This window comes from Pedobacter petrophilus (assembly GCF_009674725.1).
Classification (GTDB): Bacteria; Bacteroidota; Bacteroidia; order Sphingobacteriales; family Sphingobacteriaceae; genus Pedobacter; species Pedobacter petrophilus.
Genome location: NZ_WKKH01000028.1, coordinates 1 through 57,671, shown reverse-complemented (window position 1 = coordinate 57,671; position 57,671 = coordinate 1). Strand labels below are relative to the sequence as shown.

54 protein-coding genes and 1 other RNA gene are annotated in these 57,671 nt (G+C 38.0%); 22 read left to right on the top strand and 33 right to left on the bottom strand.

All coding sequences use genetic code 11. The annotated features are described in order from the left end of the window. Window positions 1–115: 115 nt before the first annotated feature. The 8 genes from GJU39_RS16335 to GJU39_RS16305 all read right to left on the bottom strand — a co-directional run bounded on the left by GJU39_RS16335 (window position 116) and on the right by GJU39_RS16305 (window position 7,153). Complete coding sequence (locus GJU39_RS16335) at window positions 116–1,525, bottom strand: sigma-54-dependent transcriptional regulator (RefSeq protein WP_154282055.1); 1,410 nt, start codon at window positions 1,523–1,525, stop codon at window positions 116–118. Window positions 1,526–1,783: 258 nt separating this feature from the next. After that, window positions 1,784–2,164: RNase P RNA component class A (gene rnpB / locus GJU39_RS16330), an RNA gene on the bottom strand. A gap of 48 nt (window positions 2,165–2,212) precedes the next feature. Then, window positions 2,213–2,635, bottom strand: coding sequence for a c-type cytochrome (locus tag GJU39_RS16325; RefSeq protein ID WP_154282054.1), 423 nt, complete (start codon window positions 2,633–2,635; stop codon window positions 2,213–2,215). Between the two features lie 111 nt (window positions 2,636–2,746). Further along, on the bottom strand, window positions 2,747–3,397 hold the full coding sequence (locus GJU39_RS16320; RefSeq protein ID WP_154282053.1) for an SCO family protein: 651 nt from the start codon (window positions 3,395–3,397) through the stop codon (window positions 2,747–2,749). A 173-nt stretch (window positions 3,398–3,570) separates the two neighbouring features. Then, a complete protein-coding gene (locus tag GJU39_RS16315) occupies window positions 3,571–4,026 on the bottom strand; it encodes a hypothetical protein (protein ID WP_154282052.1) in 456 nt (151 codons plus the stop codon). Window positions 4,027–4,103: 77 nt separating this feature from the next. Beyond that, on the bottom strand, window positions 4,104–4,244 hold the full coding sequence (locus tag GJU39_RS23610; protein ID WP_209437661.1) for a hypothetical protein: 141 nt from the start codon (window positions 4,242–4,244) through the stop codon (window positions 4,104–4,106). A 293-nt stretch (window positions 4,245–4,537) separates the two neighbouring features. Then, complete coding sequence (locus tag GJU39_RS16310; RefSeq protein WP_154282051.1) at window positions 4,538–4,852, bottom strand: hypothetical protein; 315 nt, start codon at window positions 4,850–4,852, stop codon at window positions 4,538–4,540. A 564-nt stretch (window positions 4,853–5,416) separates the two neighbouring features. After that, entirely contained in the window at window positions 5,417–7,153 is a 1,737-nt protein-coding gene (locus tag GJU39_RS16305; protein WP_154282050.1) for a phospho-sugar mutase, read from the bottom strand. A gap of 262 nt (window positions 7,154–7,415) precedes the next feature. On the opposite strand from GJU39_RS16305, the gene GJU39_RS16300 reads away from it, so the two are divergent. Continuing rightward, window positions 7,416–8,729 (top strand): aspartate kinase, encoded by a 1,314-nt coding sequence (locus GJU39_RS16300; protein ID WP_154282049.1) that lies wholly within the window; start codon window positions 7,416–7,418, stop codon window positions 8,727–8,729. 318 nt (window positions 8,730–9,047) lie between these two features. Further along, window positions 9,048–10,220, top strand: coding sequence for a diaminopimelate decarboxylase (lysA, locus tag GJU39_RS16295; RefSeq protein WP_154282048.1), 1,173 nt, complete (start codon window positions 9,048–9,050; stop codon window positions 10,218–10,220). Window positions 10,221–10,296: 76 nt separating this feature from the next. Here lysA and GJU39_RS16290 read toward each other — a convergent pair whose 3' ends face one another. Genes GJU39_RS16290 through GJU39_RS16280 form a run of 3 tightly spaced genes read right to left on the bottom strand, consistent with a single transcriptional unit; the run spans window position 10,297 to window position 15,437 of the window. Continuing rightward, the gene (locus GJU39_RS16290) at window positions 10,297–12,546 is read right to left on the bottom strand and encodes a TonB-dependent siderophore receptor (RefSeq protein ID WP_154282047.1); all 2,250 of its coding nucleotides are present in this window, start codon (window positions 12,544–12,546) and stop codon (window positions 10,297–10,299) included. A gap of 34 nt (window positions 12,547–12,580) precedes the next feature. Further along, window positions 12,581–14,005, bottom strand: coding sequence for a DUF3526 domain-containing protein (locus GJU39_RS16285; RefSeq protein ID WP_154282046.1), 1,425 nt, complete (start codon window positions 14,003–14,005; stop codon window positions 12,581–12,583). Continuing rightward, on the bottom strand, window positions 13,992–15,437 hold the full coding sequence (locus GJU39_RS16280) for an ABC transporter permease subunit (protein WP_154282045.1): 1,446 nt from the start codon (window positions 15,435–15,437) through the stop codon (window positions 13,992–13,994). The genes GJU39_RS16285 and GJU39_RS16280 overlap by 14 nt, the downstream gene beginning before the upstream one ends. Window positions 15,438–15,525: 88 nt before the next feature. On the opposite strand from GJU39_RS16280, the gene GJU39_RS16275 reads away from it, so the two are divergent. From GJU39_RS16275 to GJU39_RS16260, 4 genes are read left to right on the top strand one after another with little or no spacing between them, the layout of a single operon-like run. After that, a complete protein-coding gene (locus GJU39_RS16275) occupies window positions 15,526–17,727 on the top strand; it encodes a peptidase domain-containing ABC transporter (RefSeq protein WP_167515707.1) in 2,202 nt (733 codons plus the stop codon). Window positions 17,728–17,753: 26 nt separating this feature from the next. Further along, a complete protein-coding gene (locus tag GJU39_RS16270; RefSeq protein ID WP_154282043.1) occupies window positions 17,754–20,426 on the top strand; it encodes a lantibiotic dehydratase in 2,673 nt (890 codons plus the stop codon). Beyond that, window positions 20,419–21,300 carry a thiopeptide-type bacteriocin biosynthesis protein gene (locus GJU39_RS16265; protein WP_154282042.1) on the top strand — a complete coding sequence of 294 codons (882 nt, stop codon included), beginning with the start codon at window positions 20,419–20,421 and terminating at the stop codon, window positions 21,298–21,300. Before GJU39_RS16270 ends, GJU39_RS16265 begins: the two co-directional genes overlap by 8 nt. Before the next feature lie 3 nt (window positions 21,301–21,303). After that, on the top strand, window positions 21,304–23,199 hold the full coding sequence (locus GJU39_RS16260; RefSeq protein WP_154282041.1) for a lanthionine synthetase LanC family protein: 1,896 nt from the start codon (window positions 21,304–21,306) through the stop codon (window positions 23,197–23,199). 38 nt (window positions 23,200–23,237) lie between these two features. Here GJU39_RS16260 and GJU39_RS16255 read toward each other — a convergent pair whose 3' ends face one another. From GJU39_RS16255 to GJU39_RS16240, 4 genes are all read right to left on the bottom strand, one after another. Further along, on the bottom strand, window positions 23,238–23,429 hold the full coding sequence (locus GJU39_RS16255; RefSeq protein ID WP_154282040.1) for a pinensin family lanthipeptide: 192 nt from the start codon (window positions 23,427–23,429) through the stop codon (window positions 23,238–23,240). A 225-nt stretch (window positions 23,430–23,654) separates the two neighbouring features. Next, entirely contained in the window at window positions 23,655–23,870 is a 216-nt protein-coding gene (locus tag GJU39_RS16250; RefSeq protein ID WP_154282039.1) for a hypothetical protein, read from the bottom strand. Window positions 23,871–23,919: 49 nt separating this feature from the next. Beyond that, window positions 23,920–24,297, bottom strand: a complete 378-nt coding sequence (locus GJU39_RS16245) for an SRPBCC domain-containing protein (RefSeq protein WP_154282038.1) — start codon at window positions 24,295–24,297, stop codon at window positions 23,920–23,922. Window positions 24,298–24,461: 164 nt separating this feature from the next. Next, a complete protein-coding gene (locus GJU39_RS16240) occupies window positions 24,462–25,652 on the bottom strand; it encodes an acyl-CoA dehydrogenase family protein (protein ID WP_154282037.1) in 1,191 nt (396 codons plus the stop codon). A 112-nt stretch (window positions 25,653–25,764) separates the two neighbouring features. Here GJU39_RS16240 and GJU39_RS16235 point away from each other — a divergent pair, with 112 nt between their 5' ends. Further along, window positions 25,765–26,139 (top strand): dihydroneopterin aldolase, encoded by a 375-nt coding sequence (locus GJU39_RS16235; protein ID WP_154282036.1) that lies wholly within the window; start codon window positions 25,765–25,767, stop codon window positions 26,137–26,139. 1 nt (window position 26,140) lies between these two features. Then, window positions 26,141–27,556 (top strand): FAD-binding oxidoreductase, encoded by a 1,416-nt coding sequence (locus GJU39_RS16230; RefSeq protein WP_154282035.1) that lies wholly within the window; start codon window positions 26,141–26,143, stop codon window positions 27,554–27,556. A 155-nt stretch (window positions 27,557–27,711) separates the two neighbouring features. Here the strand turns inward: GJU39_RS16230 and GJU39_RS16225 are convergent, their stop codons facing one another. Then, window positions 27,712–28,200 (bottom strand): acyl-CoA thioesterase, encoded by a 489-nt coding sequence (locus GJU39_RS16225; RefSeq protein WP_154282034.1) that lies wholly within the window; start codon window positions 28,198–28,200, stop codon window positions 27,712–27,714. Between the two features lie 67 nt (window positions 28,201–28,267). On the opposite strand from GJU39_RS16225, the gene GJU39_RS16220 reads away from it, so the two are divergent. Beyond that, entirely contained in the window at window positions 28,268–28,702 is a 435-nt protein-coding gene (locus GJU39_RS16220; protein WP_154282033.1) for an Hsp20/alpha crystallin family protein, read from the top strand. A 176-nt stretch (window positions 28,703–28,878) separates the two neighbouring features. Continuing rightward, entirely contained in the window at window positions 28,879–30,195 is a 1,317-nt protein-coding gene (locus GJU39_RS16215) for a nicotinamide mononucleotide adenylyltransferase (RefSeq protein ID WP_154282032.1), read from the top strand. Between the two features lie 51 nt (window positions 30,196–30,246). Here GJU39_RS16215 and GJU39_RS16210 read toward each other — a convergent pair whose 3' ends face one another. The 3 genes from GJU39_RS16210 to GJU39_RS16200 all read right to left on the bottom strand — a co-directional run bounded on the left by GJU39_RS16210 (window position 30,247) and on the right by GJU39_RS16200 (window position 32,541). After that, window positions 30,247–30,759 carry a TPM domain-containing protein gene (locus GJU39_RS16210; protein ID WP_154282031.1) on the bottom strand — a complete coding sequence of 171 codons (513 nt, stop codon included), beginning with the start codon at window positions 30,757–30,759 and terminating at the stop codon, window positions 30,247–30,249. Between the two features lie 94 nt (window positions 30,760–30,853). Next, window positions 30,854–31,876, bottom strand: coding sequence for a S66 peptidase family protein (locus GJU39_RS16205; protein WP_154282030.1), 1,023 nt, complete (start codon window positions 31,874–31,876; stop codon window positions 30,854–30,856). 503 nt (window positions 31,877–32,379) lie between these two features. Further along, window positions 32,380–32,541 (bottom strand): hypothetical protein, encoded by a 162-nt coding sequence (locus GJU39_RS16200; RefSeq protein WP_154282029.1) that lies wholly within the window; start codon window positions 32,539–32,541, stop codon window positions 32,380–32,382. Between the two features lie 347 nt (window positions 32,542–32,888). On the opposite strand from GJU39_RS16200, the gene GJU39_RS16195 reads away from it, so the two are divergent. Next, window positions 32,889–34,187, top strand: a complete 1,299-nt coding sequence (locus GJU39_RS16195) for a DEAD/DEAH box helicase (protein WP_342448218.1) — start codon at window positions 32,889–32,891, stop codon at window positions 34,185–34,187. A 421-nt stretch (window positions 34,188–34,608) separates the two neighbouring features. Here GJU39_RS16195 and GJU39_RS16190 read toward each other — a convergent pair whose 3' ends face one another. From GJU39_RS16190 to GJU39_RS16175, 4 genes are all read right to left on the bottom strand, one after another. Further along, window positions 34,609–35,889 carry an OmpA family protein gene (locus GJU39_RS16190; RefSeq protein WP_154282028.1) on the bottom strand — a complete coding sequence of 427 codons (1,281 nt, stop codon included), beginning with the start codon at window positions 35,887–35,889 and terminating at the stop codon, window positions 34,609–34,611. 219 nt (window positions 35,890–36,108) lie between these two features. Beyond that, window positions 36,109–36,774: a YdeI/OmpD-associated family protein gene (locus GJU39_RS16185; RefSeq protein WP_154282027.1), complete on the bottom strand. Its 666-nt coding sequence runs from the start codon at window positions 36,772–36,774 to the stop codon at window positions 36,109–36,111. Between the two features lie 10 nt (window positions 36,775–36,784). Beyond that, complete coding sequence (locus GJU39_RS16180) at window positions 36,785–37,315, bottom strand: RNA methyltransferase (protein WP_154282026.1); 531 nt, start codon at window positions 37,313–37,315, stop codon at window positions 36,785–36,787. Between the two features lie 60 nt (window positions 37,316–37,375). Then, window positions 37,376–38,527 carry a galactokinase gene (locus tag GJU39_RS16175; RefSeq protein ID WP_154282025.1) on the bottom strand — a complete coding sequence of 384 codons (1,152 nt, stop codon included), beginning with the start codon at window positions 38,525–38,527 and terminating at the stop codon, window positions 37,376–37,378. A 75-nt stretch (window positions 38,528–38,602) separates the two neighbouring features. Between GJU39_RS16175 and GJU39_RS16170 the strand changes: the two genes are divergently transcribed. Both GJU39_RS16170 and GJU39_RS16165 read left to right on the top strand, forming a co-directional pair. Then, a complete protein-coding gene (locus tag GJU39_RS16170; protein WP_154282024.1) occupies window positions 38,603–39,649 on the top strand; it encodes an aldose epimerase family protein in 1,047 nt (348 codons plus the stop codon). Window positions 39,650–39,651: 2 nt separating this feature from the next. Beyond that, a complete protein-coding gene (locus GJU39_RS16165; RefSeq protein WP_154282023.1) occupies window positions 39,652–40,047 on the top strand; it encodes a DUF1398 domain-containing protein in 396 nt (131 codons plus the stop codon). A 68-nt stretch (window positions 40,048–40,115) separates the two neighbouring features. Here GJU39_RS16165 and GJU39_RS16160 read toward each other — a convergent pair whose 3' ends face one another. The 4 genes from GJU39_RS16160 to ribD are packed head-to-tail and all read right to left on the bottom strand — an operon-like array spanning window position 40,116 to window position 43,520. Beyond that, window positions 40,116–40,976 (bottom strand): nucleoside phosphorylase, encoded by an 861-nt coding sequence (locus GJU39_RS16160; RefSeq protein WP_154282022.1) that lies wholly within the window; start codon window positions 40,974–40,976, stop codon window positions 40,116–40,118. 24 nt (window positions 40,977–41,000) lie between these two features. Continuing rightward, window positions 41,001–41,615 carry an IMPACT family protein gene (locus GJU39_RS16155; protein ID WP_154282021.1) on the bottom strand — a complete coding sequence of 205 codons (615 nt, stop codon included), beginning with the start codon at window positions 41,613–41,615 and terminating at the stop codon, window positions 41,001–41,003. Then, window positions 41,602–42,468, bottom strand: a complete 867-nt coding sequence (locus GJU39_RS16150; protein WP_154282020.1) for a DMT family transporter — start codon at window positions 42,466–42,468, stop codon at window positions 41,602–41,604. Before GJU39_RS16150 ends, GJU39_RS16155 begins: the two co-directional genes overlap by 14 nt. After that, window positions 42,465–43,520: a bifunctional diaminohydroxyphosphoribosylaminopyrimidine deaminase/5-amino-6-(5-phosphoribosylamino)uracil reductase RibD gene (ribD, locus tag GJU39_RS16145; protein ID WP_154282019.1), complete on the bottom strand. Its 1,056-nt coding sequence runs from the start codon at window positions 43,518–43,520 to the stop codon at window positions 42,465–42,467. The genes GJU39_RS16150 and ribD overlap by 4 nt, the downstream gene beginning before the upstream one ends. 80 nt (window positions 43,521–43,600) lie before the next feature. Here ribD and prmC point away from each other — a divergent pair, with 80 nt between their 5' ends. Then, window positions 43,601–44,464, top strand: a complete 864-nt coding sequence (gene prmC, locus GJU39_RS16140) for a peptide chain release factor N(5)-glutamine methyltransferase (RefSeq protein WP_154282018.1) — start codon at window positions 43,601–43,603, stop codon at window positions 44,462–44,464. On the opposite strand, the gene xerD is transcribed toward prmC, so the two are convergent. Beyond that, the gene (gene xerD / locus GJU39_RS16135) at window positions 44,439–45,335 is read right to left on the bottom strand and encodes a site-specific tyrosine recombinase XerD (RefSeq protein ID WP_342448217.1); all 897 of its coding nucleotides are present in this window, start codon (window positions 45,333–45,335) and stop codon (window positions 44,439–44,441) included. The two genes, prmC and xerD, sit on opposite strands and share 26 nt — an antisense overlap. A gap of 186 nt (window positions 45,336–45,521) precedes the next feature. Here xerD and aroQ point away from each other — a divergent pair, with 186 nt between their 5' ends. Continuing rightward, a complete protein-coding gene (gene aroQ / locus GJU39_RS16130) occupies window positions 45,522–45,944 on the top strand; it encodes a type II 3-dehydroquinate dehydratase (protein ID WP_154282017.1) in 423 nt (140 codons plus the stop codon). An 85-nt stretch (window positions 45,945–46,029) separates the two neighbouring features. Further along, window positions 46,030–46,671: a TlpA family protein disulfide reductase gene (locus GJU39_RS16125; RefSeq protein WP_167515706.1), complete on the top strand. Its 642-nt coding sequence runs from the start codon at window positions 46,030–46,032 to the stop codon at window positions 46,669–46,671. On the opposite strand, the gene GJU39_RS16120 is transcribed toward GJU39_RS16125, so the two are convergent. Next, on the bottom strand, window positions 46,657–47,676 hold the full coding sequence (locus tag GJU39_RS16120) for a glycosyltransferase family 2 protein (RefSeq protein ID WP_154282015.1): 1,020 nt from the start codon (window positions 47,674–47,676) through the stop codon (window positions 46,657–46,659). The genes GJU39_RS16125 and GJU39_RS16120 overlap by 15 nt on opposite strands. A gap of 5 nt (window positions 47,677–47,681) precedes the next feature. Continuing rightward, window positions 47,682–48,554: a lysophospholipid acyltransferase family protein gene (locus GJU39_RS16115; protein WP_154282014.1), complete on the bottom strand. Its 873-nt coding sequence runs from the start codon at window positions 48,552–48,554 to the stop codon at window positions 47,682–47,684. 39 nt (window positions 48,555–48,593) lie between these two features. Here GJU39_RS16115 and GJU39_RS16110 point away from each other — a divergent pair, with 39 nt between their 5' ends. Genes GJU39_RS16110 through mgtE form a run of 5 tightly spaced genes read left to right on the top strand, consistent with a single transcriptional unit; the run spans window position 48,594 to window position 52,318 of the window. Further along, window positions 48,594–49,205, top strand: coding sequence for a WbqC family protein (locus GJU39_RS16110; RefSeq protein WP_154282013.1), 612 nt, complete (start codon window positions 48,594–48,596; stop codon window positions 49,203–49,205). Next, window positions 49,205–50,326 (top strand): magnesium/cobalt transporter CorA, encoded by a 1,122-nt coding sequence (corA, locus tag GJU39_RS16105; RefSeq protein ID WP_154282012.1) that lies wholly within the window; start codon window positions 49,205–49,207, stop codon window positions 50,324–50,326. Before GJU39_RS16110 ends, corA begins: the two co-directional genes overlap by 1 nt. Before the next feature lie 58 nt (window positions 50,327–50,384). Next, window positions 50,385–50,630: a type II toxin-antitoxin system ParD family antitoxin gene (locus GJU39_RS16100; RefSeq protein WP_154282011.1), complete on the top strand. Its 246-nt coding sequence runs from the start codon at window positions 50,385–50,387 to the stop codon at window positions 50,628–50,630. Further along, window positions 50,627–50,920 (top strand): type II toxin-antitoxin system RelE/ParE family toxin, encoded by a 294-nt coding sequence (locus GJU39_RS16095; protein WP_209437660.1) that lies wholly within the window; start codon window positions 50,627–50,629, stop codon window positions 50,918–50,920. The genes GJU39_RS16100 and GJU39_RS16095 overlap by 4 nt, the downstream gene beginning before the upstream one ends. 48 nt (window positions 50,921–50,968) lie before the next feature. Continuing rightward, window positions 50,969–52,318 carry a magnesium transporter gene (gene mgtE / locus GJU39_RS16090; protein ID WP_154282010.1) on the top strand — a complete coding sequence of 450 codons (1,350 nt, stop codon included), beginning with the start codon at window positions 50,969–50,971 and terminating at the stop codon, window positions 52,316–52,318. Window positions 52,319–52,475: 157 nt separating this feature from the next. Here mgtE and GJU39_RS16085 read toward each other — a convergent pair whose 3' ends face one another. The 3 genes from GJU39_RS16085 to GJU39_RS16075 form a co-directional block, all read right to left on the bottom strand. After that, a complete protein-coding gene (locus GJU39_RS16085; RefSeq protein WP_342448216.1) occupies window positions 52,476–53,012 on the bottom strand; it encodes an organic hydroperoxide resistance protein in 537 nt (178 codons plus the stop codon). Between the two features lie 29 nt (window positions 53,013–53,041). Further along, window positions 53,042–55,201: an FUSC family protein gene (locus GJU39_RS16080; protein WP_154282009.1), complete on the bottom strand. Its 2,160-nt coding sequence runs from the start codon at window positions 55,199–55,201 to the stop codon at window positions 53,042–53,044. A 275-nt stretch (window positions 55,202–55,476) separates the two neighbouring features. Continuing rightward, a complete protein-coding gene (locus tag GJU39_RS16075; protein WP_154282008.1) occupies window positions 55,477–55,830 on the bottom strand; it encodes a response regulator transcription factor in 354 nt (117 codons plus the stop codon). A 213-nt stretch (window positions 55,831–56,043) separates the two neighbouring features. Here GJU39_RS16075 and GJU39_RS16070 point away from each other — a divergent pair, with 213 nt between their 5' ends. Next, entirely contained in the window at window positions 56,044–56,952 is a 909-nt protein-coding gene (locus GJU39_RS16070; protein ID WP_209437659.1) for an alpha/beta hydrolase family protein, read from the top strand. The last annotated feature ends 719 nt before the right edge of the window (window positions 56,953–57,671 follow it).

Here is a 57,671-nt window from a genome sequence, read left to right as displayed (position 1 = left end):
TAATATTATCACCAGAAAAGCAGGATTATTTCCTGCTTTTCTGGTGATAGATTAATCCATCGAAATATTTCATGCACTAACAAATTACATTGCCTGAGATTGATTCTCTTGGCAGCTAGGCGGTATCTCTTTTTAACCCGAACTTCTCAATCTTGCTGTATAAGTGACTTCTTTGAATATTAATTTCGTCAGCAGTTTTGGATACGTTCCAGTTGTTTTTCTCAAGCTTAAATTTGATAAATTCTTTCTCAGCATGGTCTTTATAATCCTGGAAATTATTAAAGCTATCAAAAGAAGATGACATGCCAGAACCACCACTGGCACCTGCAATTTGAGTGCTGGTTGCCGCGCCGATGTTTGTACCGCCACCTGGATTAGCAAAGGCACGAACGTCATTTTCAGTAATTACTTTATCGCTTAAAATAATTAAACGCTCGATCATATTATGTAACTCCCGTACATTACCCGTCCATGGTAAAGCCTGCAATGCGGCCATTCCGCTGTCGTTAATTTTTTTAACAGGCATTCCGTAATCGCTGCAAATACTTTCTAAAAAGTTTTGGGCAATCACCGGGATATCATCTGTACGTTCTGTTAAATGCGGAAGATGGATATTAATTACGTTTAAACGGTGGTACAAATCCATCCGGAAATTACCGTCTTCAATTTCTTTAAGCAAATCTTTATTGGTTGCCGCCAGTACGCGAACGTTAACTTCAATTTCTTTTTCACCGCCTACGCGGGAGATTTTATGTTCCTGCAAGGCACGCAGCACTTTTGCCTGCGCCGAGAGACTCATATCGCCAATCTCATCCAAAAATAATGTTCCGCCGTTGGCCAGTTCAAATTTACCAATCCGCTGTTTTACTGCAGAGGTAAAGGAACCTTTTTCATGACCAAATAGCTCACTTTCAATTAATTCTGAAGGGATAGCGGCACAATTTACTTCGATTAACGGATTATCAGCACGATTAGATTTTTCATGTAACCACCTCGCCACTAATTCTTTACCACTACCATTTGCACCAGTAATTAAAACACGGGCTTCAGTAGGTGCAACACGTTCTATGGTTTCTTTAATTTTGGAGATACTTTCTGACTTACCCAAAATCTCTCTGGTTTTGCTGGCCTTACGCTTTAAAACCTTTGTTTCGGTAACTAAATTTCCACGGTCTAAACCATTACGAACAGTGATTAGTAAACGATTTAAATCTGGTGGTTTGGAGATAAAATCAAAAGCACCTTTTTTACTGGCTTCAATGGCGGTTTCAATCGTTCCGTGACCAGAAATCATGATGAAAGGTAGATCGGGTTTCAGTAATTGCGCCTGTTCAAGCACTTCCATACCATCCATCTTATTCATTTTGATATCGCAGAGTACCAGGTCGAAATTTGTCCTTTTGATCATTTCAAGGCCGTCGATACCGTTATCGATATCTTCAACGTCATAATTTTCGTACTCCAAAATTTCGCGTAAGGTACTTCTTATTGCTCGCTCATCATCAATAATTAATAGTTTGGCCATTTAGTGTTTATTCTAGTTGAATGCGAAGATATTATTTTTAAATTAATGTATACTTTTTCCTACAATAATTATGGCTATAAACGGTAAATCAATAAAAATGTTTCAATCTATTTATAATCGCCAATTGTCTTTTTAATAGATTTAAGAACCGTTCTGTAAAGTCACTGATGGTCAGGTAAAAAAACGTATGACCTGTATTCATCTACTGCTTTAGAGTATAGATTCGAATCAAATATATCAATTGATGTTAGGAAAGTAAAAAAATGCAGGTCTATAAGCCGGGTTCTGTTTTCTGATTGCTCAGAACTTCTATCATTAATCCAGTATAAATGTTGCCATTTATCTCTAACGACCTACCCACTAACATCGGACGGGCAGCCCTACATGCGTTAGCCTATTTGGTCTTTCAACTCCCGGGGTTTACAAACCACTACAGTCGCCTGCAATGCTCGTGCGCTCTTACCGCACGTTTTCACCCTTATCCTAACTTTACATTAAGACGGTATATTTTCTGTTGCACTAATCCGTGATTCAGGTTTTCATTCCTCAATCCCTTTCCGTTAGAAAGCGGGATGCCCTGCGTTGCCCGGACTTTCCTCTCTTCCGATAAATCGAAACAGCGATAGAACAACCTGCATTTTGCGCAAATATGCTTGTTTTTAATTAAAAAGACAGCAAGAATTTTGATTATTTACAATTCTGTAATTGAATAGAAACCTTGCTATAAGGAACAAAGCCCTGATTGTTTCCAAATGAGTTGGTAATGTAAACCATTACCTGGGCTACATCTATATCAGCTAATTCCGGAAAAGCCGGCATTTTTTCCTTGTACGTTTTTCCATTAATAACAATAGATTCTTCAATTCCATTCCGGATTATACAGGCCAATCGCGTTTTATTGGTTTTTAAAAATAAAGTGTCTGTAAGGGGCGGAGCAAGCTGACCTAAACCTTCACCATTTTCCCCATGGCAATTCTGGCATTTGGTTCTATAAAGTTCCTTTCCGTTAGACATATAGTTTTGTAAATCGATGGTTTCCTGGTTTTGGCAGGATATGATTACAAAGATAACTGAAAATAGAAAGGCAATGGTGATGATGTATTTGCGCATAGATGGGTTGTTAAAATTAAATAACCGTCATTTCTGGCGTTAGCCGATAAATTTTGCAATTGGTTAGAAAGATTTCTCCGCTTCGGTCGAAATGACGATTATGGTTCAGGTTTACTTTTTATACTCTGTCAATAGAACCGGAATATCTTTTTTCAATTGTTCTACCTGGTCTTCTTTCGTACCATCATAAGCGCCCCGGATGCGTCTGTCTTTATCAATTAACACTAAATATCCCTGATGAATATAGCCGTCTTTTGCCGTGCTATCCTCGCCAACCGCCACCAGGTAATTCTTTTCGGCCAAGGTATAAACACTGTCCTTGCTTCCATAAAGAAATTGCCATTTGTCTCCATCCACACCGAGTTTTTGTGCATATTTTTTTAATACTGATGGTTTATCGTACTTAAAATCTATGGTATGCGATACAAACATTACATCTGGATTTGTTTTAAAATCATTATAAACCGTCATTAAGTTTCGGTGCATTGTCGGACAAATGGTGCTGCAAGATGTAAAAAAGAAATCTGCCACATAGACTTTTCCATCTGTGGCTTTGTTTGTGGTTACTATACTATCCTGGTTTAAAAACGACCAATTGGGAATGGTTTGATAAACTGTATCTATTTTCTCTACACCTGCTGCATCTCTAACCGTTTCTGCATGGCGCTCGCCGTAGAACGGAAGCTTTTTATCTTGTTTGCAAGATGAAAGTAGGGCAATGGATAGCATGCAAATTGCTATCGAAGAAATTATTTTATTCATGATTTTTTATTAATATGTAAATATACGACCTCTGTTTTGCAGAAGATAATTAAATGTAGTTTTGTTGCTTCATTCTATAATTGTGCTTATTTAAAAGGTCTCTGCAAAAGGGCGTTATTCCTTCTGCGGAGATGCTTTTAATTATTTAAAAGAACGATTTTTCAGGCAAAGCGCTAATGCTTATGGTGTTCCATATTCATTTTTGCTGCTGGTGCAATATTATACTTTTTCAAAACCGAGTCTGATGCTTTGGTTACTTTAATATAATCGTCTTCAACTTTTCTAATCTTCACCATTTCGGATTTATAATAGTCCAGATCTTCCTGTTCGTTTTTACCTTTGAACTCATCATTGAAGAGATGCATCCAATCCATCATCCGCTCATCAGCTTTATTTAAGCTCATGATCAGATCAGCCACTTTTGCTGAATCCTGCGGAGATTTTATCTTGTCAGATTTTAATACCGAATCTAACTTCATTTTGTTGGACATTACTTTTCCCCCATCGATCATCAGTTTATCGTGAATATTAAGAACTTCTTTTTTTACTGCTTTCGAATCTGGTGCTGTTTTGCAGGCGCTGAAAAGAAAAATGATCAGGCAAAATCCCAGTGTTATTGTGTTTTTCATATTAATTGTATTTAAAAATTATAAGTAATTTTGAGATAAACCTTACCTGCCCTCATAGGGTGATTGGTTTCAGCTTCTCAGGTGTTTTGTTGTATTCCAGCGCTTAGTGCCATATTTTTGTAGAAAGTATTTGCTCCAATCAGCCTTGCTAATTTAATACTGCTTACATCATATTTGAAGATGTTTATTTTAAAATCTTCTCCCTTTTGCATTTTCATAAGTAGGGGTATTTAAATTTAACACTGCTCCATTTAGCTGATGTTCGAACTCCGGTATACAGCTCAATTTGATATCTGAGGTAACTTCATCTGCATTTTTTTGCATGATAGGAGTATAACAGGGTATAACAATGCCAATAAGTATTGTGATAATTTCATTCTAATGAAAATTGGATAAGTGAAAAAATTTAGAGGATTTTTAATACGGTCGTCATGCTGAATTTAATTCGGCATCTGAATAGCAATAAAGACCCTGGAATGAATTCAGGGTGACGGCCAATAAATAAAATTACTTAAGCCATTTTCGGCGGATGAAAAATAGAAATGGAAAGGTCTTTGATTGTCTTTTCCAGATAAAGGCTTTCAGATTTGATTAGGAAATAGGGCAGGTGATGGTTGATTGCTAAAACCCGGAACTCAGGATCAGCTTCTACAATTCTCTTTAGCGTTTCCTGCGTTTGTTTATTCTTCCCATCTAAATCTTTCAATTTTTTAGCTAAGAAACATTGTCCATCGCAATGCAGTTCAGGATGTGCTTTATTGATACAAAATACCGAAGTAATATAATCCTTATTCATCTGATAAGCTGAATACACTATCAATTGCATATAGCAATTTGATATGGTACAGATCACCAGAAAAAATATAAGGGCTTTTTTAAACATTGTATTTAGGTTGCAAATGTACAAACGAAATTGGGAGTGGCAAAGAAAAAATAATCGGTTTAGTAAAGCCAATTATAAAAAAAAATTAGCCATTGACTTCAGTCAATGGCAATGTGTGTAATTGCGTAGGCTTTTGTGAGGGGAATTCAGAAAATTAGATTTAGGAAGTTATGATTTATCGATGCTGTTTTGAGGTCTAATTCATCGCTGTCAGTTTCAACTGACGCGGTAAAATTTCCAACAAGAATAAAAATTAGTTTTTGCAAAAGCTAGTTGAATCTTTAGCCATTGACTTCAGTCAATGGTAATGTGTGTAATTGCGTAGGCTTTTGTGAGGGAAATTCAGAAAATTAGATTTAGGAAGTTATGATTTATCGATGCTGTTTCGCGGTTTAATTCATCGCCGTCAGTTTCAACTGACGGGGTAAAAAAAACCACAGATGAAACATCATCTGTGGTCATAATTTATCTTTCGAAGAGATCCAACAAGATCTATAAATCTTCTTCCTAAGCTTGTAAATCTGCCATTACCGCTTTAATCTTATCACCTAATTCAGTATTCACCTTTTCAAAATCCTTACGATCTGCCAAAGGTGCATTTACGCTGCAATAGAATTTAATTTTTGGCTCAGTACCACTCGGACGTGCAGAAACGATGCTTCCATCTTCTGTAATGAATTGTAAAACATCTGAAGTTGGGTAATCCAGTTTTGTTACTTTTCCAGTTGCCAAATCAGTTTCCTGGCTTAATTCGTAATCTTTCAATACCGACACTTTAGAACCACCTAATGTAGCAGGGGGATTTTCCCTGAATTTCACCATCATGGCTTTAATTTCTTCCGCACCGGTTTTACCTTTTTTGGTAAGCGACACTAAATCTTCTTTGTATAAACCGTATTCTACATACATATCCAGCAAAGCATTATATAAGCTGGCACCTTTATCTTTGTAGTAGGCAGTCATTTCAGAAATAAATGCGGCAGAAACCACGGCATCTTTATCGCGAACTAAATCGCCGATCAGGTAACCATAGCTTTCTTCGCCACCGCCAATGAAATATTTCTTTCCTTCAAGCTCAGTCATCACCTGACCGATATATTTAAATCCTGTTAACGTGTTGTAATAAGTAACATCTTTTTTCTTAGCAATCTCTTCGATCAGGTTGGAAGTCACAATCGTTTTAACAATAAATTGATTGCCATCTAATTTACCTGCCTCCTGCCATGCTGTTAACAGGTAATTGATCAATAAACTTCCGGTTTGGTTCCCGTTTAATAATACCCATTCGCCTTCATTATCTTTCACTGCGATCCCCACACGGTCAGCATCCGGATCGGTGGCTAAAACTAAATCTGCATCAATCTCTTTAGCTTTATTCATCGCTAAGGTTAAGGCATCTTTTTCTTCAGGATTTGGATAAACAACGGTTGGGAAGTTACCATCTGGCTTGCTTTGCTCTTCTACAACCGTTACGTTGGTAAAACCAAACTGTGCCAAAGCTTTAGGCACTAAGGTAATTCCGGTTCCGTGGATAGGGGAGTAAACAATTTTTAAATCATGTTGTCTTTTAATCGACTCAGGAGAAATTGATAGCGCTGTAATACCATCAAGATACAATTTATCTACTGCTTCGCCGATCAACTCTATATTAGCTTCTACGCGATCAAACTTAACTTCATCTATACTCGTGATTTTGTTTACCTCATCGATTACCAATTTATCATCAGGAGAAGTAAACTGGCCACCATCTGCACCGTAAGCCTTATAGCCGTTATATTCTTTAGGATTGTGAGATGCCGTTAACATTACACCGCTTTTGCAACCGAAATGGCGCACGGCAAAAGAAAGCTCCGGCGTTGGTCTTAATTCTTCAAAAAAGTAAACATAAATACCATTTGCAGAAAAAACATCAGCAGTGATTTTAGCGAAATAATCAGAGTTATTGCGGCTATCGTGTGCAATAGCTACGCTGATTTTTTCGCCTGGATATTTATTATTTAAGTAGTTTGCCAACCCCTGAGTGGCCGTTCCAATGGTGTATTTATTGATCCGGTTTGAACCGGCACCCATGATGCCCCGTAAGCCACCAGTTCCGAATTCCAAACTTTTATAAAATGAATCGATGAGGTCTGTTGTTGCATTCTGATCAACTAAGGCTTGTATTTCTGCCTTTGTTTTCTCGTCGTAATTACCGCCTAACCATTGGTTAATGGTGGCTTGTGTAGATTGGTCAATTGCTTGCATTGAGCTTTTTTTTAATTAAATATCTCGTGTTGAACAAAATTTCGTAGATGAAGTTTGGCCGAAATACATTTATTTCGATTTATCCAAATTTTATTTTGTTGGGGATGTTGCTTTTAAGCTTGTTTTGCTTATTTTCACGCCCCGATACAATAATAAAGAAATTCCGGTATTAAAATAAAACCATCTTAACTTTTTCACATTCTAAAAGGAATTATGTAAAGTTTTGATAGTTTTTATCACAGGTAAAATAATAATTAAGTAGATGAAAATATTAAAATTTGGGGGTACGTCAGTTGGTAGTCCCGAGCGCATGACGAAGTTATTGGATATCATTAATCCAAATGAAGAACAGATTGTAGTGTTATCAGCCGTTTCTGGAACTACAAATAGTTTAGTGGAAATTTCTAATTATTTTTTATCCGGAGATAAGAAGAACGGAAGTACTGCCGTAGAAAATTTATATCAGAAATATAAGGATTTTGTAATTGAACTCTTGCCTGCTGCTGATTTTCAGGAGATGGGGAATGAAGTGATTGATTACCATTTCAGCTTTTTAGCGGTTTTAACCAATGATATTTTCACCCCGGTTGAAGAAAAAGTAGTATTGGCGCAAGGCGAATTATTATCTACCACTTTATATCATATTTATTTAAAGTCGATTGGAATTGAATCGGTGTTATTGCCGGCTTTGGATTTCATGAAAACAGATGAAGATAATGAGCCTGATATTCCATTTACCACTAAACATTTAACGCCACTTTTAGAACAGCATAAAGGGAATAAATTATTTATTACACAAGGATTTATTTGCCGAAATAGCTTTGGTGAGGTGGATAATTTGCGCCGCGGCGGAAGTGATTATACGGCCTCTTTACTAGGTGCTGCGATTTTAGCGGAAGAAGTTCAAATCTGGACAGACATCGACGGAATGCACAACAACGATCCAAGGGTGGTAAAAGGCACTAAACCAATTGCACAATTATCTTTTGATGAGGCGGCGGAGTTAGCATATTTTGGTGCAAAGATTTTGCATCCACAATCTGTTTTTCCTGCGCAGAAATATAAAATTCCGGTTCGTTTATTAAATACAATGGAACCATCGGCTGCCGGAACATTAATTACACACAATAGCGAAAAAGGAAAAATTAAATCCATCGCTGCAAAAGATGGCATCACAGCGATTCGTATTCAGTCTAGCCGGATGCTTTTGGCTTATGGTTTCTTACGTCGTGTTTTTGAGGTATTTGAGCGCTATAAAACGCCAATTGATATGATTACGACCTCTGAGGTTGCCGTTTCCTTAACCATTGATGAAACCGGAAATCTTCCGAAAATTATAGAAGAACTGGAAAGTTTTGGAACAGTTGAGGTAGATACCAATCACAGTATTGTGTGCGTAGTAGGTGATTTTGGTTCAGAAAAACATGGTTTTGCCAGCAGGGTTTTGGAAGGCTTAAAGCATATCCCGATCAGGATGATTTCTTATGGCGGAAGCAATTACAATGTTTCTCTATTGATTTTGAGCGAGTATAAAACGGAGGCTTTAAGAAGTCTGCACAATAGATTATTCGAATAACAGGTAAAAAGCACCGATTATGACCAGTAATCCGATAAGGAAATGAAAAGCCAGAAACCGAGATGGTAATAATTCACTTTTGTATTTCCTGTAAGAATTAAATAATCCTAAAGAAATAATGAGTACAATAAATATAGCTGCTACGATCTTCATTTTCTGATAAATAAGAGGAACAATACAATCAGGAGCAAAACGATAGAGAACCGGATTTTTCCATTGTATTGTTTTTGGGTAATTCTTCCATTCTTTAAATCGAGGTAATTACCGAAGTATACCAGCCCAAAAAATAAAATTAAAATTATAATAAGGAATTTGAACATGTTCGCCGATAAAGATATATCAAAGTTTAACAATATAGAAACCCCTTTTTACTATTATGATACTGATTTACTGCAAAAAACGCTTCGCACCTGTGCCGAGGCAGCAGCACCTTATCAGTTTCATATCCATTATGCTTTGAAAGCCAACTTCAATGCTGTTTTGCTCGAAGCGATTAAAGGCATTGGTTTTGGTGCAGATTGCGTGAGTGCCGGAGAAGTGAGAAGAGCAGTAGAGGTAGGTTTCGATCATCAGAAAATCGTTTTTGCAGGAGTAGGCAAATCTGATAAAGAGATTAACGAAGCCCTGGATCTGGATATTTTCTGCTTCAATGTAGAATCTATTCAAGAGTTAGAGGTGCTAAACGAACTCGCCGCTGCAAAAGGCAAAGTAGCACAGGTAGCTATTCGAATTAACCCTAATGTTGATGCCCATACCCATCACAACATCACCACTGGCTTAGATGAAAATAAGTTTGGAATCAATTCATGGGATTTACCTGAATGTGCTGAAACGTTAAAAGCATCTGCAAACCTGAAATTTATCGGGATCCACTTCCATATTGGTTCTCAAATTACCAACCTGGATGTTTATAAAAGCCTGTGCGTCAGGGTAAATGAGTTTGCAGCGTGGTTTGAAGATAAAGGCTTTACACTAAAAGTTTTAAATGTTGGTGGAGGTTTAGGTATCGACTATTACAACCCTGATTATCAGATTCCTGACTTTGAATCTTATTTCAAGATCTTTGATGAATTTCTGGATGTTAAAGCCAGCCAGGAAGTGCACTTCGAATTGGGAAGAGCGTTAGTCGGGCAATCGGCATCACTGATTACGAAAGCCTTATACATTAAAAACGGTAAAAAGAAAAACTTTGTCGTTTTAGATGCCGGCATGACAGAATTGATGCGCCCGGCTTTGTACCAGGCCTATCATAAAATAGAAAACCTTAGCCGGAAGTTGGAAGTCGGAAGTCCTGAGTCTGACCTTATTAAATATGATATTGTAGGGCCAATTTGCGAAAGCACAGATTGTTTTGGTAAAGAAGTGGAGCAACCACAATCTTTTAGAGGTGATATTTTCGCCATCCGCAGTGCGGGTGCCTACGGAGAAGTTATGGCTTCTAATTATAATTTAAGAGATGCAGTAAGATCTGTTTACAGTAACGAGATCTAAGATTAATCGCGAATGTTGATTGCAAATCATATGATCTGCAACCAAAATTCGCGATTTCTAATTTGTTTTTATTGAATTAAAACCGGAGACCAACAGAAAACCTGATGTTAAAGGGTTCTCCTTCAACGAAGAAATAGTTATTTCCTGCATAAGGGAAATCAGTGGTAATATCCCCGGAAGAAATATAACGCTTGTTCGCCAGGTTATCTGCGATTACCCTAATCCAATATTTTGGATTTGTAAAACTCACGCCCGCATCAAATTTTGTATAGTTCGGCAAGAAAACATCCCGCTGGCTGATTGCCGAAAGTTTTGAAATACTGGTCTGTCCGGCACTTAGTGAAATTTTATTATAGCCCTTTAACGGAATAGTGTATTGAATCCAGGTATTAAATATTTGTTGAGGTACATCAGGCATTTTCTGGCCTATGATAGATGGATTGTCTGGTGTCGGGTCAAGATTATTGTCTTTAGTGATTTTCGCATCCACATAAGTGTAGTTTGCCACTAGCGAAAGGCGGTCGGTGATATTCCCAATCACATCAACTTCAATTCCGTTGCTCACCACTTCACCCAACTGCAGGTAATAAGCCGTAGCACCAGCCGCAGCGGTGTAACTTCTAAAATCTCTTGCAGATACATTTTGCTTGGCCGAGTGGAAACCGTTTATGGTAGTCAAAAACTTTCCGTTGAACCAATTCTTTTTGAAACCAAGATCGAAACTATTTCCAAGTTGAGGGTCAATAGGTTTTGTTCCGGTAACTGAGCGCTGTCCTGCTGTTGTGCCATCGGACGTTGCAGTGACAACCTGACCAGTTTGTGGAACGAAAGATTGATCATATAAAAAGTAGATGGAAGAGGTAGAATCCGGAGTAAAGGTTAATGCCAAACGGGGTGAAAAGGCGTGTTGCTTATAATAATCCGGCGCCCGCGGCCCTCTCGTTGTGGTTAAGATATTTTGATTTCGGTACTCCGTATATCGGGCTCCGACAGTTAACAGGAATTTATTAAAGGCGATGTTGTCATAAATGTATGCCGCGGTATAATGAATCTTATTTTCCTGCCTGATGGATCTTTTGGTTACCGCAACAGCATCCGGATCGACATCATAACTTGGGTTATTGCGGTCGAACGCGATTGAATTACTTCCGTAATAGGTTGAAAGAGAATCTTTTCCTGCAGTATAATCACCACCAACTAAGAGCGTGTGTTTAAACTCCCCGGTGTTGAATTTACCGTTCAGAAACAAATTGGTGTTATAGGTTTCACCTAGTATGTTTGAGTTGCTGGATATTCGCCTGGTTTTACCCGCATCAAAACTGATTGAGGTTCTGTTATTTGATGAGACCATATACCATTGTGTAGATGGGGCCTTAACGTAATTAGATTGAGAGGTTAGCTGCCAGTTCGAATTAAATTTGTGAACAGCTACGAATCTACCTGTATGCGTTTGTACAACACTCAGCGGAAGCCCGACACCTGCACTGTAATTCACACCTATAGGATCTTGCAACACATCATTATCCTGGCGAAGTTTATTGATTGATGAACCGTTTTTCACCTCGCCGCGAATGTAATTATATTCGGCAATGAGGTAAGTCTGCGGACTAAAATTATATTGAAGTACCGGAGCAATAACGTATTTCTCCGTTTTCATGTAATTAAGATAAGAGTTCTGACGCTGATAGGCAGCATTGAAGCGGTAAGAAAATCCTTTATCCAGCGCCTTACTGCCAACATCTACCGTAGACCTGAAAAGATTGTAGTTGCCTCCCGTAAGCTGTACGTTAAGTAGTTTTTCTTTTGGCGCTTTAGTGGAAATATTTAGTGTTCCACCAGGTTCGCCAACAGCACTGATAAATCCCGCCGGCCCTTTTATAAATTCCAGATTTTCAATTAAAGCTTCATCATCAAGCGTTGCACCAAGAACCAGTCGGCCCGGCATCCCGTTAATCGTAGTAGATGCATTAAATCCCCTGATTTTAATGGAAGCAGAATTGTCAAAAGGTGAACTATTGTATCCAAAATAGATTCCACTGGCATTCCGGGCCATATCTTTTAATTGAAAACTTCCCTGCTGCTGTATCAGTGCGGCAGAAATACTGATGATGTTTTGTGGCATCTGAAGCAGGGGAATCTGCATTCTTAAAGCAGCGGATAAAGTGTCCTTTCTTAATTTAGCAGCTTTCTTTACAGCAATGCTGATTTCTCTCAACTGCTGCGTTTTGTTAGAATCAAGGGTTGATTTTGTTTTGTTCTGCTGTTGTGCAAATAGTTGAGGAATGTAAATAAGGATAATAAAAGAGAGGTAAAGTTTTTTCTTCATTTTTGTGATTTTGTTAAATTGATGGTGATTGAATTTATAGTTCTGATTTAATTCTTATACTTAGTAACAGGCAGAAGGCAGATATAATCAGCAAGCCAAGGATGCCGATTATGATGCTTTTGTTCTTTCCTGCGGCCAGCAGCATTTCAAATTTGGGAAGATGATGCCAGTCTGTCAGGGTTAAATTTCTGTTATGAATAATATATGCTGTCATAAAATCAACCCAGGTTTTTTGAAATCGATTCACCTGGTTTTGATAGGACAGATAGTCTGTCAACCCAGTTTCTGCTATCGAATTGAGTAAATATTGAGTTTTCGTGGCAGGATTAATCCAACTTAAATTGTCGGAAATTTCATTTTGTTTTTGCTGATGCTGGTTATAATTTGCTATCGCTGTGGTCATTTTCTTTCCTAAAAGATCGTAATAGGCAACGAAGCGAACGGTGCTGTTTTCGCTGGTATCCGCCACACTTTTTAGCGTGTTATATTTAGGATGGTCAAGGTAAAACGTATCAATAAGCGCTTGTTTAGGCATTGACCAAATGGCTTCGCTATTTTCTCTCAAAGCAACGGCTTCATCAGTTTTCAATGGAATGGGGTAAGACAGGCGAACAAAAGCGTTGGTGATGGCTGGCAATACCAATAGGAAGAAGCACCAGGCTGACAATAAATAAAGTGCGTTCGATGCAGAATTCTGGCCAAGTCTGATTAATAGCAAACAGACTGAAAACCAAAATGCCAGATATGCAGTGATGGTAAAGAACCACAGCAATGAGGCTGTTAAATCAAAGGAATTAAGAAGTGCATCACTGGCAATTCCAATGGTACTCAGCAACCAGGCCAATAAAGCAACCACTGTAAAACGAAAGCCGAGTTTATAAATAATGATGCGTTTAAAATGCTGACCCTGAACAGCCAATAGCCGGTCGGTTTGTTGTTCTTTCTCTTTTGACCAGGTATTATAAGACAGTGCTATGGCCAGTAAAGGAAGTAAATAAACGATAACATAAGCCAGATCGAAATTTCCCGAAGCAAGCATTTCCGGATTGGCAATTTCAGCATTGGATGCCTGAACGGCATTCCGTCGCCTGTTGATCACCTCATAATAAGGTAACAGATCCCGCTGACCCACAGAAAGCGACATTAATTTCGCCGGTCTATGTATTGCATTTAACGGATTTTGGTATTCAATTACAGATGGGATGCCTGCTTGCAAATAACGGAGTTTTCCTTCAGCGGTAGTCGTATCTGCTTTGAAATTTGTAGCAAGTTCATTAAATTTCTTGTGATAGGTTCGTTCCAGACTATCAATAGCCGTAAGTTGCTTTTGAGTGAAACGGTAACCATCATAGATGCTGTACAAACCTGTTAGAAAGAAAAAAGCAATTAGCAGCAAGAGTAATCGTTGTCTGCGGAGCATCCGCAATTCGAAAATAAATATGGTGTTAAGCAGGTTCATAATGTCGGGCTAGAGAACGTGAAGCAATAAAGTGTAATAATGTGGCGAGAAGAAGAATCCATCCGGCTATAGCGTATAAGGCAATCTTATTTAGTTGAATAACTTTAATAATAGGGGGGAGCCGATTATCGAAATTTTTTATTTGTGCAAAATATTGAGGGCCAACTGTGTATTCGCCTTCTACAGATTTGCTATGCCAGGCCAATTGCATATTTAGCTTTCTGATTAAGTGATTGCGGTAAGTTTGTGCTTGTTTGAAAAAATACTGCTGATGGTAATAGTCAGTGCCGGATAGCGCCATCGAAAACCGCTTTATAGATAGAAAAGGATTAAATATTCCGGCTATTGTGAGGAAATTCTGCTGTTTATCAAACTGTCGTTCTACTTGTGCCAAATAATGATTAAATACCAGGCTACGGTAATGTTCGTGATATTGCAGCGTTAAGCCTTCAATATTAAAAGGCAACTCACTAATGGAGTCTGCATGGAAATTTTTAAGAATATTTCTGACAAACCGATCGCCACGTTCTGCATAAGGATCATGTCCGTTTAGCCCCTTTCTATAGCCTTGTTCAACAAGATCAGTAAAAGCAGCACGAGACATGGATGAATAACTGCGATCGGCAATTCCGGTGAGTAATTTTGGCGAAATAATACTCATTAAAATCCAGCAGCTTAGTGCGGTTAAAAGGGCTTTTCCAGAATTACTACTCCATGCAGAAATTAGCGTACCCAACAAGGCAACGAACAAAAAATACAATAGAAAAGCTAATATTATCCACAGTAATCGGGAAAGAAGGATGGTAAAATCAGGCGAGATGAATAGCATAGAAAACATCAAAAGGAAGATTGGCAGAACCACTGCTACTATAAATAGGTAACTGGAAATTGCCTTTGCCCATATTAACCTGGAGGTGCTTAATCCTTGAGCCAGCAGCATTTTTAACGTTCCATTTTCTTTTTCTGAGGTGATGCTGGTTGAGGTGATGAACAAAATGAGTAGTGGGATGAGTAATTGCATAATTAAGGCTAGCGTAAGCCGGCCGAAACGCATGGAGCCATCATTTCCTATCGCATTCGCAGCAGCAGGTTCGTGTTGCACATGGGCTTCAATGCGATAGGTATTACCTGCATAATCGTCCAAGCCTGTATCAAAAACGTTTAGCAGATTAATTGTTTTGAAAAGATAAGTCCCGAAATGAGCGGCATCATGAGGGTTACGTTGCTGATGCTCCCATTGTTGCCTGAAAAGCATGTTCGCTTCTGTTCTTTGTTTATGCGCAGATTGATAATCTAAGAATGTACAAATTGTAGCGGCAATAAAAAGCGTCCAGATCATCACCGTAGAGATGAGCATCGTTTTGTTCCGGTAAACCACCAGCAATTCTTTTTTAATTAGCATTTGCCAGGTTGCAAATTCATTCTTTTTCATCTAAAAGATTAATTTAATAATGCATCAAAGTTGCATTATATTTTACATATTTGCAACTAAATTGCATTTGCTAATATTTAAATTCAGCATGGTTAAAGATTTTATCCGCAGGAGAAAGTATCCCTTTTATAAGCAGCCAGATGCCATGGATTGTGGTCCTGTTTGCCTTAAAATGGTTGCCGGCTATCACGGTAAAAGCGTTTCCATGCAACATTTGAGGAAGTTGTGCAAAATTGGAAAGCAGGGTACTACTATGCTCGATTTAATCGATGCTGCAGAAACAATTGGTTTTAAAGCCCTGGCTGTAGAATTGAAATATAATATGCTTCACAGGCTGCCAATGCCTTGTATAGTTCACTGGCAAAAAGAACATTACGTTGTGGTTTATGAAGTAAGTGATAAGTCGGTATACGTTGCCGATCCGGCGCTGAACAGTAAAATAATGTTAAACACCACAGAATTTTTATCAGGGTGGAATATTAACGATGGCGAACAGGTTGGCCGGGTATTGTTACTCGAAAAGACCAGTGCATTTGAAGAAATGGAAAGCAAACCAGATCATAAAACGTCCTTGTGGAATCTGCTTCCTTACCTGAAGTTACACCGCAAAGGTTGGTTTCCAATAGCGGTAAGTCTGGCACTGGCAAGCGGTTTCTCTTTAGTTATTCCACTCCTCACCCAAATGATCGTAGACAAAGGGATTCAAGGAAAAAACACCAACCTGTTACTGCTTATTTGCCTGGGGCAACTTATGCTTTTTACGGGTAGGATGCTGATGGATTTTGTCCGGGGGAGGCTTCTTTTTAGAATTGGTGCCAGAACAAGCATCACGATGCTAAAAGACTTTCTGGCAAAACTGATGAAATTACCTTTCTCATTTTTCGATAACCGGCAGGCTGGAGACAATATGCAGCGTGTAAATGATAATCAAAGGATAGAAGAATTCCTGACCAATTCACTGATCAATTTTATCTTATCAGCCATTACCCTGTTAGTATTAGGTGGCGTTTTGCTTCACTACAACTGGCAGATTTTTCTATTATTTATTGCAGGTGCCGGCATCAGCATAATCTGGTCTAACTCTTTCCAACAGAAGAGAAAAATTATCGATCAGAAAAAATTCAAGGTACTCTCTGCAAATCAGCAATTGCTTCTGGAGATTTTCTATGCCATGCAGGAAATCAAATTAACAGGCAGCGAAGAAGAAAAAAAACAGCTTTGGGAAGGATTACAGGATCAATCTTTCGACCTCAAACTGGAAGCTTTGCAACTCGATCAGCAGATGCAGGGCGTTGGCGCTTTTATTAACGAAGTGAAGAACGTCCTCATTACCTATGCGGCAGCTATGTTGGTGATTCATGATCAGGTAACATTAGGCGGAATGCTCGCCATCACTTATATCTGCGGGCAGTTGAATGCTCCAGTAAATCAGCTGGTAGAATTCTCAAGGGTTTCGCAAAATGCAAAATTCAGTTTATTGCGTATAGACGAGGTACAACAAGAGGCCGAAGAAGATTTCGGCGTAGAGGAGGGGTTAGCAGGAAATGGTCCGGTAGATATTTCATTAAATCAAATATCTTTCCAATACGGAGGCAAGCATAGCGCGCTGGTTTTGAAAAATGTTAGTCTGAAAATCCCGGCTGGAAAAGTAACGGCTATTGTGGGGACGAGTGGCAGTGGAAAAACCACTCTGATTAAGCTCTTGCTCAAATTTTATGCTTGTACTTCTGGTACTATTCACATTGGCCACCAAACCATCGAAACCATGAATGCCAGATCATGGCGAAAACATTGTGGCGTTGTAATGCAAGATGGATATGTTTTTATGGATACCATCGCCAACAATATTTTCGCAGGTGCTGAATTCAAAGATTTTAACCGTCTTCACGAAGCTGCTAAAATGGCGAATATGCATGCTTTTTTTATAAAAATGCCATTTGGATACGAAACTGTAGTTGGAAGAGATGGCTATGGTTTAAGTGAAGGCCAGAAACAGCGTTTATTGATCGCCAGAATGATTTACCGGAATCCAGATTATGTTTTTCTTGATGAGGCCACCAATTCTCTTGATGCACAGAATGAACTTTCTATTGTAAATAATTTAAATACTTTTTTCCATGGGAAAACGGTACTAATTGTGGCCCATAGACTTAGTACAGTAAAAAATGCTGACCAAATTGTAGTGCTTCAGCAAGGCGAAATTAAAGAAGTAGGCACGCATCAGCAGCTGTTGCAAATTAAGGGACATTACTATCACCTGATCAAAAATCAACTTGAACTTGGCCAATGATTTTCCATTAACCTATAAACTATTTTATGTCAATCAAAATATTCCCTTATTCATTAGTTCGATACGCAAATCTTAATCATGAGGTCTTCGGTCAACTTACATTCCTACAAGGTGGAAAATTGATAGAAGCGCATCATCATCATTTAAGAAGGCGAGAAGAACTAAAAAATATTTTATGCGATGCCTTGTTTCCAATCATAAGCGAACAAACTAACGATCAAATCAGGCAACAACTAATTAATATCAAACGGAAAATATTTAACAACAAAAGAATAGCTGCAGAGCAGTTGACGCTTCTCCAAACATTAAATTCCATCGCACTGTCTGAGTCTTTTGAAGCTTACTTTTTAAACGAAGCTTTGCTTGAAAATTTCTTTGAGGTTAATGAACCGCTATTTAACCGCGAAGCAGCGTTACACAGAAAAATTGTTCAGCAGATGGCATTAAAACCCGAACTGCAAAATGGATTAATGCTGTCTAGCCCGGTGCTCTACACACAATTGGCAGACTTTATAAGCAAAGACGCCGAAGGTTTTAAACAAAAAGAATTGCGAATGGAATTTAGTCTGTTGCGCTACCTCAGCCGAATGGCTTTTAAGACTTCGCCGTTTAGCAGTTTTACTTATACTGGCGTAATGACTACAGTCGCCAATCCCGGAGATTACTTCCGTAAAATCCATACTGTTCAGAGCCGTTTAAAATTGAATAATATTCTTTTTGAATACTTGCGTTCTGTACTCAGGCAACATCCCATATTGAACGAATACCTGTTGCTAAAAATTAATATCACCGCTGAAATCAAAGATGATAAAATTCAATTCCTGACCAATTTCAATAACATCGAATCCTTTCAGCAGTTAACAGCCAGGGGGCTGCAGTTATTGGTCCTCAATTACCTTCAAAATATCAATCAATCAGTCACTTTGGAGGCATTGATAATCTATCTATCTGCGCATGTGGAAAATGCCAGCCGCGAAACACTTAAGGCTTATCTAATGAAATTGATAAACACAGGCTTGTTTGAGTTAGGATTCGGCTTTTCCGGAATGGATGAAAATTGGGATGCGAAGTTATTGCAATTTATTAGATTGATACCAGATCAAAATCAGTCACTTAGTTCTTTAACCGATCTTTTTGAAACCCTGCAGATCCATCTTCAAAGCTATTCAACGGCTGAACCTATACAACGTTATCAAATTTTACAACGGGCAGAAACGGAGGTTAATAGCACTTTTCTTCAGTTGCAAAAAGAGGCAAACTTACCTTATTACACCAGTGCTGATGAGAAAAAAAACATTGTGCAGGAAGTAGACCAGAGTCAACATGTTTTTCAAACCAATAACTTTGTTCCATACTATTTCCCGGCCCGTAATATTTTGTTCGAAGACTGCTTCACAAGCCAAACGGAAGTATTGCCAGAGAAAGGAATAGCTGACTTTGTATCTAAAACAAATCAGCTTGCTAAATATTTGCTGCCACTGGATGTAATGAGAAAGGAGCGTATTAAAATGCGTGATTTTTATATCAAACATTATCCGGAACAGCAGAAAATAAAGGTAACGGAGTTTTATAAAGATTACTATTTTTATGTCAAAAAGCCCGAAAAAGAGCAATTGAAAGAAAATGCTCAAACATTAACTGATATCGCACTTTGGAAAACGGCTATTCTGGGAAAATTAAAACAGAATGATGTTTTAAATGGAACACGTAACCTGACTGCTGCTTTCTTTGCAGATTTGCCTGTTCAATCGAATCTTGGAATAATTTCAGCGGCAGGCGCGTTTGTTCAATTTTATCAGCGTGATAAACAAGATCAGGTTTATGGGGTAATCAATTCACTATTACCTGGCATGGGTAAGGTGAGCGGGCGGTTTTTGGCACTGTTCGATTCAAAAATACAGGAAGCACTGATTACTCAAAACGAGGCTACAAATCCGGAAGCAATTAAAGCCGAACTAAACGATGCATCAACTTTTAATGCCAATATTCATCCACCTTTATTAAAACATGAGCTTGCTCTTCCTTCGGGCAATAATATATATCCTGCAGATCAACAGATCAAAGCTGGTGATTTAATGGTTCGCCTCGATTCAGATACCAATGGCCTTATACTGTTGCTGAACGACCAGGAAGTTTACAGTTATGATCTTAGTTTGGAGTCCTTTTATAATCGCTCAAATTTATACCAGTTACTGGCTCACTTTAATCCTGAGGCCCGTATTTCACTTCAGCCATTTATCCAGTTAATAGATCAGTATGATCAGGGTAAATTTGGAGATCAGGAACCCGATGTTTATCAACTTCCCAGAATCGTTTATGAAGAGACTATAATTATCAGAAGAAAAACCTGGAGGATAAAAACTAGTGTAATTCCTGTTCAGCAGCCGGTGGAGACTGATTTTAACTATTTCATCCGTTTAAATAGCTGGTTTAACTTGCAGGAAATACCAACGGAAGCCTTTTTATTTTTGAGAAAACGTGCCTATCAAAACAAAGTTGCTGATGATGAAATTGCTAAAAAAGAAGGTTTGCATGATGATTATAAACCTCAGTATCTAGCTTTCGATAAACCGTTGTTTGTTAGCATGTTCAAACGGCTTTTAGCAAGGGCTGGAAATTACATCACACTGGAAGAAGTGCTCCCTGTACCAGGTTGGGATGGAGTTAAAGAATACCTAATTCAATGGTATAATGGATGATAAAACCGAACAATCTAATTACACTTGGCTCGGTCTTCACATTTATTATAGTGGAGATGCTGATGAGCTTTTGAAACGCGCTATCGCACCTTTCATAAATCAATGGAAAAATTATTTTTCTCCTGATTCACCATGGTTTTTTATCCGTTATTGGGAAGGTGGAAGCCACATTCGGGTTAGGTTTCATGCCAGTCCTGCTTACCATGAGCAGATTAAAGATTCTTTAAATACTGACTTTTTTCGATTTCAGCATGCTTCATTTAAAGTAGAAAAGGTTTTAACTGTTAAATATGATCCTGAGATTGATCGTTATGGAAATGAGACAAGTATGGCATGGGCAGAACAGCATTTTGCTGCGTCGTCAAGCTATATCTTAAACTGGCTTTTGATTAGGAATACCACCAGCCAAATTACTTTACAAGCCATACAACTTCATTTAATTCTATTGTTTTCAACCAAATTGAAGTCCGGGAATATCATTGATATATGCGATTTTTTTATAAACGGATGGTTGTCCAGACTTTACCGTCCTGAATTTTCCATAGAGAAAGAAAAGGAACATTGGCTCAATCAGTTTCAGGAAGCATTTTCATCCAGGAAAGAAATGATTTGTCTGGCTGCCAAATCTTTTTGGAACGAGTTGACTGAAAACGTTCTGAATGACGATTTAGTGAAATATAGCATGAGCAATCAGGAAGTTATGAATCAGTATCGAAACGCAGCATTCGGTGAGTCTAAATTCCAAGAAATCATTTCAAGCCTGATGCACATGACCAACAATCGCCTTGGTATTGCAAACCAGGAAGAGGCTTACCTTATGTACGTGGTAAAAACTTGTATAAAGTCTATTTATCGTGAGAATTATTCCAATTAATCTATGTTTACAATTGCTCAGATTGAAGTTTTTACGAATCATCTTAATGAAATAAAAGATGATCTGCTGCTAAATAAAAAGGAAACAACAGATGAAGTCTGGTGGCCAACGCCGTACTATGTCAATCCTGAGGAGTATGCCTTTCAAGAAAGCTATGACATTTTTAATGGCAATTGTGGCATTGCACTCTTCTTTCTTGAACTTTATCGTTTTGATCAAAATGAAACACATCTTGATTTAATCAGTAAGATGATGTGCAGAATAATGAAATCTGAAGCTGTTCTAAAGCCAAAATATTTTGCTTTGTATACCGGCATTGGTGGAGTAATTTACACTAACTTAAAGATTTTTGAAGTAACCGGATTGCAAAAATACCTTGATAACGCCTTGCGTTTGGCCTTATCCAATCAAAATCAACTTGGCAACGAACTCTTAAAAACAGATTTATTGAGCGGTTATGCAGGCAATTTACTTGTTTTTACGTTGCTTTATCACCATACCCAAAACGATGAGGTGTTAAAATCAATACACGTGCTTTTAAACCGGCTGGTTAAAGAAGCGCGTGTATCAAAGATTGGGTTAAAATGGGATTACAATCAGTCTAAAAAAGCGTATGATAGCATGGCTGGGTTTTCCCACGGTGCATCTGGTATCGCCTATTGTTTAATGCAATTGGGCATTTATTTTAATGCATCAGGCTTGTTGTATCTCGCGGAAGAAGCACTGGCATATGAAATGCAGTATTTCCATGCTCCAAATAAAAACTGGCTTGATCTGCGTATCGGGAACTATAACCTGTCGAAACCAGGTGCACACCTTTGGCAACTCGAAACCTTTGTTTCAGACATGAAGGGCGTAAACGCATGGGCACATGGAGCTGCAGGGGTAGGTTTATCAAGGAGTCTTGCTTATCAAATATTCCAAAAGAACATTTACAATAAACAGTATAATGACGCACTGGAAAAGTGTTTTTCAGATCTCGAAAATTTAACACGACCGGATTTCACATTGGTAAGCGGCTACACCGGAATGATTCCTTTTTTGATGGTTCATAGAAACAGGAGCGGAGTAACTGAAAAAATTAGTAAGTTAATTAATGGAGCCATCAGGCAATATCAAAAAACGAATAGCTACAGCGAATACCTTTCCTGTGGAGCGCATGATTACGGACTTTTTTCTGGGAAGACTGGTGTAGGGTACATGCTTATACAGGTGTTGCTAAATGATCAATCTGATTCGGTTGCAAAACCCACTTTGCCTAAACCTCGAAAAATAGTCAACCTGGAGGAACGATTTTCAGAAGTTAAAATCAAAAGACAAATTTTTTCATCTTATTATAAAGGAACAATTGAAAAGCTCCGTAAGGCAAAAATAAGTATTAACGCCCTTTACGAAGTAGAGAATATTGATAAATTTAATCATTCATTATCAACTTTAATAGGTCAACTGGAAGGGAATAAAGACGGAATTTTGCGATCATTCGATTTGGAATCAGAAATACTAAAGCTGTGGAAACTTCATAAAGGTTATTTCAGTTACCAGCAACAAAACCTTTACCGCAATAAAAAGGCGGACGAAGCCAATTTAAAACCTGATTCAGATTTAATGGAGCTGACATTAAAGCTAAATGATCATGTGAAATACTATAACGGTCATGAAAATCCTAACGGGTTACTTTTGTTTTGTAATGAGAATGGGGTTGAAGAAATAAAAATCGGAGTCTTTCCTTCCAGCATCCTTAAATTGTTGGTCGATAGCGAAATGAAAATATCCAAATTGATTGAAAAAATTGTCTATGAATATTTTAAGCAGAATGCTGAAAAAGCAAAAATAAGTCAAAAGGTTATTTTACAAATTCGGCTCCTGCTTAAAGCCGGCTTCGTGAGCTGTGTGGAATAAACAAGGCGCCGAATGGCGCCTTGAATTGAACTAATTAACTAGCAGATTACCGTGGTACATCTTACCGGTGGGGTATGATGGTCGTCTGTTTGTTCGGTATGCGTAGGTTCGGATACATTACCTAAACCACCTGATAAACGCATCGCAACTTCACTGTCGATACTGGTCACAAAACTTTCTAATTGAAGGTCTTCTAAATTCAATGTGATTTTTTCTGGTTGATTTTTCATAAAATAAGTGATTAAATATGATGCCTACTGGTGGTTACGAGGTTTCGGCTTATCCCCGGTTGCAACAGTGCTAAGATATGTAATTGCAACAATGTTGCAAAATTTAAATGATATATTTCGCTACATTGTTGCAAATAAATTCAGGCATACAAAATCCTTAACAAAAAATAGCATTTGCTTAATAATCTGACAAGAGAAAATGAAGTAATGGAAAGGATCGGTTAGCTATTTTCGCTTTCCGGAAGAGATAAAAATAAACGCGCCGGCAATTAGGACAATGCCGCCAACGTAAGGTGGCCAGGCAACTGATTTTTGTCTGTCGGCAGAAATTTGAATTGGACCAGCGTCTACTATTTTTTCTTTTTTAGTGTAAGAGAAGCCGGTCCAAACCAGCATGGCAATGCCAGCAATAATTAATACGAGTCCTACAGTTCTGTTCATGATTTCAGGTAATTGGTTAAAATCTAAACAGCGAGACCATGTTTAAGTTTTATTCGTAAAAAAAATCAACAAGGCCACCGATGTAATATTCTTCAATTCCTTCGGTAAATTCTTTATAATCTTCATCAGGAATATTCGTTTGTCTGAATTCCATCGAAGTTTCGTTTTTATCAGGATGAAGCTTTATGGTTACGATAGAAGGTTCTCCATCTTCTCCAAAATACCATTGTTGAACTATTTTTTTATTCGTTTCGAATTCCAGGTTTTTCCCAACAATATCGCCGTCCCAAAATGAAAATTCGGTACCCGGTTTTTCTTCAAATTCAACTTCAGCTCCCGTCCATAATTTGATGCTAATGTCTTTGGTAAGTGCTAAATAGACCTCTTCCGGTGAGGCTGGTATAGAAACATATTTTTTATAGTCCATTCTTTATCTTTATTTTTATGATTTCATGGTAATTGATCATGAAAATCAAATTAAGTCTTTTTTTTACGAAGATTTAAATAGAAATCCTACGCTACAATTCTTTAATATTGTCATCCTGGTATTTCTTATTTAATCCTGTTTAAATTTCTTTGAGCGTTATACGCTTATTTAAATGCATTAAGCCCTGTTACATCCATACCTGTAATTAGTAGATGTATATCGTGTGTGCCCTCGTAAGTTACTACAGATTCCAGGTTCATCATGTGGCGCATAATTGAATATTCACCGGTGATTCCCATTCCACCGAGCATCTGACGGGCATTTCTCGCAATATCCAGCGCAATCTCTACACTATTTCTTTTGGCCATAGAAATTTGTTCGGCAGTAGCACGGTTTTCGCTTTTTAGCATCCCCAGCCGCCAGACTAAAAGTTGCCCTTTGGTAATCTCAGTAACCATCTCCGCCAGTTTTTTCTGTTGTAACTGGAATCCTCCGATTGGCTTTCCGAACTGAACACGTTCTTTTGAATAACGCAGCGCAGTGTCATAACAATCCATCGCTGCACCCAATGCACCCCAGGCAATGCCATAGCGCGCCTGGTTTAAACATCCCAGCGGCCCTTTCAAACCACTAATTTCCGGGAAAACATTTTCTTTCGGGATTTTTACATGATCAAAAACCAGTTCGCCGGTTGCAGATGCCCTTAAACTCCATTTATTATGCGTTTCTGGCGTAGAAAAACCTTCCATGCCACGTTCAACAACCATTCCCCTTATTTTTCCTGCCTCATCTTTAGCCCAAACAACGGCAATATCTGCGAAGGGGGCATTGCTGATCCACATTTTAGCACCATTCAAAATATAATGAGATCCGGCATCCTTGATATTGGTCACCATTCCGCCCGGATTCGACCCATGATCAGGCTCTGTTAAACCAAAGCAACCCATCATATCGCCGCTAGCTAATTTCGGGAGGTATTTTTTTCGCTGGTCTTCACTTCCGTAAGCATAAATAGGATACATGACCAAGGAGCCCTGAACGGATGCTGTGGAACGGATACCAGAATCACCACGCTCAATCTCCTGCATCAGTATTCCATAGGCAGTATAATCTAAACCCGCACCGCCATATTCCACAGGAATGGTTGGTCCGAAGGCACCAATATCAGCTAAACCTTTAATTAAATGTTTTGGAAATTCTGCTTTTTGGGCATAATCTTCAATAATCGGACTTATCTCTTTTTTAACCCATTCTCTTGCAGTTGCACGAATCAGTTTATGCTCGTCCGTTAACAATTCATCTAATAAATAATAATCGGGAGCCTCGTAAAGGTCTTTTTTGGTTGATCTGCTCATTGTTGTTATGCAATCTGGTTAAGAAATACCGTTCATTTCAAAGGTAACAATTTACCGCAAGGGGCATTATATTCATGAATAAAAATATAATTTTGCAGCATACGAAATATTAATGAGCCATTTTAAACAAACAGTTGCTTTAAGAGACGTAAAATGCTTTGCCATGCATGGTTATTATCCTGAAGAACAATTGATAGGAAATCACTTTATTATCGATTTGGTTACCGAATTTACACCAAAGGGTTTTGATGATGAACTTGCACAAACCGTGAACTATGAGGATCTTAATTTGGTTATCCGGGAAGAAATGGAAAATACCCAAAAGCTTTTAGAAACCGTTTTAAAGAATATAATCTCAAAAGTAATTGAGCTTTATCCATTTGTAGATCTAATTGAAGCGAGCATCAGGAAATTAAATCCCCCTATGCCGGGGCAAATCGGACACTCATTTGTGAAACTTACTTATACTTCAACACCAGCTATTTAAAATGAACTTTACTAAAATAAATTCCATAGTCTTAGCAGAAATTAAACTTGCAATTGGTGCTGAGAAAGTATTTACAGATACTGAAAGTTTGGACAATTATAGTCATGATGAAACAGAAGATCTGCGGTATCAACCGGAAGTTGTCGTAAAACCAACTACTGCTGAAGAAATTTCTTTGCTATTAAAAATCTGCAATCTTTATCATATTCCGGTTACTCCTCGCGGCGGCGGAACAGGTTTAAGCGGTGCGGCATTACCAATATATGGTGGCATTTCTTTATCGATGGAAAAGTTCAAAGCGATTATTGACATTGATACGGAAAATCTCCAGGCTACTGTAGAACCTGGTGTCATTACAGAAGCGTTTATCAACGCAGTTGGAGAAAAGGGCTTGCTTTATCCGGTAGATCCGAGCAGTAAAGGTTCGTGTTTTATTGGAGGCAACGTTGCCCATGGTTCTGGTGGGCCAAGGGTGGTAAAATATGGTACCATTCGCGAATATATCCTAAATCTGGAGGTCGTTTTGCCTAGTGGAGAGATCATCTGGACGGGCGCAAATACATTAAAATACGCTGCTGGTTATAACCTGACGCAATTGATGATTGGCTCGGAAGGCACGTTAGGTGTAGTGACTAAAATTGTAACCAAGCTTTTACCTAAGCCTACCCAATCTGTTTTAATGATGGGTTCTTTTGCTACGAACGAAGACGCGTGTGCGGCAGTATCAGCAATTTTCAGGGCAGGTGTTACTCCTTCGGCTTTAGAATTTATGGAGCGGAAAGGAGTGGAGTGGGTGATTAAATTCGACGACATAAAATTTGACCTGAAAGATGATGTTGCGGCCCTGTTAATGATCGAATTTGATGGCGATGATCTGGATGATATTTTCAAAAACTGTGAAAAAACAAATATCGTTTTAGAAAATCATAATTGCGCTGAAGTACTCTTTGCCGATACCGCTCAGCAGAAAGAAGAGCTTTGGCGAATGCGCAGAACAATGGCCGAATCGGTGAAAGCAAATTCTGTTTATAAGGAAGAAGATACGGTGGTTCCCAGAGCTGCCTTGCCAAAATTAATCAACGGCATAAAAGAAATAGGAGCCAAGTATGGTTTTGAAAGTGTTTGTTATGGCCATGCCGGCGATGGAAACCTGCATGTAAACATTATTAAAGCCGGGATGAGTGATGAAGACTGGAAAAATAAATTACCGTTCGGAATCACAGAAATTTTTGAATTAACCACTGCGCTTGGCGGTACTCTATCTGGCGAACACGGTATCGGATTAGTTCAGAAACAATATATGCCCATTAAATATTCCGAAGTTCACCTCAGTTTAATGCGCGGAATAAAGCAGGTTTTTGATCCGAACGGGATCTTAAATCCTGGGAAAATTATGCCTGAACCCCCATCCCGTTAAAGAGGAAGTTGCCTTTCTATTGCTCAGGCAAACTTTAAAAAAGAGCTAAGTTATATCTTATGGGCTTTTTTCGCGATAGAATATTGCAGGCGCACACTTGTGATAATTTAAACCGCCAGCTTTTCCTTTTCGCCTGGAGTTTCTCCTTCAGAAAGTTAGGGAGTTAATTGCTCAAACCCAATCATTTTTTGTTTTTCTGCTGCAGGGATTGCAGTTGGGCGTTTGGTGGTATAATCAACAGCTATGCAAACCGTTTTGCCTTTACTACAAATTGTTTCTTCGTTGCCTTTTATCTTTACGATCTGATAATCCAAATCAAAGCTGGTTTCGCCAATTCGTGATGTTTTTACATGAATCGCAATTTTATCATTTGCAACTATTGGTTCAATATAATCTATTTCTGCATGTGCAATTACAATTCCTGTTTTCTGCCAATCCCATTTTATGATCTCTTCCCAATACTTGGTTCGGGCAATCTCCAGATAGGTGAAGTAAACTGAATTGTTCACATGACCCATCATATCAAAATCTATAAAACGAAGGTGAATGTTTGTTTTATAGTTGAATTTGTCGGAAAAACTTTTGATTTCTGCCAATTTGTCTTTTGATTTGGATTTATTTTGCCATAATGTCTTGAAAATCATAAATATTTGGTTTGGTATATAAGTTGATTATTAGGAATTATCAATTAAAAAATAAAAAATTAAAGATATGACACTTGTAAATTTCAACAACAGAACCCGCAACACCGCTCCTTACTTTAACAATGTTTTTGATTCATTGTTTAGTGATGCCGTAACTAAAAATAAAGCCGTGGATAAATCGCCAAACGTAAACATTTACGAAAATGAAACTGCTTACATTATTGAATTAGCTGCTCCCGGTTTAAGAAAAGAAGATTTTCAAATTAAATTAAAAAAAGATACCCTTTCCGTTTGGGCAGAAGTTAAAAAAGATGAAACCAGCGTAGCTAAAGATTTCACCCGTAAAGAATTTGACTATAGTTCATTCGCAAGGTCATTCAATTTACCAGATACTGCTGATGGAGAACGCATTACCGCCGAATACAAAGATGGTATTTTAACAATCAACATTAGTAAAAAAGACGATGCAAAATTACAGCATAAAGAAATTGTAGTATCGTAATTAAAATATTCCCGAAAGAGGGTTTTTCATAATAGTTTAGGTTTTAAAAGGTTAGCATTGGATAATGCTAACCTTATTTTTTATGAGTCGTTTGCTTGTTTATGATAATTCATCCGTTAGGTAAACTAATCACAAAATCCACGATTGATACTAATGATTTTTGTTATTTTTGCGGAATGGAAAGAGAAATTCTGGATACTAAACGTAAAGCATTAAAAATAAACCTCGACCCGCGTATTTACGGCACTTTCGCTGAAATCGGAGCAGGTCAGGAAGTTTCCAGAAACTTTTTTAATGCCGGCGCAGCATCAGGAACCGTTGCCAAAACCATGTCTGCTTATGATATGACCTTTAGTGATGCCATTTATGGAGCAGAAACCAACGGGAGATATGTAAGCCAGAACAGGCTTTTGCAAATGCTCGACCATGAATTTGGCTTATTAAATGAGCGGCTATCCGGTGAAAAATATGAACGTCGCACTTTCTTTGCTTTTGCAGATACCGTTACCACCTTAAATTATAAACGTACCAACGAACCCCATGGCTGGGTTGGAATCCGGTTCCAAAATGAACCTGGAGGCTTACCAAATGAAATTTTCTTTCATGTTCGTTTGCTGGATACCGACGTAAATATGCAGCAGCGTGTGCTGGGAATTATTGGCGTGAACTTACTTTATGCTGCCTTTTATCACTACCAGGATCCGAAACTGATGGTAGAATCGTTAGCAGATAACCTTACTATTGGCTCTGTAGAAATCGATTTAATTTCTGTTAAAGGCCCGGCATTTCCAGAGGTTAATAATATCTTGCTTAATCTTTATATGATTATGAAGGATTTTTCTGCAGCGGCGATTTTCGATTCAGATGCACATCCGCGTCAGGCTAAAGATTTGTTGTATAAAAAAGATATTATGATTTTAAGAACTAAATACGGTCAGAAATCATTACCGAACTTTAGTTTATTTAATAAAGCAACTGATCAGTTTAAGCGTACAAACGATGTGCAGGAAGGAAATCTTGCCGTAATGATTGAAGTTTTGTTAACCAATGTATTAACTGACGACAAGGATACTCCTGATGATATCGACCTGGAAACTGTTGCCAGAAGAACCCAGGAGATGTGCGATACCGGTAACATTGTTATCGTATCAAATTTTACCCGCCATAATCGACTCGCAAAATATCTTGCCCGTTGTAAACCTAAAAGTATTGGTTTGGCAACAAACATTAACAACTTGAAATTTGTATTTAATTCAACAAACTTCAAGGGAGATAACTATTCAGGCCAGTTGTTAAGTTATGTAAACGACATGTTTAATACCAATGTCCGTTTATTTGCTTATCCGTTCCTGGATAAAAATACCAGCGAGGTGATTACCACAGCGAACATGCCAATAACACCAGAAGCAAAGCCATTATTTGATTTCCTATTGATTAACGGTTATATTACTGATATTGAGGATTACGCCGAAAATGAGGTGAAAACGGTATAAGATCCGATCGATATTGGCTGATCTTATGTAAAGATACTGTCTTCCAATATCTTACTTCTTTTCCTTTACCGCAAGATTCTGATTAATTTTATCCATCAAGGCGCTAAGACCATTAAGTGTGGCCTGGTAATAATTTTGCTCCTCAAAAAGCTGAAACATTTCATCAGCTACAATATTATTGGCATCAGTTTCTGATAATATTTCTCCGATGCCATAATAAGAAGAACTGCTAAAGACTTTAATCCGTTTGTCCCATTTCGAGATCAGGATCACAATTCCAAAATATTGATTTCTGTTGGTTAAATCCTCATAATCTGCCTGCTTTAGCAGGTGCCATTTTCCGGCAACCTGATTCAACACGCCTTTAAAATCGTACTTCGATAGGTATATAGAATCAATCGTAATTAGCTTTAATTGAATTTTAGATCGATTTTGAAAGTTCTCAAGCAAACTATCCAGGGTTTTTAACTGATGTCCGGTATAGATATGCTCCATATCATTCGCCCACCGAATAGGCTTAGGGAAACTTTCTAAAGTGTGATCATTATCTGTTGAGATTTTCACTAAAGCATTTTTTGGAGCATTCTCCTGAGAAAAAACGTTTTGTAAATTTAATAGCAGAAAAAGTATGGTAAATAATTTCAATGGGCGTCAAAGGTTAAATTGTTCTTAAAATACATCCGGTATCTTTCACTTCTAAAACATGATTTACACCACACTTTAGCGCAAAATTATTTCGTTGGTGTCCAACAGGAAAATCAAAAACAACAGGATAAGTATATTCTTTTACTTTCTCCAGAACAATTTCATAAATTGTTTTTCCAAATTCTTCACCCGGATCATCAGGTTTAACCTTAAAACCACCCACAACTAATCCTTTCAGGTTTTTAAGTTTACCACTACGCTTTAAGTTCCAAAGCATTCTGTCAATACTATACAGGTATTCACCTGTGTCTTCAATAAAAAGGATTTTATCATGGGTATCAAGATCAGATTTACTTCCGGCAAGTGTTTCAATGATACTTAAATTTCCACCTACTAAAATCCCATCAACCTTTCCATACCTGTTATTTACGTTATGGACTGAAGTATAACCCATTTGTTTTCCCATTAAAGCATCCTTTATAGATAGGATGGTTTCAATTTGAATGGGCTCGGCCTTTGTCCAATCATCTGGAAAGCTATTGCACATTTTGGAATGGATAGAGGAGATGCTAAAGTTCCGGGTTAGATGACAATGTAACACCGTAATGTCGCTAAAGCCAATGATCCATTTTGGACGGCGGATAAATTTAGAGAAATCCAGCTGATCAATTATCCGAACCAGGCCGTAACCCCCTCTGGCACACATAATGGCGTTCAGGTTCGGATCATCAAGCATTTGTTGAAAATCTTTCAGCCGTTCTTCATCTGTTCCGCCATAAGTAAAATCCCGCTTTCCAATAGTAGAACCCACTTTGATTTTGAATCCCCAATTTTCCATTTGCAGAACAGAAGGCTGAATTTGTGCCGATGTAATGTATCCGGCAGGACTTGTAATTCCGATGGTATCGCCTTGTTTTAAGTAAGGTGGGATGTTAAAAGAAAGTCGCTTTTCTTCAGGGGTACCTGCAACACCTTTAAGCATTGGCATAGTAGCCGCTGCTGCAATAAATGCAGAAAGGAAATGTTTTCTATTCATTAAAATGTGAAACTTTGATCTTGCATACTAATATATCACTTTAAAATTTCGTACAAAAGAAAAGGGATTTATATCCATAAATCCCTTTTTTAAACCAAACAAATTAATCTGTAACAGATTAGTATAATGTGAATTATATAGATAACCGCCCACAGGGATAAAAAGTTTTTAGATTTCTTGTTTTTTAATGAGAAGAGGGGAATCTAAAAAGGAAACTGGATAAATCTCGCGCCAGGAGCGGAACCCTTGCGGCGCTCCATTTATAGCAACCTGCAATGATAAGGCTAAGTATTATTCTATTGATAATTTTAAACAAAAGTTAAGGCTATCCATCGCGGATAGCCTTTGCTAACAACAAAACAAATATAAGATAACCAAATCTTACCTGATCGAGCAGAATCAGGAAAAGTGCATATGAGAACACTTTGTAGTCAGGTAGTGGATTCGAACCACTAGGTAAGCTTAAAAAACTTAGCCTTCCAGTTAGTCAACCTGCTAATGTTTTAAATGGGTTTTAACGCTAAATAATCTTTTGAATCTTCGAAATGTTGTTGATTTATAATATCTTCCACAATTTCGTTTTGCCCTTCTAACCGCGCTGTATTTATTGGATAAACGAGGTTTTGATATTCATCAATGCTGGGGTACTGGAAATAGATCGACATGATTATTGCATTTAGTTGTTTGACATTTTGTTTAGTTAATGATTAATGTTGAACAAATATATCAAATACTATATAATATCTATAGAATTAGTAGTTATTATTTTTAATAATCATTTATGTTGTTGATTATCAGTTTAATAAATTGATAATTAAATTGGAGATGGTCTTGTTATTTTGTTTGTTGTCTGATTTTGTCATTAAATGACGATCATTAAAGTAACTAAAAATGGCACGAATTTCTCCATTTCAGACCTTTAAAGCGTTCATTTTAAATGCCTTTAATTCTGTTTCTTAAAAGCTAATTATTTTGAGGATATTTGTGCTTTCAAACATTAAAAAAATAAGTAGTGTCTTTAGATAAATTGAAACTTAGCAAACCACTTGTTGCGGCAATGACTGATGCAGGATTTTTAACTCCAAAAGAGATCCAGGCAAAAACCATGTCGCGAATTTTAGGTGGCCAGGATGTGATAGCAGTAGGACCGGAGGGATCGGGCAAAACAACAACTTATGTTTTGGCAACGCTGATGAAGTTGAAGTATGCTTTCGAAGAAGCGCCAAGAGCATTGATATTGGTTCCTGATGCCGAGCACGTTGATCATGTTTTGGAGCAATTCAAATTATTAAACAGAAATAAAACCTTCAGAATTTTGGGGATTGACAGTCGCGGGGCAGTCGATACACAAATGAATGAGATTACGGATGGATGCGATGTTATTGTGGCAGTGCCAGACAGGGCGCGTGCTTTATATCTAAAACTTGCACTCAACACCAATAAAATTCAATTATTCATCGTTGATAACGCTGAGTTAATCGTGAAAAAGGGATTGCAGCTACCTGTGGTAGAATTGGCAAACAGTGCTTATAAATCGCAGCATGTTGTCTTTACAGAAGTGATGCATGAGAAATTGAACCTCATGATTTCGCCTTTCATGAAGGAATCAACCACGACCATTGAAGTTGATGAAATTGGTGAACAACAGGCCGAAGTTTATCAGCAAATGTTATATCAGGTTCCGAATTTCAGAACGAAATTGAATTTGCTCACTTTATTAATGAACGATACTGAGTTTTTTGATAAGGCTGTTGTTTTTGTGAATACGCGCCTTACTGCTCAAACGGTTTATAAAAACTTCAATCATACCAACGATGAAGAGTATACCATCTACCGTTCGTTATTTTTCGATGATAAAGGCTATGATGATATCGAAGATTTTAAGGCAAATCCTAAATCAAGGGTTTTAATCGTTGCAAATGAGAATTTGGATGATTTAGATATTCAAGGCATTCCTTTCATTATTCATCTGGAATTACCGGAGCAAAAAGAAACATTAATTCAGCGAATTGTTAAGCAGGGCGATGAAGAAGTGGTTGCGATTACCTTTTCTACGGATATTGAATTGATAGAGGTTAAAAAGATTGAACAAGCAATTGGCCAGCGCATGGAGGTAATGGAATTGCCTGATGACTTAAAAATTGTTGATCCGGCAGCAAAGCCTAAGAAAAAGAAAACTGAGGAAGATGAAGATCAGTCTGAGCGGGGTGCAGCATTCCATGAGAAAAAGGCCAGCAATTTAAAAAACTATAATTATAGCGCAGGCACCAAAGCCAAAATGACTTATAAAAATAAAAAAGGATTATCGTAGTTGTTCAGCTTTTAAAGCTAAAGATTAAGTTCGCCATTACTTTCGCCAGATCGTGATTTTAAACCTCGCAGTTTCTAAAACCTGCGAGGTTTATGCCTTGTTTACCCGCCAGAATGATTGCTTCTTCGGTTAAAATCCTCCCCGCAAAGATGATTTATTTTGAAGCTTATCCACTTATTTATACCGTTATTCTAAGGGCAATCTTAACAATGACGGCTTTCCTCAGTGATGATATGACTTTATCCTTCTGCATTTAACGTCACTATTTTGTTCGGGATGATTTGATTTGAGAAGTTCATCGTAATATTTCAAGGGGTTAACATACAACGGATAATTTTCATGTGAAAAAATGAATCAAAAAAAAACTCCTCAGAAATTAATCTGAGGAGCTTTTCTAATTAGTCTTTTTTTTAATTATCGACTAGTATAATGTGAATTCTACACGACGGTTTTCTTGACGACCAGCTGCAGTTTTGTTTGTTGAAATTGGTTGATCAGGTCCGTAACCAGTAGCTTCGATTCTTGATGCATTGGCACCTTGAGAAACCAGATAAGCTTTTACTGATTCTGCTCTTTCTTTAGATAAACGTAAGTTTAATTCTCTACCACCAGTGTTATCTGTGTGACCAGCTAATTTTAAGCTAAAGTTTTTCTCTACTAATAAACCAGCAACACGGTTTAATGTAGTGTAAGATTTAGAACGGATAGTTGATTTACCTAAATCGAATTCTAAGTTAGAGATTGCATCTTTAACAACTTTACGATCTGCTTCCGTAATTACTCTTGTTTCTTTGATAACTTCACGTTGAACTTTGATAGGGCAACCTGAACCATCAACTACAGTTCCTGATCCTGTTCCCGGGCATTTATCAAATTTGTTAGCAACACCGTCATTATCATCATCAGCTAAATCTTTAGCATATTGATCTCTATCGCGTTGTGCATTTTGCTCAGCAGTAGATAATGCCGCTCTTAATTCAGCACTTTCTGCAGCACTTTCTTTACGTAAGTTAGCTAATGAACTATAATTTTGTAATTGTGGCTTTTCTTTACTACCCAATGCAAATTCTAAACCTGCGTGTGCATAAGCAAATCTGCTTTTTGGTAAAGATTCAGGAGATTTAAGAAAGTTAACATCATAACCTAAATCAATGTTGATTCCTTTTGCAACACCTAATTTAACACCGGCACCAACTGGGATAAACCATCCTTCTCTACTATTACTTTCGCTAACAATTGCGCCAGTTGTACTGTAATCAGATGACATATATCCAGCACCACCTTTTAAGTATGGGATTAAAACAGCATTTTCGTTATTGATGTTGATATTCGCAACATTAAAAACTGCAGTTAAAGCTCCAGACCATTCTACACTTTGTTGAAAATCGGTTGTTCCGTTTGTTGATTTAATGTTTCCTCTTAAGAAATCTGCCTGTAAACCTAAAGATGGTAAAATCTGTTTTCTAACATTTGCACCGTAACCGATACTTTTAAATTCTTTAGCTCTAACGCTTCCAGCACCGAAGATTGTGTTTGGAGAAAGTATTCCTCCGTGTACACCTACACTCCAGGTGCGGAAGGATTTTTCCCCAAATCTAGTACCCATTGTACTTGTTGCAGCTGGTGTTTCTTGCGCAAATAATTGTGATGATAATCCCAATAATGCAACCAACATTGCTGATTTTGTAATTCTCGTATTCATTTTATTAATTTTTGTATGATAGTGGTTAAACAGTGTTTACGTCGTTACTGTTTTGACTCTGCTAAGAAAAAACCTTGCCAAAATGAAAATATAGAGGCAACCGCCATCAAATCAGAAGATTAGATAGTTGAAGATTGTATATAATAAAGTTACATTAACGTTAAAGTATTGTTAAATAGTGTATGCTATTATGTACATATTACTATCTGGAACTAAAATTTAATCTTTAGCTGAAGGATTTTTCTTCTTGTTTAAGAGCATTTCAAGCGTTTTGTCTAACCTTAGCGAACGTGTTTTTGCTTGTTTTGCGGTGAGTAGCCATAATACGTACTCCTTTTTATGCGAGTATGCCAGTGAAGAGAAATAAGATGAAGCCTTTGGATGTTCAGCCAGTAGTGCAGCTAAATCTGCTGGTATTTTAACTGTTTTATTAACCTGATCTATGTATTCACCGTATTCATTTGATTTAATTTCCTCGTTTCCAAGTCCGGATTTTTTAACTTCAGTTCCAGGCTTCATTCTTAAGCCCGTCCAAACATCGTTTACGGCTGCTGATGCGCAAGGGGATATACCGAATACGGCTATGGATCTCCATGATTTCATTAAATCAAGATCTGACTGGATTTTTGAAGATTTTTTCGGATAGAAAATCCAGACAATCGTTTTCGCAGAAATTGCTTTTAGATACGATTCAATCTGATTGTGCAGCTGGGCATGACTTGTTGAAAAGATGATAATGGCATCAAAAACAACATGTGCATTATAGGTAACGGAAACGTCCGCTGGAATATCATTAAAGATATCAGCTATATTATCCGGCGCATTAATAATGTTGAGTTGATATCCTGGTTTAATTTGAAGCTTTTTTAGGAGAGCATTTTCCATTTTGAATCATTTACAGCCTCAATTTAGCAAAGAAATCCCAGAAAACAATGCCGGCTGAAATGACAATATTGAAGGAATGTTTGGTGCCGAATTGAGGGATTTCAATGCACTGATCTATTTTAGACATCACTTCATCACTTACACCATCTACTTCATTGCCAAAAATTAAAGCGTATTTTTTATTTTGATCGGGTGTAAAAGTATTCAACATGGTGCTATTTTCAGCCTGTTCTATGGCCACAATTTCGTAGCCATTTGCTCTTAAGTCATCAACGGCAGAAACAGTATCAGGATAGTGGACCCAATCAACCGACTGGGTAGCGCCCAAAGCGGTCTTCTCAATTTCCCGGTGGGGTGGCTGCGCTGTTATCCCGCAGAGCACTACCTTTTCTAAGGCAAAACCATCTGCTGTACGAAATATAGAACCCACATTATGCATACTGCGAACGTTATCCAACACCGCTACGACAGGTAATTTTTCCTGCGCCTTAAATTCTTCTACATCCGGACGATTTAATTCGTCTAATTTTAATTTTCTCATTGTCAAGTTTGCTGTGCATTTTTGTGATATCATGCGTAGCGTTATTTATATAGCGTAATTTTAGTGTTTCATCGCGCCGTTGCCGATTTCACTAATATATATTGCAGCAGCATATCCAATTTTATCAACATAATAATCTGTGAGGTGTTTGGCAAAATCCTCCTCAAAACCCTTTTCTAAAATTGCAATTGCACAGCCGCCGAAACCAGCACCAGTCATTCTTGCGCCAATAACATGCCCGTAAGTTGAACAGAAATCAACTACTGCATCAAGTTCTTTACCACTCACTTCGTAAAGCGTTTTCAATGATTGATGAGAAGCGTACATTAACCGGCCGAATTCTTCCAGGTCTCCATTATTAAGTGCTTTTGCCGCTAAGTGAACGCGGTCATTTTCTTTAATTACATGTGTTGCACGGTTAAGAATTGTTTCATCAGTAATAAGATGGCTGTGCAGCGCAAATTTATCAGCCGTTAATTCGCAAAGATTGTGAAGGGTAATTTCTTCGTTTAATAAGCTTAATGCGGTTTGGCATTCGGCCACCCGCTCGTTATATTTCGAATCTGCTAGTTCCCTTGGCTTATTGGTATTGATGATTGCCAAAACATAGTTGCCTAAGTCTACATCGACCATTTTATACTTCAAGGTTTCACAATCTAATACTATCGCTTTATCTTTTTCGCCAAAAGCAACAGCAAACTGATCCATGATGCCAGAATTTAAGCCAATAAAATCGTTTTCTACCCGTTTGGCCATTTTAACCAGCGCCAATTTATCATAGCCTAAGTTTAGGTAATCATTAAGCGCAAATGCTGTGGCAATTTCGATAGATGCAGACGATGATAAACCTGAACCAATCGGAATGTTTCCATAAAAAAGAAAATCCATTCCCGGAATTTGTTTGCCATCCTGAAGCAATTCATTGATGATCCCAATGGGATAGTTTACCCAAAGACTTCCGTTTTTGTCGTGTTTTAGATTACCATCAACCGTAATTTGTTCTTCAAAGTTCAGACTTTTCAATCGGTGCCTGCCATCAGCATTAGGGGAGATGGCAAGCCATGTTCCAAGGGTGATCGCACAAGGCATTACCAAGCCGCCATTATAATCAATATGTTCGCCAATCAGATTTACACGGCCTGGTGTAAAATAAACAGCGTGAGGATTTACACCATATTGTTCCGCAAATTTTTGTTCTAGATTAATTTCCATTTGGCTAAAAATATTTATTAAAAGCATTAATAATAGTATGTTTGTTTCGGAAACAAAAGCCCTAAGTTACAATTTATGAGCGTTCAGCAAATATCAACAGGTAAATTTATTGATGGCGAAGAAGTATTCGCAATCGAACTCACCAATAGCAAAGGCACTTACGTTAAAATCTTTAATTACGGTGCAATTATTAACAAATTTATTGTAGAAAATATTCATGGTGAAAAGCAGGATATTGTACTTGGTTTTGACGAATTTGAACAATATACCAATCCTGATTATTTTGTAAACTACCCTTACCTGGGTGCAGTAATTGGTCGCTATGCGAACCGGATTAAAGGCGGAAAGTTTACCGTAGATGGAGAAGCTTATCAACTGGAGTTGAACAATGATGACAATACGTTACATGGAGGGATGGTCGGTTTTGATAGGAAAGTATGGGAGGTTATTGATCTGAACGAAAGTCAGAATGCGGTAACGCTCGAGTATGAAAGTTTAGATGGCGAAGAGAATTTTCCAGGCAATTTAATTGTTGACCTAACTTTCGAGTTAACCGAAAATGATGAGTTAATTTTAAGTTATGAAGCGGAAACTGATGCGGCAACCCCAATTAACTTAACCCATCACGGCTATTTTAACTTATCGCCAACAGGTGGAACCGTTAGTAAACATCAGCAGCAAATATTTGCTTCGAATTATTTGGAGCAAGATGAAGGCTATTCAGTAACTGGAAAACTGATTCCTGTTTCAGGCACACCGTTGGATTTTATATCTGGCAAAGAGATTGGAAAAGACTGGAATGAAGATACCGGCTACGACCAGTCTTTTGTATTGGACAAAATCTACGGCGATCTTTCCTTAGCCAGCAAAACAATTGAAGAGAACAGTGGTTTAACCTTAAGCGTATACACAACAGAGCCAATTGCACATTTTTATACGGCGAAATATTTAGAGGTGAAGGGCGGAAAGGGTGGCAGAGATTATGTTGGTTTTGATGCCTTTTGCGTGGAAACGCAACATCACCCGAATGCTGTAAATATCCCGGAGTTTCCAACTACGATCTTGCAGCCAGATGATTTGTATACGCAAACCACCATTTATAAAGTTTCCTTAAACAAATAATTATGTTTACCAAAGAAGATATACAGGCAGCAGAATCTAAGATTAACAGTGGTACAGATTTCCCTCAATTTATAAAGGAGTTAAAAGATTTGGGCGTAGTGAGAAACGATGTATATGTTTCGAACGGGTTATCTGCTTACTTTGCCAGCGAAGAGGAGGTAATACAATTGAGTCCTGATGACTATTCTGAACTGGTAATTAACGAGGAATCATCTGTAGAGAAATTAAAGCACGCTTTAAAAATACATCAAACGGGAGAAACGGGCTTTATTTCTTTCTGTGAACATGCCGCAGATGCTGGTGTGGAAAAATGGACTACCGACCTGACGGATATGACCTGTACCTATTATGATACTGCAGGGAACGAATTGGTTAAAGAAACGATTGCAGCTGTTTAATAAGTGGATTCAAATCGGATAGATTGCAAAACCTATCCGATTTTTTATAGGCATCCATATCCCGGAAACTAGATTCGCTCTAGCACTAACCTGATGGCCTGATCTACTATTTTTTGGGGTTCCTTGCTAAACTCAAACTTTACCCTGCTTGCTAATATGGCATTGATGGATAGTGCTTTATGTCCTAAAACTTTTGCCAATGCATAAATCCCTGCCGTTTCCATTTCCAGATTGGTAATGCGGTATTGGTTGGTGCTGAAACTATTAATTAGTCCGATAAAATTTGGAATGGAATTGCTCGCCCTCACCATTCTTCCCTGGGGTGCATAAAATCCTGGTGCCGTAATGGTAATTCCTTTTGGTAAATCTTTGCCAATCGTATTTAATAAGCTATCATCAGCGGCTGTTAGATATGGATTTATATTTTTAAGATGCCCAAAATGCGACTGAACAGTAGTAAGCAGGTCTCTTTCTTCCACTGAAGGGTTGCTGATATAATAATTCATCAATGCATCCATTCCCAAGCCATGAGAAGAAGCTAAAATTGTTCCCATCGGAATGTCGGCCTGTACAGCGCCCGATGTACCAACACGAATGATATTTAAAGAGGTTAATGTTTTTTTAACCTCGCGTGTAGCAAAATCAATATTGACTAACGCATCTAATTCATTGAAAACAATATCGATGTTGTCTGTTCCAATGCCTGTGGAGATCACGGTCACCCGTTTTTTACCAATATAACCCGTGTGGGTAATGAACTCACGTTTACCTTTTTTATATTCAATACGATCAAAGTATTTACTTACATCCCCAACCCGGTCAGGATCGCCAACCGTAATCACATGCCCTGCTATATCCTCCGGCAATAAATTTAAGTGATAAATACTTCCATTAGGGTTAATAATTAAGTCACTTTCCGCTATTTTCATATTCGTGGTTTTACTTTTATTCTGCTAAACTGTTTCCAGGTATTTTAACTTCGCTTCTGTGATTTTATCAAATCTACCTAAAACCTGATTCAAATGTGACTTCCTGACTTCGAATTTTATGGAACAATGAATATCGAATTGCTGCGATAAAATTTGCAGATCCTCATCTTTGATAAGCTTCATTACATCGTTCATCTGCAGGTAATCAAAGTTAACCTCATAAATATCATTAACGGTTTTCGGAATGATCTTAGCCTCTTTAATCGCCTCAATGCTAGCTTGTTTATAAGCGTTAATTAAACCAGGAACACCTAGTAAAGTGCCGCCAAAATAGCGAACAACTACAATCAAAACATTCGTAATATCTTCAGATAAAAGGCAATTTAAAATCGGTCGACCGGCTGTGCCTGACGGTTCACCATCATCATTAATCCGAAATACGGAACGGTCTGGCGTTAACCGGTAAGCATAACAAAAATGATTGGCTTTACCATGTTCTGCCCGTAATTTTAATATTATTGGTTTGATTTCCGCTTCAGATCGAATAGGATAGGCGAAGGCGAGAAATTTACTTCCCTTATCACGAAAAATACCTTCTGCGGTATTTTTTATTGTTTTATAAGAATCATCGAACAGCATTTTGCGATAATGTAATGAAAACCACAGCCACAAGGGCCAGAATAATACCAACGTAATTCAGCTTGCTTAACTTTTCTTTGAATACGAGAATACCAACCAGGCTACCCACTACAATTACGCCCAAATTCATCGCAGCAAATACAGTGGATGGGTTTTCCGATAAAGCCTTATGGGCCTTCATATAGAATAAAATGTTACCGAAATTGAAGCATCCTAGAATCAATCCACAAGCCAGATTTACCAATTGTAGTTTTGTTTTCCTGGTAACGACTAAATAGGCTACTATGGCTATAGAGACCACAAAGGCCATTGCAAAAACAGTAAAGATTGAGGTGGTGTAGGGTAAGCTTTTATACAAGGCAATTTGTTTGAAAAGTACATCAATTACCCCAAAGCCAATAAATACCACAATTGGGTAGATCCAGTTATTTGATTTTTTCTCCTGATCAGACTTGCGGATAAAGGTGAGGAGAATGGCTAGAAAGCCCAGGCCCAGTCCGATTAATTTATACTGATTAAACCCTTCTTTAAAAATGAAATAGGCAGCAAGAATTGGAATAAACAGCGATAATCGCTGCGCAATATCTGTTTTAACAATTCCTAGTTTTTTTACAGATGCAGCCAGTACTAAAAATATGGAGGGTAATAAAATAGCAAGTGCAATATAAATTGGCCATGGCGCAGACTCCGATAGTAAACTCACTTCAGGCTTAAACAGGAAAAAACACAGCGTTAAAGCGGTAAAATAATTCACCGTAACGGCCTGGATAATGCTAATTTCATAACGCTTGGCGAGCTTTAACAGCACAGCTACGATTACGCTACAGAAAACACTTAAAGCAATGTATATCATTTGTTTGAATTACTTATGTAAATAGAAAGTTGATCTTTACCAATTCCAATTTGTTCGATCAGGTTACCATTGATGGTTGGTGAGGAAATACCCTCGTTCCAACTGTTAGAAGCGGTGAAAATTCTTGCTTCATCCCAAAGATCAGCTTCCAGGAATTGCCGTAAAATGTGAGCACCTCCTTCTATAATTACAGATTGAATGTCCATCAGGTAAAGCTGAAAGGCAATTTTTTGCGCCAGATAAAAGTGCATATCTTCCATTTCAATATAATGGATATTATCGACTACATCTGTTTTGACTTCGTTAAAAATAATCGTCTTAGCTGCCGAATTATAAACATTATTAGACAATGGAATTTGCAGGTTTTTATCAATTACCAGCCGAACAGGATTTTTGCCTGGAAATTCTCTGCTGGTTAACTGAGGATTATCCATCAGTGCGGTTTGCTTCCCAATTAAAATGGCATCTTCTTCGGTACGCCACTGGTGTGCCAGGCGTTTGGCTAAGGCTCCGCTGATCCACTTCTGGTGACCATCTTTGGTGGCAAAGTAGCCATTGGCGGTTTCGGCCCATTTTAAAATTATATAAGGTCTTTTTTTTTCGATTCTGGTAAAAAAGCGACGATTAAAATGACGGCACTCCTCATCTAAAACACCGCTTATCACTTCTATTCCTGCATTTTTAAGTTTTTCTATACCTTTACCATCCACGCCATCGAATGGATCCCTGTTGCCAATAACGACCTTTTTGAGTTGGTGTTTCACCAATAAATCTGCACAGGGAGGCGTTTTACCAAAATGAGCGCAAGGTTCCAGGTTTACGTAAGCGGTGGCTTGTTTTAGGAGGTTTTCTGCATCATTGCCATATCTATCAATTACATTTTGCACGGCATTCGGTTCTGCATGGGCCTTACCGAACTGCTGATGATAGCCTTCGCCGATGATTGTTCCATCGGCTACAATAACGCAGCCCACCATTGGATTTGGGTTTACGCTGCCCAGGCCCAGGGCAGCCAGCTCCAAACATCTTTTAAGATAAAACTCATCGCTCATTAGCGCAAAAGTAACAAAAAAATGCACGATCGATTCGGGTATGTGGAAATGATATGGTTCAATTCAGTAATTTTACAGCAATGAAAATTGAAGCCATAGCAGAACAATATAAAATTGAATTGGAATCGGTATACGGTGGCGAAGAAGCGTCTGCACTTTTCGGATTAGCAGTAGAATATGTTTTGGGGTTATCTCCAGTGAAATTGAAAATATCGAAAAATCATTCAGCTACGTTTGTAGAAGTCCAAAAGTTATTAAGCATTCTCAACGATTTAAAAATCGGCAAACCAATTCAGCATATTCTGGGTGTAGCTCATTTTTACGGCGCTGTATACGAAGTAAATGAAAATGTACTGATTCCAAGGCCGGAAACGGAAGAATTAGTTGATTGGATCATCAACGACCATGCACCTGTTCGTATGCAAAACCTTAAAGTTCTTGATATTGGAACGGGTTCTGGCTGTATTCCGGTTTCCCTGAAAACTTACCTGCCGGATTTTGATGTTAAAGCGTTGGATATTTCTCCTGAAGCACTTACCGTTGCGAAAAGAAATGCTGAATTAATTGGTGCAGGAGTGGAATTTATTGAGGGCAATATCCTTACGTATGAAAGTGAGATGAAGTTCGATATCATTGTGAGTAATCCGCCCTATATCCGTGAACTGGAAAAGGCAAAAATGCATCACCATGTTTTAGCGCATGAGCCACATCTTGCTCTATTTGTAACTGATGAGCATCCTTTGGTTTTTTATCAGGCCATTGCCGAATTTGCACTAAAAAATCTAAATCCTACCGGACACTTATACTTCGAAATCAATGAATATTTAGGCGAAGAGATGATAAAGATGTTAGCAGGCAAAGGGTTTAAAAACATCGAGTTAAAGCAAGATATGCAAGGCAAAGATCGAATGATAAAGGTCACGATCTCGGATGAAACTGTGTAATTACCTCACGCAAATAGTCACGATCAATGTGCGTATAAATCTCTGTTGTGGTAATGCTGGAATGCCCAAGCATTTCCTGTACAGCCCGTAAATCTGCTCCACCTTCGATTAAATGCGTAGCGAAAGAGTGTCGCAAAGTATGCGGACTGATGGTCTTTTTGATACCGGTTGTAATCGCGAGGCTTTTGATCAGGTTAAAAATTGAAATCCGTGAAAGCTTCGCCCCAAAGCGGTTTAAAAAAATAAAATCTTCATTCCCTTTTTTAATCGTCATGTGAACCCTTACCTGGTTCATATAAAGATCTAAAAGCTTTAAGGCGACACTGCCTATGGGTACTAAACGTTCTTTATTGCCTTTACCGATTACCTTTATGAATTCTATCTGTGGAAACAAATTGGAAATTTTAAGTTCGGTAAGTTCTGTAACACGTAATCCACAACCATACAGCACTTCTAAAATTGCCTTGTTTCGCATACCTTCTGGTTTGGATGCATCAATAGCATCAATGAGTTGATTAATCTCGATGATATTCAGCGTATCTGGTAGCCTTCTGCTCAGTTTGGGCGCCTCAATAAGCGCCATTGGATTATTTTCTACCACCTCTTCCAGGATCAGATAGGTAAAGAAGGCTTTGAGCCCGGAGATTACCCTGGCTTGTGTACTTGCCAGCATGCCCAGATCATTTAACCAGGAGATAAAAGCTTTTAAATCTGCCCGTGAAATTTCGTTCAGGTTTGGTGAATAATTAATGGATTGGAAATATTGAACCAATTTCTCAATATCGCTGAGGTAAGCATCTACAGAATTGGCAGACAGTGATCGCTCCAGTTTTAAATAAGACCTGAAACCTTTAATATAAGATTGCCACACAGAAGGAGGATTTAGTTAAAACAGTCATTATTCAACATCAAAGATATGACGAATTGCTTAAGTCCTCAATTCATTCCTCATAAAAAGAGATTTTATTATCATCATTGCGTATAATTGCAACTCAATTTAGGCAGCAGGCTTACAAATTAAAGATCAATTTTCAAGTTAATAAATCGATACATCCGCATGAAAATACAAATTATAAACGGTCCGAATTTGAATCTATTAGGCGTTAGGGAACCATCAATCTATGGCAATACCAGTATTGAAGACTATGTAAAAGAATTGAAGGCCAATTATACAGATATTACGATTGAATATTATCAGAGCAATGTAGAGGGAGAACTGATTAACAAACTTCATGAAATTGGCTTTAGTTATGACGGTGTTATTTTAAATGCCGGCGGTTACACACATACATCAGTTGCGCTGGCAGATGCCATCGCTGCAATTAAAACACCAGTAGTAGAAGTACATATATCAAACATTTATGCCAGGGAAGAGTATCGGCATGTATCTCTGACAGGAAAAAATTGCCAGGGGGTGTTAACCGGGTTCGGAATGAATGGCTACCGTTTGGCGCTCGAAAGTCTATTAATCAAAAAATAAACATATGCTAAAGCAAGTGCTTCTCATGCTCTTAATAGTGGGTTCAATAACTGTTAAAGCTCAAACTAATCATTCCAAACAAAATATGCTCAATGAAACATCAGTTGTTAGGGCAGAAGATGGAAATGTTTATCCTTATCCGGTATGGCAGAAATTAATGTCGACGGGTAAATATGGTTTAAAGACGAGGGGTACAAAGACAGAAGACGGTGCGGCAGAGTATTTAATTTACGAACTTTCTGAAGCGCAAAAACTGGCCTATTTTGAAAAAATGCCGAAGCCAAAACCAAGTGTATCATTTAAGGAAGGCGATGATTTCAAAGGTTTCAAAGCAACTGACATCAACGGTAATAAATTTGACTTACGACAATCAACCGGAAAGATAATTGTTTTAAACTTCTGGTTTATTAACTGCCCGCCGTGCAGACAGGAAATTCCGCAATTAAATGAATTGGTAGCGATGTATAAAGATAATCCAAACGTTGTTTTCTTAGCCATTGCAACTGATGAAAAATATGATCTGCAAAAATTTATGAAAACCACACCTTACGATTATCATGTGGTTGATAACGGAAGATATTTTGCCAGTAAGTATTCAGTAACGTTATACCCAACACACGCCGTTATTGATAAAAACGGCAAAATAAAGTTTAGTACAGTTGGTCTTGCATCAAATACGATTCATTGGATTAAAAAGTCTATCGATGAATCTTTAGCTACGAACTAAGTCTTTAAAATACCTGATTTTTTTGATGAAGAAAGCCCAAACTACGCTGTTATTATAAACCCCTGTATGTTGGGTGTAAGGTGTTTGATTTGTTTTTCTCTTTCGGTTTGTTTTGGCAATGGATTTTACAAAATGCCAGTGACCTTTGGTTACGGCTAAGGTGAATTTTGGCTTTCCGCTTAGCAGAAAATGCCACCAGGCGATAAAATCAATACACATCCGAATGGAAATCCTGAAAATTGCATCCGTAGCCGGAAGGTTTTTCTGCATAATAATCAGGTTATTCCGAAAATTCAGGTAAGTTTTAAATGGATTTTCTGTTTGTAAGGTACCTCCGCCAACGTGATAAACTTCCGCATCGGGGCAATACATTACTTTATAATTAAGATTTTTTAATCGCCAGCAAAGATCAATTTCTTCCATATGGGCGAACAGGTCGGCATCTAAACCACCTGTTTCTTTCCAATATTTGCTTTTAATGAAGAAAGCTGCCCCACTGGCCCAGAAAACTTCAGATTGCTCATCATACTGGCCTTGATCATCCTCATAAACATTGAACAAGCGACCACGGCAAAACGGGAAAGCATAAATATCGAGGTAACCGCCGGCAGCACCAGCATATTCAAATTGATTTTTATTGAGCTGCCACTTAATTTTTGGCTGTGCAGCTGCGATTTTTGCATCACTTTCCATCAGGGAAATTACGGGTTTGATCCAGTTTGGCGTTACCTCTACATCTGAATTTAACAGGATATAATAATCAGCTTCTACACGCTCGAGCACTTTATTGTAGCCGCCGGCGAAACCATAATTCTGATCATTCTTAATGATTTGAACAGCAGGAAAATTTTGTTGAAGGAAGGAAACAGAATCATCAGTAGAGGCATTATCACCCACAATTACCCGCAGGTTATCATATTCAGAGCGCAAAACGCCTGGTAAAAATTGATTTAGAAATGCTTTTCCATTCCAGTTTAAAATAACAACGGCTACTGAAGGATTCATTATGGTTATTCGGGTTTAAATTTCCAGCGTTTATGGCTCCAGAGCCAATATTGAGGCTGTTCTTTAATAATATCTTCTAAAAATTTAAAATGAAGGTCTGTGATTTCGTATTCCTTCGTTTCTGATGGGTTTAGGCACATCGGTAATACCTCCACATGATAGTAACCTCTTTTTATTACCGTTACTTTGAAGTAATAAATAGGGCGTTTGGTAGACCTGGCAATCTTTTCCACACCCAGTAAGGCTGCTGTTGGTTGATGGAGAAAATCCAGGAAATACTTCGTATCCTGAAGCGATGGCGCCTGGTCACTAGCAAAGCACAATAGGGTAGGTTCATTTTTATATGCTGCCATTCCCCTTAAGGTCTGACGCATGGCAATAAAGACATTACCATATTGAGTACGCATCTTATCAAACCATGATTCAAATATTTTATTGGTGAGTGGCTTGTAAATCACCATAGTCTTGGCAGATAGGCTTAAGCCAAGTGCAAGTGTGCCCAGTTCCCAGTTTCCATAATGGCCTGTGCAAGCCAAAACACTTTCGCCAGCTGCAAAATGTGCTTCAAGCTGTTCCAATCCGGAAAATGTTACCCTTTTGAGCGTTTCCTTCTTAGAAATGGTACACATTTTAATGATTTCAAAAATTAAGTCAGCTAAAAATTGAAAGAATTCCTTTTCTATTTTTATGATTTCTGAGGCAGATTTCTCTGGAAATGATTGAACTAAATTCTGATGAACAACTTTTTTTCGATAGCCAATTACGTAATAAAGCAGATAATATAGTAATCTTGCAAAAAAAAAGAGCAGGGGCAGAGGTAACAGCGAAATCAGGAATAAAAAAAATACGCCCAAATGCGCAAACCCTCTTTTAATCATTATTTTTAAAACGTTTCAGCTACAAACATAAATCTTCAAATGCAGAATACAGCTATACTTCCATTATTTTATCTTCCGCCGGTTGGCTACTTCAGCTTATTAAAGGAAGTAGGACAAGATTTTTTAATAGAAAAAAATGAACATTTAGCGAAACAAACTTACCGCAACCGGGCGAGTATTTATTCGCCGAATGGAAAGTTAGATTTAACCGTACCTATTATTAAAGGGGCCAAAAATCACACTAAAATGAAGGATGTGCGGATTAGTTACGACTTCAAATGGCAACGCCTGCATTGGTTAAGCCTGGAAACCTGCTACCGGAGTTCGGCCTATTTCGAGTTTTACGAAGATGAAATGTCTCGTTTTTACACAGAGAAATTTGATTTCCTATTTGATTATAACCTGGAATTACTATCGTGGCTTACTAAAAAGTTAAAATTGCCTCTTGAATTAAACGTTACCAGCAGTTACGAAGATGATATTCCTGAAGCGCTGGATTTCAGGGGAATGATGAATCCAAAAAAAGCTGGTGAAGCGGCAAACAATAAGCCATATTATCAGGTTTTTGAAGACAGGCATCAGTTTTTGCCTAACTTAAGTATTGTAGACCTGCTGTTTAATCAAGGTCCGCAAGCCAAACTCTATTTGTAATGGGAAAAAACAAGCCTCGTAACCGCCATAAACATTATAACGTACCTGAGCCAGGCACCAGCCCGGGGCTATATGAAATTAAAGAGGATGCCTTAAAACCGAAAATTATCCTCCATACCTATAACGATCGATCTTATAAAAAGGAAGAGCTGGAGCACATCAATAATATCGACAAGCTTATTCAGAATGATGATTTTTATTACTGGTTTGATATTAAGGGTTTAGGAGATCCGAATATTTTCGAAACATTGTTTTCAAAATTTGACATCAGCAGACTGGTTTTGGAGGATATTACCAGTTCTTATCAACGGCCTAAGCTGGATGAATATGAAAATGATAAATATTTATTTTCGGTAAGCAGACATTTATATTTAGGTGAAGAAGGTGTTTTATGTAACGATCAGATCTCTTTTATTTTGTCAGAACGTACCTTAATTACCTTTCAGGAAACTTATGCAGATTGTTTTGAGCCGGTGAGGAAGCGTTTAGAAATTGGGAAAGGCAATATCCGGATCGGCGGAAGCAGTTACTTAATGTATGCGATTATGGATGTGATCGTGGATAACTACTTTGCCCTGCTCAATTTTTGGGGAGAAGAACTGGATGCCATTGAAGACCGGTTATATGATCATCCCGACAGGCGGATTATGTTTGACACACAGGCAATTAAGCGATCGTTAATTACGATTAGAAAAGTTGCCTGGCCGGAAAGGGATAAGCTGAACGATATTATCCGCTCGGATAGCGCCCTGATTTCAGATTTGACCAAAACGTACATGAAAGATGCTTATGATCACTGCATCCAGATTATCGATTTTATTGAATCGCTTAAAGAGATTTCTTCAGCGAATATTGATATGAACTTATCCATTACCAGCAACCGGATGAATGAAATTATGAAGGTACTGACGATCATTTCATCAATTTTCATTCCTTTAACATTCATTGCCGGCATTTATGGAATGAACTTTAGTCGCGAAGACCCGGTTACCGGAAAGGTGTTGCCCGGGAATATGCCAGAACTTTATAGTCCGCATGGTTACTTGTGGACCTGGATTGTGATGGGGATCATTGCTGTAGCGCAGGTCATTTATTTCTGGCGTAAAGGCTGGTTTAAATAATCATATGATCTAATTGTACCATTTTTTGGTAACTTTAGCTTATTAAATAAATTATAATATGGCGAAAAATACATCCATGGTTTTGGGCGATCATTTTGAACATTTTGTAGATGAAAAAATTTCTGAAGGAAGATTCAAAAATGTAAGTGAAATGATTCGTGCCGGCTTAAGGTTACTGGAAGAGGAAGAACAGAGAGTAAATTTACTTCGTGCGGCACTTAAAGCTGGTGAAGAAGGAAATCTTATTGCGCATTTTGATCCTAAAGCTCATTTAGAAAAATTACATCAAAAACACCTGAAGTGATTGAGTTGCTCATTAGTAAAGCGGCATTAACTGATCTGGAAGATATATGGCTTTATACCTATCAAAAGTGGTCAAAGGATCAGGCAGATCGGTATTATGAGCTTTTAATTGCAGAATGTGAATATGTGACGCGAAACTTCGAGCATGGCAAAAACATGGATTTTATCCTAAGCGGGTATAGATCATCGCAGGTTAAATCTCATTTAATATTCTATAAGTTAAATCAAGAAGGGAACGTAGAAATTATTAGAATTCTGCACCAAATGACAGATATAAAGAATAGGTTTTAATAAATCTTTTATATTAGTAGCTTTAGCAGGTTTTAGGTTAGGTTAAAGATGCAATCATTCGAGATAGATAAAAGAGACGTATTAAAGGTTAAAAATGCCATTTTAGCTGGGGATGAAATTCTACAGGAGGTTTTAAAAGATTATCATGCCTCAGAAATAGCCATTCTTTTTGAGCGTTTAGATAAATCTGAACAGCAGCACATCATAAATTTACTGCCTGCAGAAATTGCTTCGGAAATTATCTCCGAAATGGACGAGGAGTCTCACCCGGAGGATTTACTTTTTAAACTTCATCCTGATAAACGTACCGAAATTGTTGAGGAACTGGATTATGATGATGCGACAGATATCATTTCTCAGCTTGAAGATCACGAACAGAAGGAAATTCTGGGAGACCTGCAGGATGAACATGCATCAGAAATCAGAAACCTTTTAACCTACGACGAAAAGACTGCCGGTGGTTTGATGAATACGGAACTGATCTGTGTGAACATCAACCTGACTAAAAAAGATGCAATAGACGAGATTATCCGGCAAAGCGAACAGATGGAAGAATTCTACACCATCTATGTAGTTGATGATGCGGAAATTTTTAGGGGAATCGTTTCGCTGAAAGATATTATCAAGGCAAGGCATGACGCAAAAATTACCGAACTGGTTAAAATTGATGCTGTTTACGTACATCCAAACACCGATCAGGAGGAAGTAGCCAACTTGATCTCTCAATATAACCTCACCAGTATTCCTGTTATTGATGATGACCAAAAGCTTTTAGGGCGCGTTACTTTCGATGATGTGATTGATGTAATGGAGGAAGAAAGTACAGAAGATATCTTAAAGATCTCCGGGGTATCTGAAGATGAGGAGTTGAGCGGTAACTGGGTAGAAGCGGTAAAATCCCGTCTTCCCTGGCTGGTGATTAACCTTGGAACAGCTTTTTTGGCTTCATCTGTGGTTCGTTATTTTGATCCAACGATCAAATTAATACCATCGCTGGCTGCTTATATGACTATTATCGCCGGAATGGGTGGAAACGCTGCAACACAAGCCCTTGCGGTAACGGTTAGGCGTATTTCGCTCTACGATCTTACAGATAAGCAAGCTTACCGTACTGTTTTAAAAGAATTTACCGTCGGATTGATTAATGGTGCGGTAAATGGACTAATTGTATTTTTGTTTGCTTTCTTATTTGATGGAAACCCAATGTTGGGCCTTGTAATTTTCCTGGCGATGACGGGTAACTTGCTTATTGCCGGAATAACTGGTGCCGGGATTCCTTTAATACTGAAGCGGGTAGGAATTGATCCTGCTATTGCTTCTTCGATTATCATTACCACTTTTACTGACGTTTTTGGCTTCATGCTCATTTTAGGCCTGGCGAGTAAACTGCTATTATAGCATATCAGTACTCATGACCAGTCAACACTGGGATAAAGTGGAAATCATTTAAGGAAAACAGAATGCTTCACTCCATACTGATGCTAATCCTACCGCAAAACAAAAATTCCCGTCATTCGTTAGAATGACGGGAATCCAGATAAACTTTAATATATTTTTAGACAGCAGTAACCCTGACATCAATATTGCCTTTTACCGCTTTAGAATACGGACAAGCCCTATGTGCTTTATCAGCAATAGATTGCGACTCTTCAATTGAAATCCCTGGAATATGAACATCTAAATCTGCTGACAAAACGAATGAATTATCAGCTTTGTTGAATGATACTAAAACCTTAACATTAGCTTCGCTCACATCTACGCCTTCGCGTTCTGCAACTGATCCTAAAGCACCAAGGTAACATGGTCCCCAGGCAGCTGCAAATAACTCTTCCGGATTGGTTGCACCACCCTGACCACCAAGTTCTTTTGGTTTTCTCAATTCGAAATCTAAAATTCCATCACTTGATTTAACGTGACCATCTCTGCCGCCTGTAGCTGTAACTTCAGCTGTATATAACTTTTCCATGCTTAATAATTCTTTAGTAAGTAAGGTTAACAAACCAGGGCTGGCATTGTTTGATGTGGGAAGACGGAGCCGGGGATTTACCGTTGTGAAACCATTCATAATACCTTCTATTGCAATCGGTACCATATGCTTACTTCCAGGTGCCCCATAAATAGTTAAATTTTTATTTTCCCTGTTAGTTTATAGATATCGTAAGCTACTTTCTGAATCAAATCAAATTGTTCCGGAACTAAATCCTGCCCCTGGTGAATTTGAAAACCAGTGTCTGCAACGCGGATTAGCGGTACGTTATCCAACGTTTCTTTATTTTGTTCTAAGTTCTCAATCGTCATGTCGAATAAATAATCTGTATTATTCGAGATTGGCTTTAAGGCATCAAAGCTTTCGAATGTAAATTCGTGCTCCTTATTATACAAAGAAAGTGTAGCAATATATGACGATAGTAAATGATTGAGCGTGGTAAACTGATGCACTTCCTTAATAAAAAGTTGTTTGCTTTTCGGTTCGGAAAACATTCTTTGAAAAAGCGAAGCCAGATTCGCAGTACTTACATAAACCTCTTTTCTGGCTAATTTATATTCGGTTCTGTTGTAATTTTTTTCGAAATACAGCCTTGCCACCTGCCCATAATAAGCTTTGTTAGCCTTAATAATACTCAGCATCGCTTCTTTTAATTTTTCATGTTCCCAGGTTGGGAAGAGGGAATAACTGGCGAGTAATGCAATTCCAGAGCCGATGAAAGTATCGTAAATTCTTTCCCTGGCTAATGCAATAGATCCCATTCCTAAAAAATCAAAAAGAATTAAAATATAAGGCGTCATGAAAAGTACACTGACTACATAATTTTTCCGTTGAAAGCTGTAACTTCCTATCATACAAATTAATAAGATAACAAAAAGTGTATGTCGGTCATCAATGTATGTTAGTACAGCCATCCCTACGAAAGCGCCAATTGTTGTTCCGATTAACCGTTGATAGTTGCGCTCTTTGGTAAGGCTAAAGCCAGGCTTTGAAATTACCAGAATGGTTAATAGGATCCAATAACTGTGAGAAAAATTTAAGATTTCTGCAACGACAAACCCTAGCAACATTACTACGGTAACCCTCAATGAATGCCTGAACGTAGAAGAGCTATAAGTTAAGTTATCTGTGAAAAGCTGGAAATCAAACTTCTGTCGCTTGATGAATTTTTCTGTATCTACTTCGGCCCGGCCAATATCTTTACTGGTTCTTACTTTAAAGTAACTAAATATTGTTTTAACCCTCGCTAAGATATTTTCAATATTAACCTCAATGTTTTTGAGCGCGATAATACCAATTGTATTGTATTCCTGGTTGGTATTGTTCTTTTCTAAATGATTGATCTTGATTTTTAAGCGCTCAATTTCAATCAGCAATCTTTTTGAAACAACGGGTTTGCCACCACTTTTAAGTGCAAAGGCGATATCATCCAGGGCGTATGAAATTCGCTTAATTGCCATTTCATAATCTTTCAATATCCCTGCTTTATCAAACTGCAAATGGAGTTGCTGATAGTTGTAATAGGTAGACATCACTTGTTCGAAAAGATCGACCATGTCTACAAATACCAGGAGCAAAAATCGACCTTCCGGACTCGAATCGCGGACAATTTCGCGGGTTCTGAATAATAATTCCCTTACTGCATCTTGCTTTTCGTGCACTGAAACCTGCAATTGAAGCAATTCTGCATAAGTTTTGTCGTAATTGTTATGCTGATGGTAAAATTTTGCTTTCTCTCTCAGAAACTCTGCTACTTCGAAAATGGAATCGCTTAAAGATTGCTGCACCAATCGAAAGGGGCGTAGCCGATAAAAAAAATAACTTAATCCGGTGTACCAAAGGCTACCCGCCAAAACCATGAAGGCATGCTGAATTACCTCTTGCCATGGGCGAATGTCGTCTATACTCAATACCATAACCAGCAATACCGCGGTTCCTACAGAGGCTGCTCTGATGCCATAAATGTAGAACATCGAAAATACAAAACTGGATGCTCCGAGCAGGAAGGCAACGAAATAAGCGTTTTTATTGGTTAATCCCGTAAGGATAGAAAATAAGAAAATGAGCAATGTGGTAACCAGCATCGCATTTCGCCTATGCACCATCGGGCCCGGACTATCTACAATACTTACGCAAAGCGCACCCAATGATAAGGTCATGCCATATTTAAGCATACCAAACTGCGCCAGGATTAACGAGGGAAGTAGCACACCAAGCGTAATGCGTAGGCCATCCGCGAAATACGTACTCAATAAAAAATCTTGTATGTTTCTAATGGGTTGCCTGATCTGCATGTTACAAAAATAACATTATCGGTAACTTTTTGTTGGGATAAAAATTCAACTTTCTTACAAAGACAGCAATCAAGTTTTTAATTAATGATGGATTGGCTCATTATCAGGTGCTTATTTGTTATGATAAACGCAGAACAGTTGGGTCAGCCCTAAGAGATAGCCTTTTAAAGACCTGATCAAAAACCCATCCTGGTAAGGCTACTTTTCCTTATTATATTGGATCATCCGCGTCTAAAAAATTGCGGTCGTAAAGGAAAATGATCAAGAGTAAATGATTAAGCCACAAGTTTGTTCACTTTCTCAATCAGTTTATTCAGATCAAATGGTTTTTCCATGAAATCGTTGGCTGCACAAGTTGCAGCAACGTCTGCTGCACTCGCATGTGCGCTCATCATTAATACGGGAATATTGTTATTGATTGATTTCAGTTCTGCACAAACATCCATTCCATTTCCATCCGGCAACATTACATCCAGTATGAAAAGATCCGGCACTTCATAAACATTGGCTTCCATAAAAGTGGTAACTGTTTCAAAACTAATTACGTCGTAATCTTCCAATCCTAAAATAAGCTCAATCACGTCTCTTATCCCCTCGTCGTCTTCTAATAGAAATATTCTTTTTCCCATATCTTTGATCTACGTAATTACAATCAATCCGGACTATATAAAGTTTTGGAAATTCATTAAATGTTAAACCGAACGGCGCAAATAACTTTAACATATGCTTTCCATCACACTTTACTACTATTCGATCACATTTATTGTGATCCATATTTTCGCCGGATTATATTGCTTCAGTAGAAATACAAGTAATAACTACGACCTGAAATCCTTAAATTTATGATTACAAAAGCTTATTTATCCATGATGCTGTTTTTCATCAGCATTGATTCGTTTTGTCAAACCTCTATAAGTGGAAATCGACAATCGATTTTTACTATTCAAAATGTTCAGTTCAAAAGTGCTGGTGCCACCTTATCAGGAGCCATTTTGAAACCGGAGCACCCGCATACTGCAGTAGTAATTGTTCATGGTTCCGGGCAGGAGAAAAGAACAATCGAAATGGCTTCACGTTTGGCTAGAAATGGCATCGCCGTGTTAACGTATGATAAACGTGGAGTTGGAGAATCGGGTGGGGTATATGCGGGTCCGGAAGTGGGGACCAATAATATCGATTCAGCCAATCTTAACTTATTGGCTTCAGATGCAGGTGAGGCTGTTCAAGCCCTGTTAAAGAATCTTCAGGAGAAACGTTTACCAATCGGTTTAATTGGCGCGAGTCAGGCCGGCTGGATTATTCCGCTGGCCGCAGAGAAAAATAATCACGTGCGTTTTATTGTTTTATTTAGCGGGCCAATGGTAACTACGCTGGAACAGCTGCGGTTTCAATTTTACACGAACGGAAACGCTAACTTTTGGGTAACTCACAATGAAGCTGATGCGCGAGCACACATTAAAAACGACGCAGACCGGTATCAATTTTCCGCCATTAATCCACTTAAATCTCCTGAAAAAATAAAAATTCCGGGGTTATGGCTTTACGGCGGTAAGGATATTCAGGTTCCTGTAGGGTTGTCTATTGAACGACTGAATACACTTAAAGCACAGGGTAAGCCTTTCGGGTATCAGTTATTTCCAATGTTGGGCCATAACATGGGTTCCTCGAAATCGCCTGAACCTTTCGATACTGCTGTTAAATGGATTAAAGGCATTAGCAGGATTTCAAAAAAAGGAAGGAAAACGGGATAAACAGTCCAGACAGAATGCCAGTGGCGAATGCTTCCAAATGGCAGCTGGTTTATGATGATTACAAGAAATGGTATGATTTAGAAGAATTTGACGTGTTGTGATCTAAGGCCATAAAAGATGGGTAATAAAAAAAATATTTGCCTGGTTTGACAATAATAGAAGCATCTGCAGAAACGATGAACTGCTGCTGCAATCAACTGAAAATAGGGTTAAATGAGCAGCGATAAAATTATTATTGAACAAAATTTAAAGTGGTGCCAGTGATGTATTATTTCCAGAACAAAAACATGGGCTGTAAAAATATTTAACAATCAATTTTATTGCATTTAACACCGCTTTTTTTAAGCATGAAAATATTTTGATGCGTTGCCAAAAATTATAAAAATGGGTTTAAATAGGCGCAAAGCGATTGTAGTCAAAATAATTGTAGCCGAAAAAAAGTCTACCGTAATTTTGGCTACACTTTTGTAGCCTATTTTTGTGTAGACAAAAAAAAAGCTACACAAAAAAAGGCTACAATTATTGCTTAATAAAATTTAAAACACCACCCTATCATGAAACACATCAGGGAAAAACTAGGGCTTTCACAATCAGAACTGGGTAACTTATTGGGGATGCCTAGAGGCACCTTTAGCGTATATGTGCATATACCAATAAATTTGACCCCCTTTCGCCAATTTTAAATTGACCCCCAGAGTTGTTGCTTGAAAAAAGCAGAA

Coding starts and splice junctions, on each gene's coding strand:
- GJU39_RS16285 (WP_154282046.1), bottom strand. CDS start 14,005: ATGAACCTGCTTAACACCATATTTATTTTCGAATTGCGGATGCTCCGC.
- GJU39_RS16175 (WP_154282025.1), bottom strand. CDS start 38,527: ATGGAAATTAATCTAGAACAAAAATTTGCGGAACAATATGGTGTAAAT.
- GJU39_RS16270 (WP_154282043.1), top strand. CDS start 17,754: ATGTCAATCAAAATATTCCCTTATTCATTAGTTCGATACGCAAATCTT.
- GJU39_RS16255 (WP_154282040.1), bottom strand. CDS start 23,429: ATGAAAAATCAACCAGAAAAAATCACATTGAATTTAGAAGACCTTCAA.
- GJU39_RS16075 (WP_154282008.1), bottom strand. CDS start 55,830: ATGGGAAAAAGAATATTTCTATTAGAAGACGACGAGGGGATAAGAGAC.
- GJU39_RS16120 (WP_154282015.1), bottom strand. CDS start 47,676: ATGAATCCTTCAGTAGCCGTTGTTATTTTAAACTGGAATGGAAAAGCA.
- GJU39_RS16225 (WP_154282034.1), bottom strand. CDS start 28,200: ATGATTTTCAAGACATTATGGCAAAATAAATCCAAATCAAAAGACAAA.
- GJU39_RS16335 (WP_154282055.1), bottom strand. CDS start 1,525: ATGGCCAAACTATTAATTATTGATGATGAGCGAGCAATAAGAAGTACC.
- GJU39_RS16160 (WP_154282022.1), bottom strand. CDS start 40,976: ATGAAAATAGCGGAAAGTGACTTAATTATTAACCCTAATGGAAGTATT.
- GJU39_RS16320 (WP_154282053.1), bottom strand. CDS start 3,397: ATGAATAAAATAATTTCTTCGATAGCAATTTGCATGCTATCCATTGCC.
- GJU39_RS16100 (WP_154282011.1), top strand. CDS start 50,385: ATGGCGAAAAATACATCCATGGTTTTGGGCGATCATTTTGAACATTTT.
- GJU39_RS16325 (WP_154282054.1), bottom strand. CDS start 2,635: ATGCGCAAATACATCATCACCATTGCCTTTCTATTTTCAGTTATCTTT.
- GJU39_RS16215 (WP_154282032.1), top strand. CDS start 28,879: ATGGAAAGAGAAATTCTGGATACTAAACGTAAAGCATTAAAAATAAAC.
- GJU39_RS16170 (WP_154282024.1), top strand. CDS start 38,603: ATGAGCGTTCAGCAAATATCAACAGGTAAATTTATTGATGGCGAAGAA.
- GJU39_RS16280 (WP_154282045.1), bottom strand. CDS start 15,437: ATGAAAAAGAATGAATTTGCAACCTGGCAAATGCTAATTAAAAAAGAA.
- GJU39_RS16080 (WP_154282009.1), bottom strand. CDS start 55,201: ATGCAGATCAGGCAACCCATTAGAAACATACAAGATTTTTTATTGAGT.
- GJU39_RS16110 (WP_154282013.1), top strand. CDS start 48,594: ATGCAGAATACAGCTATACTTCCATTATTTTATCTTCCGCCGGTTGGC.
- corA (WP_154282012.1), top strand. CDS start 49,205: ATGGGAAAAAACAAGCCTCGTAACCGCCATAAACATTATAACGTACCT.
- GJU39_RS16155 (WP_154282021.1), bottom strand. CDS start 41,615: ATGCTGTTCGATGATTCTTATAAAACAATAAAAAATACCGCAGAAGGT.
- GJU39_RS16240 (WP_154282037.1), bottom strand. CDS start 25,652: ATGAGCAGATCAACCAAAAAAGACCTTTACGAGGCTCCCGATTATTAT.
- GJU39_RS16150 (WP_154282020.1), bottom strand. CDS start 42,468: ATGATATACATTGCTTTAAGTGTTTTCTGTAGCGTAATCGTAGCTGTG.
- GJU39_RS16300 (WP_154282049.1), top strand. CDS start 7,416: ATGAAAATATTAAAATTTGGGGGTACGTCAGTTGGTAGTCCCGAGCGC.
- GJU39_RS16315 (WP_154282052.1), bottom strand. CDS start 4,026: ATGAAAAACACAATAACACTGGGATTTTGCCTGATCATTTTTCTTTTC.
- ribD (WP_154282019.1), bottom strand. CDS start 43,520: ATGAGCGATGAGTTTTATCTTAAAAGATGTTTGGAGCTGGCTGCCCTG.
- GJU39_RS16290 (WP_154282047.1), bottom strand. CDS start 12,546: ATGAAGAAAAAACTTTACCTCTCTTTTATTATCCTTATTTACATTCCT.
- GJU39_RS16165 (WP_154282023.1), top strand. CDS start 39,652: ATGTTTACCAAAGAAGATATACAGGCAGCAGAATCTAAGATTAACAGT.
- GJU39_RS16275 (WP_167515707.1), top strand. CDS start 15,526: ATGGTTAAAGATTTTATCCGCAGGAGAAAGTATCCCTTTTATAAGCAG.
- GJU39_RS16220 (WP_154282033.1), top strand. CDS start 28,268: ATGACACTTGTAAATTTCAACAACAGAACCCGCAACACCGCTCCTTAC.
- GJU39_RS16125 (WP_167515706.1), top strand. CDS start 46,030: ATGCTCAATGAAACATCAGTTGTTAGGGCAGAAGATGGAAATGTTTAT.
- GJU39_RS16185 (WP_154282027.1), bottom strand. CDS start 36,774: ATGGAAAATGCTCTCCTAAAAAAGCTTCAAATTAAACCAGGATATCAA.
- GJU39_RS16310 (WP_154282051.1), bottom strand. CDS start 4,852: ATGCAATTGATAGTGTATTCAGCTTATCAGATGAATAAGGATTATATT.
- prmC (WP_154282018.1), top strand. CDS start 43,601: ATGAAAATTGAAGCCATAGCAGAACAATATAAAATTGAATTGGAATCG.
- GJU39_RS16230 (WP_154282035.1), top strand. CDS start 26,141: ATGAACTTTACTAAAATAAATTCCATAGTCTTAGCAGAAATTAAACTT.
- GJU39_RS16180 (WP_154282026.1), bottom strand. CDS start 37,315: ATGAGAAAATTAAAATTAGACGAATTAAATCGTCCGGATGTAGAAGAA.
- lysA (WP_154282048.1), top strand. CDS start 9,048: ATGTTCGCCGATAAAGATATATCAAAGTTTAACAATATAGAAACCCCT.
- GJU39_RS16115 (WP_154282014.1), bottom strand. CDS start 48,554: ATGATTAAAAGAGGGTTTGCGCATTTGGGCGTATTTTTTTTATTCCTG.
- GJU39_RS16265 (WP_154282042.1), top strand. CDS start 20,419: ATGGATGATAAAACCGAACAATCTAATTACACTTGGCTCGGTCTTCAC.
- GJU39_RS16305 (WP_154282050.1), bottom strand. CDS start 7,153: ATGCAAGCAATTGACCAATCTACACAAGCCACCATTAACCAATGGTTA.
- GJU39_RS16205 (WP_154282030.1), bottom strand. CDS start 31,876: ATGAATAGAAAACATTTCCTTTCTGCATTTATTGCAGCAGCGGCTACT.
- GJU39_RS16190 (WP_154282028.1), bottom strand. CDS start 35,889: ATGAATACGAGAATTACAAAATCAGCAATGTTGGTTGCATTATTGGGA.
- GJU39_RS16200 (WP_154282029.1), bottom strand. CDS start 32,541: ATGTCGATCTATTTCCAGTACCCCAGCATTGATGAATATCAAAACCTC.
- GJU39_RS16085 (WP_342448216.1), bottom strand. CDS start 53,012: ATGGTACCGATTGCAATAGAAGGTATTATGAATGGTTTCACAACGGTA.
- GJU39_RS23610 (WP_209437661.1), bottom strand. CDS start 4,244: ATGAAAATGCAAAAGGGAGAAGATTTTAAAATAAACATCTTCAAATAT.
- GJU39_RS16245 (WP_154282038.1), bottom strand. CDS start 24,297: ATGGACTATAAAAAATATGTTTCTATACCAGCCTCACCGGAAGAGGTC.
- GJU39_RS16235 (WP_154282036.1), top strand. CDS start 25,765: ATGAGCCATTTTAAACAAACAGTTGCTTTAAGAGACGTAAAATGCTTT.
- GJU39_RS16070 (WP_209437659.1), top strand. CDS start 56,044: ATGATTACAAAAGCTTATTTATCCATGATGCTGTTTTTCATCAGCATT.
- aroQ (WP_154282017.1), top strand. CDS start 45,522: ATGAAAATACAAATTATAAACGGTCCGAATTTGAATCTATTAGGCGTT.
- GJU39_RS16260 (WP_154282041.1), top strand. CDS start 21,304: ATGTTTACAATTGCTCAGATTGAAGTTTTTACGAATCATCTTAATGAA.
- mgtE (WP_154282010.1), top strand. CDS start 50,969: ATGCAATCATTCGAGATAGATAAAAGAGACGTATTAAAGGTTAAAAAT.
- GJU39_RS16250 (WP_154282039.1), bottom strand. CDS start 23,870: ATGAACAGAACTGTAGGACTCGTATTAATTATTGCTGGCATTGCCATG.